At 67.7% G+C, this 55,827-nt stretch carries 54 protein-coding genes and 1 tRNA gene (1 of these 55 only partly in view); 25 read left to right on the forward strand and 30 right to left on the reverse strand.

Features of this window, described 5'->3' with window-relative positions:
* Positions 1–568: 568 nt before the first annotated feature.
* Both msrQ and msrP read right to left on the reverse strand, forming a co-directional pair.
* Complete coding sequence (gene msrQ / locus GVY41_RS17755) at positions 569–1,204, reverse strand: protein-methionine-sulfoxide reductase heme-binding subunit MsrQ (protein ID WP_229726110.1); 636 nt, start codon at positions 1,202–1,204, stop codon at positions 569–571.
* Positions 1,188–2,105, reverse strand: coding sequence for a protein-methionine-sulfoxide reductase catalytic subunit MsrP (gene msrP, locus GVY41_RS17760; protein WP_161348354.1), 918 nt, complete (start codon positions 2,103–2,105; stop codon positions 1,188–1,190). Before msrP ends, msrQ begins: the two co-directional genes overlap by 17 nt.
* 190 nt (positions 2,106–2,295) lie before the next feature.
* On the opposite strand from msrP, the gene GVY41_RS17765 reads away from it, so the two are divergent.
* Together GVY41_RS17765 and GVY41_RS17770 are read left to right on the forward strand one after the other, a co-directional pair.
* Complete coding sequence (locus GVY41_RS17765; protein ID WP_161348355.1) at positions 2,296–2,730, forward strand: DUF302 domain-containing protein; 435 nt, start codon at positions 2,296–2,298, stop codon at positions 2,728–2,730.
* 192 nt (positions 2,731–2,922) lie between these two features.
* Complete coding sequence (locus GVY41_RS17770; protein ID WP_161348356.1) at positions 2,923–3,405, forward strand: fasciclin domain-containing protein; 483 nt, start codon at positions 2,923–2,925, stop codon at positions 3,403–3,405.
* A 62-nt stretch (positions 3,406–3,467) separates the two neighbouring features.
* Here the strand turns inward: GVY41_RS17770 and clpB are convergent, their stop codons facing one another.
* The gene (gene clpB, locus GVY41_RS17775; protein WP_161348357.1) at positions 3,468–6,083 is read right to left on the reverse strand and encodes an ATP-dependent chaperone ClpB; all 2,616 of its coding nucleotides are present in this window, start codon (positions 6,081–6,083) and stop codon (positions 3,468–3,470) included.
* 224 nt (positions 6,084–6,307) lie between these two features.
* On the opposite strand from clpB, the gene GVY41_RS17780 reads away from it, so the two are divergent.
* Positions 6,308–6,553 carry a hypothetical protein gene (locus GVY41_RS17780; RefSeq protein WP_161348358.1) on the forward strand — a complete coding sequence of 82 codons (246 nt, stop codon included), beginning with the start codon at positions 6,308–6,310 and terminating at the stop codon, positions 6,551–6,553.
* Positions 6,554–6,618: 65 nt separating this feature from the next.
* A complete protein-coding gene (gene pyrF / locus GVY41_RS17785; protein ID WP_161348359.1) occupies positions 6,619–7,350 on the forward strand; it encodes an orotidine-5'-phosphate decarboxylase in 732 nt (243 codons plus the stop codon).
* Positions 7,351–7,402: 52 nt separating this feature from the next.
* On the opposite strand, the gene GVY41_RS17790 is transcribed toward pyrF, so the two are convergent.
* The 9 genes from GVY41_RS17790 to dapE all read right to left on the reverse strand — a co-directional run bounded on the left by GVY41_RS17790 (position 7,403) and on the right by dapE (position 16,432).
* Positions 7,403–7,795 carry a hypothetical protein gene (locus GVY41_RS17790; RefSeq protein ID WP_161348360.1) on the reverse strand — a complete coding sequence of 131 codons (393 nt, stop codon included), beginning with the start codon at positions 7,793–7,795 and terminating at the stop codon, positions 7,403–7,405.
* 111 nt (positions 7,796–7,906) lie between these two features.
* A complete protein-coding gene (locus GVY41_RS17795) occupies positions 7,907–8,182 on the reverse strand; it encodes an NfeD family protein (RefSeq protein ID WP_161348361.1) in 276 nt (91 codons plus the stop codon).
* Positions 8,182–9,072, reverse strand: a complete 891-nt coding sequence (locus GVY41_RS17800) for an SPFH domain-containing protein (protein ID WP_161348362.1) — start codon at positions 9,070–9,072, stop codon at positions 8,182–8,184. Before GVY41_RS17800 ends, GVY41_RS17795 begins: the two co-directional genes overlap by 1 nt.
* Positions 9,073–9,146: 74 nt before the next feature.
* Positions 9,147–10,619: a sensor domain-containing diguanylate cyclase gene (locus tag GVY41_RS17805; RefSeq protein WP_229726109.1), complete on the reverse strand. Its 1,473-nt coding sequence runs from the start codon at positions 10,617–10,619 to the stop codon at positions 9,147–9,149.
* A 19-nt stretch (positions 10,620–10,638) separates the two neighbouring features.
* Positions 10,639–11,886, reverse strand: coding sequence for a lytic murein transglycosylase (locus tag GVY41_RS17810; RefSeq protein WP_161348363.1), 1,248 nt, complete (start codon positions 11,884–11,886; stop codon positions 10,639–10,641).
* 73 nt (positions 11,887–11,959) lie between these two features.
* Positions 11,960–14,221, reverse strand: coding sequence for a ribonuclease R (rnr, locus tag GVY41_RS17815; RefSeq protein WP_161348364.1), 2,262 nt, complete (start codon positions 14,219–14,221; stop codon positions 11,960–11,962).
* 62 nt (positions 14,222–14,283) lie between these two features.
* Entirely contained in the window at positions 14,284–14,871 is a 588-nt protein-coding gene (locus GVY41_RS17820; protein ID WP_161348365.1) for a TIGR04282 family arsenosugar biosynthesis glycosyltransferase, read from the reverse strand.
* Positions 14,868–15,287, reverse strand: coding sequence for a GNAT family N-acetyltransferase (locus GVY41_RS17825; RefSeq protein WP_161348429.1), 420 nt, complete (start codon positions 15,285–15,287; stop codon positions 14,868–14,870). Before GVY41_RS17825 ends, GVY41_RS17820 begins: the two co-directional genes overlap by 4 nt.
* A 2-nt stretch (positions 15,288–15,289) precedes the next feature.
* On the reverse strand, positions 15,290–16,432 hold the full coding sequence (gene dapE / locus GVY41_RS17830) for a succinyl-diaminopimelate desuccinylase (RefSeq protein ID WP_161348430.1): 1,143 nt from the start codon (positions 16,430–16,432) through the stop codon (positions 15,290–15,292).
* 319 nt (positions 16,433–16,751) lie between these two features.
* On the opposite strand from dapE, the gene GVY41_RS17835 reads away from it, so the two are divergent.
* Together GVY41_RS17835 and GVY41_RS17840 are read left to right on the forward strand one after the other, a co-directional pair.
* Complete coding sequence (locus GVY41_RS17835; RefSeq protein ID WP_161348366.1) at positions 16,752–18,329, forward strand: Hint domain-containing protein; 1,578 nt, start codon at positions 16,752–16,754, stop codon at positions 18,327–18,329.
* Positions 18,330–18,348: 19 nt separating this feature from the next.
* Positions 18,349–19,431 (forward strand): Hint domain-containing protein, encoded by a 1,083-nt coding sequence (locus tag GVY41_RS17840; protein ID WP_161348367.1) that lies wholly within the window; start codon positions 18,349–18,351, stop codon positions 19,429–19,431.
* Between the two features lie 51 nt (positions 19,432–19,482).
* On the opposite strand, the gene GVY41_RS17845 is transcribed toward GVY41_RS17840, so the two are convergent.
* The 4 genes from GVY41_RS17845 to dapD all read right to left on the reverse strand — a co-directional run bounded on the left by GVY41_RS17845 (position 19,483) and on the right by dapD (position 22,195).
* The gene (locus GVY41_RS17845) at positions 19,483–19,839 is read right to left on the reverse strand and encodes a hypothetical protein (protein ID WP_161348368.1); all 357 of its coding nucleotides are present in this window, start codon (positions 19,837–19,839) and stop codon (positions 19,483–19,485) included.
* A gap of 87 nt (positions 19,840–19,926) precedes the next feature.
* The gene (locus GVY41_RS17850; RefSeq protein WP_161348369.1) at positions 19,927–20,649 is read right to left on the reverse strand and encodes a DUF421 domain-containing protein; all 723 of its coding nucleotides are present in this window, start codon (positions 20,647–20,649) and stop codon (positions 19,927–19,929) included.
* Between the two features lie 363 nt (positions 20,650–21,012).
* Positions 21,013–21,267: a GlsB/YeaQ/YmgE family stress response membrane protein gene (locus GVY41_RS17855; protein WP_161348370.1), complete on the reverse strand. Its 255-nt coding sequence runs from the start codon at positions 21,265–21,267 to the stop codon at positions 21,013–21,015.
* A 100-nt stretch (positions 21,268–21,367) separates the two neighbouring features.
* Complete coding sequence (dapD, locus tag GVY41_RS17860; RefSeq protein ID WP_161348431.1) at positions 21,368–22,195, reverse strand: 2,3,4,5-tetrahydropyridine-2,6-dicarboxylate N-succinyltransferase; 828 nt, start codon at positions 22,193–22,195, stop codon at positions 21,368–21,370.
* Positions 22,196–22,293: 98 nt separating this feature from the next.
* Here dapD and GVY41_RS17865 point away from each other — a divergent pair, with 98 nt between their 5' ends.
* From GVY41_RS17865 to GVY41_RS17875, 3 genes are all read left to right on the forward strand, one after another.
* Positions 22,294–23,100, forward strand: a complete 807-nt coding sequence (locus GVY41_RS17865; protein WP_161348371.1) for an LOG family protein — start codon at positions 22,294–22,296, stop codon at positions 23,098–23,100.
* A 100-nt stretch (positions 23,101–23,200) separates the two neighbouring features.
* Complete coding sequence (locus GVY41_RS17870) at positions 23,201–24,454, forward strand: MFS transporter (protein WP_161348372.1); 1,254 nt, start codon at positions 23,201–23,203, stop codon at positions 24,452–24,454.
* 82 nt (positions 24,455–24,536) lie between these two features.
* Entirely contained in the window at positions 24,537–25,790 is a 1,254-nt protein-coding gene (locus GVY41_RS17875; RefSeq protein ID WP_161348373.1) for a DNA polymerase IV, read from the forward strand.
* A 197-nt stretch (positions 25,791–25,987) separates the two neighbouring features.
* Here the strand turns inward: GVY41_RS17875 and GVY41_RS17880 are convergent, their stop codons facing one another.
* The gene (locus GVY41_RS17880) at positions 25,988–26,857 is read right to left on the reverse strand and encodes an N-formylglutamate amidohydrolase (protein WP_161348374.1); all 870 of its coding nucleotides are present in this window, start codon (positions 26,855–26,857) and stop codon (positions 25,988–25,990) included.
* Positions 26,858–26,991: 134 nt separating this feature from the next.
* Here GVY41_RS17880 and GVY41_RS17885 point away from each other — a divergent pair.
* Positions 26,992–27,066 (forward strand) — tRNA-Val (locus GVY41_RS17885).
* 91 nt (positions 27,067–27,157) lie between these two features.
* On the forward strand, positions 27,158–27,283 hold the full coding sequence (ykgO, locus tag GVY41_RS17890; RefSeq protein ID WP_161348375.1) for a type B 50S ribosomal protein L36: 126 nt from the start codon (positions 27,158–27,160) through the stop codon (positions 27,281–27,283).
* Positions 27,284–27,432: 149 nt separating this feature from the next.
* Here the strand turns inward: ykgO and GVY41_RS17895 are convergent, their stop codons facing one another.
* From GVY41_RS17895 to GVY41_RS17930, 8 genes are all read right to left on the reverse strand, one after another.
* Complete coding sequence (locus GVY41_RS17895) at positions 27,433–28,653, reverse strand: phenylacetate--CoA ligase family protein (protein ID WP_161348376.1); 1,221 nt, start codon at positions 28,651–28,653, stop codon at positions 27,433–27,435.
* Positions 28,654–28,735: 82 nt separating this feature from the next.
* Entirely contained in the window at positions 28,736–29,578 is an 843-nt protein-coding gene (locus GVY41_RS17900; protein WP_161348377.1) for an ABC transporter ATP-binding protein, read from the reverse strand.
* A 58-nt stretch (positions 29,579–29,636) separates the two neighbouring features.
* Positions 29,637–30,923 (reverse strand): ABC transporter substrate-binding protein, encoded by a 1,287-nt coding sequence (locus tag GVY41_RS17905; protein WP_161348378.1) that lies wholly within the window; start codon positions 30,921–30,923, stop codon positions 29,637–29,639.
* Between the two features lie 76 nt (positions 30,924–30,999).
* Entirely contained in the window at positions 31,000–32,076 is a 1,077-nt protein-coding gene (locus GVY41_RS17910) for a branched-chain amino acid ABC transporter permease (RefSeq protein WP_161348379.1), read from the reverse strand.
* A 40-nt stretch (positions 32,077–32,116) separates the two neighbouring features.
* A complete protein-coding gene (locus tag GVY41_RS17915) occupies positions 32,117–32,296 on the reverse strand; it encodes a hypothetical protein (protein WP_161348380.1) in 180 nt (59 codons plus the stop codon).
* A 118-nt stretch (positions 32,297–32,414) separates the two neighbouring features.
* A complete protein-coding gene (locus tag GVY41_RS17920; protein WP_161656926.1) occupies positions 32,415–33,404 on the reverse strand; it encodes a branched-chain amino acid ABC transporter permease in 990 nt (329 codons plus the stop codon).
* Positions 33,405–33,505: 101 nt separating this feature from the next.
* Positions 33,506–34,318, reverse strand: coding sequence for an ABC transporter ATP-binding protein (locus GVY41_RS17925; RefSeq protein WP_161348381.1), 813 nt, complete (start codon positions 34,316–34,318; stop codon positions 33,506–33,508).
* Between the two features lie 14 nt (positions 34,319–34,332).
* Positions 34,333–36,303, reverse strand: a complete 1,971-nt coding sequence (locus tag GVY41_RS17930; RefSeq protein ID WP_188816072.1) for a long-chain fatty acid--CoA ligase — start codon at positions 36,301–36,303, stop codon at positions 34,333–34,335.
* A gap of 247 nt (positions 36,304–36,550) precedes the next feature.
* On the opposite strand from GVY41_RS17930, the gene GVY41_RS17935 reads away from it, so the two are divergent.
* From GVY41_RS17935 to GVY41_RS17955, 5 genes are all read left to right on the forward strand, one after another.
* Positions 36,551–38,470 (forward strand): hybrid sensor histidine kinase/response regulator, encoded by a 1,920-nt coding sequence (locus tag GVY41_RS17935; RefSeq protein WP_161348382.1) that lies wholly within the window; start codon positions 36,551–36,553, stop codon positions 38,468–38,470.
* Positions 38,467–39,186 carry a response regulator transcription factor gene (locus GVY41_RS17940; protein WP_161348383.1) on the forward strand — a complete coding sequence of 240 codons (720 nt, stop codon included), beginning with the start codon at positions 38,467–38,469 and terminating at the stop codon, positions 39,184–39,186. Before GVY41_RS17935 ends, GVY41_RS17940 begins: the two co-directional genes overlap by 4 nt.
* Before the next feature lie 222 nt (positions 39,187–39,408).
* Positions 39,409–39,663: a WGR domain-containing protein gene (locus tag GVY41_RS17945; RefSeq protein ID WP_161348384.1), complete on the forward strand. Its 255-nt coding sequence runs from the start codon at positions 39,409–39,411 to the stop codon at positions 39,661–39,663.
* A gap of 71 nt (positions 39,664–39,734) precedes the next feature.
* The gene (locus tag GVY41_RS17950; protein ID WP_161348385.1) at positions 39,735–40,781 is read left to right on the forward strand and encodes a saccharopine dehydrogenase; all 1,047 of its coding nucleotides are present in this window, start codon (positions 39,735–39,737) and stop codon (positions 40,779–40,781) included.
* An 11-nt stretch (positions 40,782–40,792) separates the two neighbouring features.
* Complete coding sequence (locus GVY41_RS17955; RefSeq protein ID WP_161348386.1) at positions 40,793–41,938, forward strand: saccharopine dehydrogenase C-terminal domain-containing protein; 1,146 nt, start codon at positions 40,793–40,795, stop codon at positions 41,936–41,938.
* Positions 41,939–41,972: 34 nt separating this feature from the next.
* Here GVY41_RS17955 and GVY41_RS17960 read toward each other — a convergent pair whose 3' ends face one another.
* The gene (locus GVY41_RS17960; RefSeq protein ID WP_161348387.1) at positions 41,973–42,476 is read right to left on the reverse strand and encodes a L,D-transpeptidase family protein; all 504 of its coding nucleotides are present in this window, start codon (positions 42,474–42,476) and stop codon (positions 41,973–41,975) included.
* The gene (ribA, locus tag GVY41_RS17965; protein ID WP_161348388.1) at positions 42,473–43,564 is read right to left on the reverse strand and encodes a GTP cyclohydrolase II; all 1,092 of its coding nucleotides are present in this window, start codon (positions 43,562–43,564) and stop codon (positions 42,473–42,475) included. The genes GVY41_RS17960 and ribA overlap by 4 nt, the downstream gene beginning before the upstream one ends.
* 183 nt (positions 43,565–43,747) lie before the next feature.
* Here ribA and GVY41_RS17970 point away from each other — a divergent pair, with 183 nt between their 5' ends.
* Positions 43,748–44,434, forward strand: a complete 687-nt coding sequence (locus GVY41_RS17970; protein ID WP_161348389.1) for a response regulator transcription factor — start codon at positions 43,748–43,750, stop codon at positions 44,432–44,434.
* A gap of 179 nt (positions 44,435–44,613) precedes the next feature.
* Here the strand turns inward: GVY41_RS17970 and GVY41_RS17975 are convergent, their stop codons facing one another.
* On the reverse strand, positions 44,614–45,168 hold the full coding sequence (locus GVY41_RS17975) for a hypothetical protein (RefSeq protein ID WP_161348390.1): 555 nt from the start codon (positions 45,166–45,168) through the stop codon (positions 44,614–44,616).
* Between the two features lie 146 nt (positions 45,169–45,314).
* Between GVY41_RS17975 and GVY41_RS17980 the strand changes: the two genes are divergently transcribed.
* The 4 genes from GVY41_RS17980 (at position 45,315) to GVY41_RS17995 (ending at position 47,950) form a co-directional block, all read left to right on the forward strand.
* Entirely contained in the window at positions 45,315–46,103 is a 789-nt protein-coding gene (locus GVY41_RS17980) for an exodeoxyribonuclease III (protein ID WP_161348391.1), read from the forward strand.
* A gap of 64 nt (positions 46,104–46,167) precedes the next feature.
* Positions 46,168–47,079, forward strand: coding sequence for a thioredoxin (gene trxA / locus GVY41_RS17985; RefSeq protein ID WP_161348392.1), 912 nt, complete (start codon positions 46,168–46,170; stop codon positions 47,077–47,079).
* A 44-nt stretch (positions 47,080–47,123) separates the two neighbouring features.
* Positions 47,124–47,771 carry an LON peptidase substrate-binding domain-containing protein gene (locus tag GVY41_RS17990; protein WP_161348393.1) on the forward strand — a complete coding sequence of 216 codons (648 nt, stop codon included), beginning with the start codon at positions 47,124–47,126 and terminating at the stop codon, positions 47,769–47,771.
* Entirely contained in the window at positions 47,768–47,950 is a 183-nt protein-coding gene (locus GVY41_RS17995; protein ID WP_161348394.1) for a Trm112 family protein, read from the forward strand. The genes GVY41_RS17990 and GVY41_RS17995 overlap by 4 nt, the downstream gene beginning before the upstream one ends.
* Here GVY41_RS17995 and GVY41_RS18000 read toward each other — a convergent pair.
* Positions 47,947–49,185, reverse strand: coding sequence for a UbiH/UbiF/VisC/COQ6 family ubiquinone biosynthesis hydroxylase (locus GVY41_RS18000; protein ID WP_161348395.1), 1,239 nt, complete (start codon positions 49,183–49,185; stop codon positions 47,947–47,949). The genes GVY41_RS17995 and GVY41_RS18000 overlap by 4 nt on opposite strands.
* Positions 49,186–49,268: 83 nt before the next feature.
* Here GVY41_RS18000 and GVY41_RS18005 point away from each other — a divergent pair, with 83 nt between their 5' ends.
* The 4 genes from GVY41_RS18005 to GVY41_RS18020 all read left to right on the forward strand — a co-directional run bounded on the left by GVY41_RS18005 (position 49,269) and on the right by GVY41_RS18020 (position 55,778).
* Positions 49,269–50,597: an amidase gene (locus tag GVY41_RS18005; protein WP_161348396.1), complete on the forward strand. Its 1,329-nt coding sequence runs from the start codon at positions 49,269–49,271 to the stop codon at positions 50,595–50,597.
* A 118-nt stretch (positions 50,598–50,715) separates the two neighbouring features.
* Positions 50,716–51,897 carry an aminotransferase class I/II-fold pyridoxal phosphate-dependent enzyme gene (locus GVY41_RS18010; protein WP_161348397.1) on the forward strand — a complete coding sequence of 394 codons (1,182 nt, stop codon included), beginning with the start codon at positions 50,716–50,718 and terminating at the stop codon, positions 51,895–51,897.
* 10 nt (positions 51,898–51,907) lie between these two features.
* Positions 51,908–55,063 (forward strand): DNA translocase FtsK, encoded by a 3,156-nt coding sequence (locus tag GVY41_RS18015; protein WP_161348398.1) that lies wholly within the window; start codon positions 51,908–51,910, stop codon positions 55,061–55,063.
* A 121-nt stretch (positions 55,064–55,184) separates the two neighbouring features.
* A complete protein-coding gene (locus GVY41_RS18020; protein WP_161348399.1) occupies positions 55,185–55,778 on the forward strand; it encodes a LolA family protein in 594 nt (197 codons plus the stop codon).
* Positions 55,779–55,780: 2 nt separating this feature from the next.
* On the opposite strand, the gene GVY41_RS18025 is transcribed toward GVY41_RS18020, so the two are convergent.
* Positions 55,781–55,827: the end of a transglycosylase SLT domain-containing protein gene (locus GVY41_RS18025; RefSeq protein ID WP_161348400.1), read on the reverse strand. 529 nt of this gene lie beyond the right edge of the window; 47 of the gene's 576 nt are visible here — the last part of the coding sequence; the start codon falls outside the window, past its right edge — the gene reads right to left on this strand; it ends in the stop codon at positions 55,781–55,783.

A 55,827-nucleotide genomic window follows, 5' to 3' on the forward strand; every position in this document is an offset into this window, starting at 1 on the left:
GTTTCCAACGAAGCCGCCAAACAGTGAAGCTGACACTCTCATCATCGGGCCGAAACCCTAAAGAGCCGATATGCAGCGTTCGTCCATCGAAACAGACCAAACCGCCCACATATCTCTTCAGTAAATCTAAAATGTCAAAGAGCACGAGACAAAATCAAACCGGATGCGCCTTGTTTCCTCAGCGCGCCCGCCGAACCTTGTCTCCAGTTTTTCGTTTGCCTTCAGTGTCTTGCGACCCGTCCGGCGCCCCGTTGCGGTGTGTGCCGCTTCGGTGAGGCGTTATTTACGGATGGAGGCCGGGGGCCGCAAGGGCTTTTTTCGGGAAAGATGACATTTTCTGCATCGCCGTCATAAAACCCCAATATCTTGCGGTTTAACCCCCTGCCCGCCACCATGGCGCGGGGCCCGGCGACAGAATGTTACGCGAAGCAGGGGGTATCGCGACACCCGTTTTGGCTTATCCACAGACTCGGTTTCGCGCCATCGCCGGTATCGCCCCAAGTGACCCTGCGGCACCCAGAGCAATCACCCAAATCACCCCCCGAGTCGCCTCCGTATCAGCCGCGAGTCACCTCCCCCGCGCAAACCACACCCTTATGGCCAGCAGCGCGATGATTCCCCCAAGGTAGAGGAACGGCTCCACCGGCCAGGCCTTCACCAGCCACAGGTAATGCACCGCCCCCGCAAGCGCCGCCGGATAGACCAGCTTGTGCAGCAACCGCCAGCGCGCGCCCCCCAGCTTGCGGATCGACCAATTGTTCGAGGTCAGCGCCAAGGGTAGCAGCATCAGGAACCCCGCCATGCCCATGGTGATGTAAGGCCGCTTCCAGATATCGGCCGCCACCTGCCCCCAGAGCATCCCCATATCCAGCACGAGCCAGGCCGCCAGATGCGCCAGCACATAGAAGAAGGCGATCAGCCCGATCGCCCGCCGAAACCGCAGCAGATTCAGCCCCGCGATGCGACGCAGCGGCGTCACCACCAGACCGCCCACGATGAACTGCAGACCCAGCTCCCCCAGCCGGTGCTCGATCTCGCGCACCGGGTCGATGCCAAGGGTGTTGGTGGCGGCCTGCCAGAACAGCCAGACCGCCGGCAGGACGCCAAGCCCATAGACCGCCCAGACCGGCACCCGCCGCAGCGCGCCGTTGAACCGGGTGGCAAGGTCCGGGGCTGGCGCCGTCGCTTCAGTAGTTCTTTGCAAGGTCCATCCCCGCATAAAGCCCGGCAACCTCGTCGCCATAGCCATTGAACATCTGCGTCGGTACCCGGCCGGCGAACAGGCCCGCCCCCACCCGCCGCTCGCTGGCCTGGCTCCAGCGCGGATGGTCCACCTCGGGATTCACGTTCGCATAGAAGCCGTATTCCGACCCCTGCATCTGCTTCCAGGTCGCTGGTGGCTCGCCTTCCGTCAGGCTGATCCGCACAATGCTCTTGATGCTCTTGAAGCCATACTTCCACGGCACCACCAGCCGGATCGGCGCACCGTTCTGCTTGGGCATCTCCTCGCCATAAAGCCCGGTCGCCAGAATCGTCAGCGGGTTCATCGCCTCGTCGATCCGCAGCCCCTCGCGATAGGGCCAATCCAGGATCGCCCGGCGCTGGCCCGGCATCTCTTCGGGCCGCGTCACCGTCTCGAAGGCCACGAACTTCGCCCCGGGCTGCACGCCGACCCGGTCCAGCAAGGTGGACAGCTGGAAGCCGATCCACGGCACCACCATCGACCAGGCCTCGACACAGCGCAGGCGGTAGATCCGCTCTTCCAGCGCCACACCGCCGAGGATGTCGGCAAGGTCATAGCTGCCGGGCCGCTCCACCAGCCCGTCGATCTGCACCGCCCAGGGGTCGGTCGTGAAGGCGCCGCTGTTGTTCTTGGGGTCTTCCTTGCCGGTGCCGAACTCATAGAAGTTGTTGTAGCCGGTGATTTCCTCGAACGTGTTCGGCGCTTCATCGGTGGAATAGCCGGACGGCGTGTAGGTCAGCCGCGCCAGCGCCGGCGTCGCCATCAGCGCGGCCGCGCCCGCCATCAGCTGCCGGCGGTTCAGGAAGGCGGGTTTGGGCGTGACGTCCGCCCAGGTCAGCGGCGTCTTGAAGCGATAGGTCATACGAAATCCTCCGGGAGAGCTGCGGGTCCTTCCCTATTCTACGTAGCACGCGGCCCAGAAGTTACTTCACGATCCTGTTTTCTTGCCAGGGCCCGGCCAGACGTGGCCCTGCCGCGGCAATCTGGCGGTTCCCAAACCCGCCGATTGCGGCAATGCTGGCCCATCCAAACCGCAGCTTCAGGGAGGAACCATGCGGAGCGCCCTCATCCTCACCCTCATCGCCTTCGCCGCCCCCGCGGCGGCAGAGCCGGCGATCACCCAGACCGTGGAAGACAGCTTCGACAACGTCGCCTTCGCGCTGGAAAGCGCGATCGTTGGCCGCGGCCTCGTCGTCGACCATCTCAGCCGTGTCGGAGAGATGCTGGAGAGGACCAAGGAAGACGTCGGCAGCACCGTCACCGTCTTCACCCAGGCCGATGTGTTCAGCTTCTGCTCGGCCGCCGTCAGCCGGCAGGTGATGGAGGTGGACCCCGCCAACATCCAGTATTGCCCCTATGGCATCTTCCTCTATGAGACGCCGGACGCGCCAGGCACCGTCACCGTCGGCTACCGGGACTACCCCGAAGGCGAGATGCAGGCGGTCGAGGATATGCTGGCCGAGATCGTGGCCGAGGCACTGGGCTGACGCTCACGCCCGATCACGCGCGATCACCTTCTCTTGCCTTGAAATCCGAAGCGGCCGCGGCTTAGTCCGCGGTTGCGTCATGTCAACGGCCCTCGGCGGAAACCGCCTTTGATCCGGGCGCGCGTTTCTCCCGTAGCGCTTGGGCTGCCGATCACCGGCGGCATCCATGAATTACAAACGGGAGAGACACCGATGATCCGCAGAACCTTTCTGGCCATGACCGTGGCGGCGACCACTGCCTTCGCCGCGCCGGCCTTCGCGCAGGACGCCGATATCGTCGATACCGCCATCGCCGCGGGCGACTTCACCACGCTGGTCGCCGCCGTTCAGGCCGCCGGCCTGGTCGAGACGCTGAAGGGCGAAGGCCCGTTCACCGTCTTCGCGCCGACCGACGCCGCCTTCGCCGCGCTGCCCGCCGGCACCGTCGAAGACCTGCTGAAGCCGGAAAACAAAGAGCAGCTGGCCGCGGTGCTGACCTATCATGTCGTGCCGGGCAAGGTGATGTCCACCGACCTGACCAACGGCATGACCGCTGCCACCGTGCAGGGCGCCGATGTCACCATCATGACCGAAGGCGGCGTGAAGGTGAACGCGGCCAACGTGACCACCGCCGACATCGAGGCCAGCAATGGCGTGATCCATGTCATCGACGCAGTGATCCTGCCGCCGATGTAAGGCAGAACAGCACGAAAAAGGGGGCCGGTGACGGCCCCCTTTCCTTTGCGATGCCTGCGGGGTCAGTGGATGACCACCGGCTCCACCTTGGCCTTGGCCGAGGGCGACACCCGCGCCCCCACCAGCAAGCCTTCCTCCGTGGCACTGACTGCAACCGTGTCCCCGTCGCGGATCTCGCCGCCCAGGATCATCTCGGCCAGCGGGTCCTGCAGATGACGCTGGATCACCCGCTTCAGCGGGCGCGCGCCGAACACCGGGTCATAGCCCTCGTCCGACAGCCACTGCCGCGCCGCCGCGTCGATCTCCAGCGTGATCTTGCGCCCGGCCAGCCGCTTCTCCAGCCGCTTGAGTTGCAGCGTCACGATCCCGCCCATGTCATCACGGGTCAGCCGGTCGAAGATGATCGTCTCATCCAGACGGTTCAGGAACTCGGGCCGGAAGTGCTGGCGCACCGCTTCCCTCACCTCGGCCTGCGCCGGGGCCGGGTCTGCGCCTTCCGGCAACTGGCTCAGCGCATAGGCCCCAAGGTTGCTGGTCAGAACGATCAGCGTCTGCTTGAAGTCCACGGTCCGGCCCTGACCATCGGTCAGCACCCCGTCATCCAGCACTTGCAGCAGCACGTTGAACACATCCGGGTGCGCCTTCTCGACCTCGTCGAACAGGATCACCTGATAGGGACGCCGCCGCACCGCCTCGGTCAGCACGCCGCCCTCGTCATAGCCCACATAGCCCGGAGGCGCGCCAATCAGGCGGGCCACCGCGTGTTTCTCCATGAACTCCGACATGTCGATCCGCACCATCGCCTGATCGTCGTCGAACAGGTATTCGGCCACGGCCTTGGTCAGCTCGGTCTTGCCAACGCCGGTCGGCCCCAGGAACAGGAAGCTGCCCAGCGGGCGCCCCTCGTCATTCAGGCCCGCCCGCGCCCGGCGCACGGCATTGGCGACGGCCTTCACCGCCTGCCGCTGCCCGATCACCCGGCCCGCCAGCTCTTCTTCCATCTTCAGCAGCTTCTCGCGCTCGCCTTCCAGCATCTTGCTGGTGGGGATGCCGGTCCAGCGCTCCACCACTTCCGCAATCTGCTCGGGGCGCACCGCTTCCTCGACCATCAGACCGTCTTCCTTGGTCTCGGCCTCGGCCAGCTTGCGCTCCAGCTGCGGGATCACGCCATAGGACAGCTCCCCCGCCTTCGCCAGATTGCCCTCGCGCTTGGCCTGATCGAGCTCCGCCCGGGCCTTGTCGAGCTGCTCCTTGATGGTGCGCGAGGCTTCCATCTTGTCGCGCTCCGCCTGCCACTTGGCCGTCATCTCGGCCGAGCGCTCCAGCAGGTCGGCAAGCTCCTTCTCCAGAACCTCCAGCCGGTCCTTGCTGGCGGCGTCGTCTTCCTTCTTCAGCGCCTCCGCCTCGATCTGCAGCTGCAGGATCTGCCGGTCCAGCGCGTCCAGCTCCTCGGGCTTGCTGTCCACTTCCATCCGCAGCCGGCTTGCCGCCTCGTCCATCAGGTCGATGGCCTTGTCGGGCAGGAAGCGGTCGGTGATGTAGCGATGGCTCAGCGTCGCCGCGGCCACCAGCGCGCTATCGCTGATCCGCACCCCGTGATGCAGCTCATACTTCTCCTTGATCCCGCGCAGGATGCTGATCGTGTCCTCGACCGTCGGCTCGTTCACCATCACCGGCTGGAACCGGCGGGCCAGGGCCGCGTCCTTCTCCACATACTTGCGATACTCATCCAGCGTGGTCGCGCCGACGCAATGCAGCTCGCCCCGCGCCAGCGCCGGCTTGATCAGGTTGGCCGCATCCATCGCGCCTTCGGATTTCCCGGCACCGACCAGCGTATGCATCTCGTCGATGAACAGGATGATCTCGCCCGCCGCGTTGGTGATCTCCGACAGGATCGCCTTCAGCCGCTCCTCGAACTCGCCGCGGTATTTCGCCCCGGCGATCAGCGCGCCCATGTCCAGCGCCATCAGCTTCTTGTTGCGCAAGGATTCCGGCACATCGCCATTGACGATGCGCAGCGCGAGCCCCTCGGCAATCGCGGTCTTGCCCACGCCCGGCTCGCCGATCAGCACCGGGTTGTTCTTGGTGCGGCGGCTGAGGACCTGCATGGTGCGGCGGATCTCGTCATCGCGGCCGATGATCGGGTCGATCTTGCCTTCCTCGGCGGCCTCGGTCAGGTCGCGCGCGTATTTCTTCAGCGCGTCATAGCCTTCCTCGGCGCTGGCGCTGTCGGCGGTGCGGCCCTTGCGGATGTCGTTGATCGCGGCGTTCAGGTTCTGCGGCGTCACCGCGCCGGCATCGAGCGCGTCCTTGGCGCGGGTGTTCACCATGGCAAGCGCCATCAGGATGCGTTCCACCGGCACGAAACTGTCGCCAGCCTTCTTGGCGACCTTCTCGGCCTCGTCCAGCACCCGCACCGTGGCGGTATCGACATAGGGTTGCCCGCTGTCGCCCGTGACCTTCGGGTTCTTCGCCACGGCGGCCGTCACCGCCTCGGCCACACGCGCAGGCTCGCCGCCCGCACGGCGGATCAGGTTGGCAGCCAGCCCCTGATCGTCATCCATCAAGGCTTTCAGCAGGTGCTCGGGCATCAGCCGCTGATGCCCCTCGCGCATGGCGATGGTCTGGGCGGCCTGCAAGAAGCCGCGCGACCGTTCCGTGAACTTTTCCATGTTCATCGGGTCTCTCCTCTTCGAAAAGCCCCCGGCATCCGGTCCGCCCGCCGCTGCGGCACGGCCCTTCCGGGTCTTGTCCTTCAGGTGTGATCACTCGCCCCGGCTTTCAAGTCTCCGGCGCTTGCGACAAATCCGACAGCCCGGAAACCATATCGCAACACCTGCGCGGCAGGCTGATCTGCAGCAATGGAGGTCCCGATGACCGTTCCCCATGAAAGGCCCGCCTGATGCGCATCCTCTCCGCCCGCGTCCTGCGCGCCCGCCACCTGAAAGACCTCGGCCGTGTCGAGGCGATGGTGATGCTGCTGGTCAAGCCCGAGGGTCAGGCCCCGCCCTACGAGGCCCGCGTGCTCACCTCCGCCCCCGCCCGCGCGCCCGGCGCCGCGCCACTGCGCGACCGGCTTCTGGCCAGCGCCAAGCTGCTGCACGCCATCCACGCGCAAGACCTGCCCCGCGGCCGCCGCGCCGCCTGAGCCCTTCTTGCTTGACCTGCCCCTGCCCAGTCGCCAGATGGACGCGACCCAGCGCAGGAGCCCCCATGTCCCTTTCCCCCCTCGCAGATGACCGCCTGATCGTCGCCATCGACCTGCCCGACGCGCTGTCGGGGCTGGAACTGGCCAAGAAGCTCGGCGACGCGGTCTCCTTCTACAAGATCGGCCTCGGGATGCTCACCGGCGGCGGCCTTGCGCTGGCAAGCGAGCTGAAGGACGAACACGGCAAGCGCATCTTCCTTGACATGAAGCTCTTCGACATCGGCGCCACGGTCGAGGCTGCGGTGCGCGGCCTGGCCCGCTATGACCTCGATTTCCTGACGGTGCATGGCGATCCGAACGTGGTGCGCGCCGCGAAAGAGGGCGCCGGCGGCTCGGTCACCAAGATCCTCGCCGTCACCATTCTCACCTCGCTCGACCGCGCCGATCTCGATGCCGCGCTGATCCGCCCCGGCGATCTGGCAGGGATCGTGGTCGAACGCGCCGCCCGGGCCCTTGCTGCCGGCGCCGATGGCGTCATCGCCTCGCCGCAGGAAGCCGCCCTGATCCGCGCCCTGCCCGAGGCGCAGGGCAAGCTGATCGTCACCCCCGGCGTTCGCCCGGCCGGCGCCGATATGGGCGATCAGAAGCGCGTCACCACCCCGGCGCAGGCGATTGCCGACGGGGTCGACCACATCGTCGTCGGCCGCCCGGTCTGGCGCGCCGCCGATCCGCGGGCTGCCGCACAGGCCATCGTGGCCGAACTCTCCTCACCCCAAGCCCGCCGCCCGAACAATTGAACGCAAGAAGGGCGGCCCGAAGGCCGCCCTTTGCATCACATCATAGGGTCGCTTAGTTGGCCGGGGCCGGAGCCGGGGCGGTCGCATCCGGGGTCGCCGGGGCAGCGGGGTCAACCGCCGGGGCATCCGGGGCCGGGGTCGGCGCGGTTTCGGCCGGGGCCGTCGCATCGGGTGCAGTCGCATCCGGGATCGCCGGGGCCGTGTCGGTCACCGCCGGATCGGTCGTGGCCGGGGCGTCATTCTCGATCACCGCGCCATTGTCGGCGGGCACCGTGGTATCGGTGGCATCATCGCCGCCCGAGACCAGGAAGAAGATCACCGCCAGCGCCACGACGATGGCACCGAGGATGAAGAAAATGCTGTTGTTACCCTTCTCGCGCACCGGCGGGGTGCCGACGTTCGGGTTGTAGGCGGGGTCGCGGCTCGTGATTTTCGGGTCTTGCATAGCGTGCTCCTGTGTTCAGGTTCTGCCTGCTCAACCCGGCCGAAGGGTTGCGGTTCCACTGCTGCCAATTTTCTGTGCAGGAACCCGCCGACCGCCCGAAGCACCTCTCCCTCAGTTCTCGTTGATGTCGCGGTCCCACAGCTTGATCTGGCCCTTGCGCACACCCACCGCCCGACGCAGCACGCCCCAGGCGACCAGCGAGGCCAGCGCGAAGGCCAGCAGCATCCAGGCTAGGTTCCCGCCCAGAAGGCCAAGCCCCATCAACACCCCCGTGACGGCGGCACCGATGGCAAAGCCCAGGAACACGAAGCCGGGCAGGAAGATCTCGGCGATGCCCAGAACCACGCCGCCAGCCAGCCAGACCCACCACAATTGCCACAGCGCCATCACAGCCGCCCCTTGATCATCTTGAACGCGTCGGTGAAGGCATCCAGCGCCGCGGCGGGCACGATCAGCGTCTGCTTGCCCGCACCCTGCCCCACTGCCGTCAGCGCCTCGACCTGCTTGATGGCGATCTGGTACTGCGCCGCCTCGATGCCATTCTCCTTGATCGCCTCGGCAATCACCGCGGTGGAAAACGCCTCGGCCTCCGCCAGCACCCGCTTGGCCTTGGCCAGCTGCTCGGCCGCATAAAGCTCGCCATCCGCGTTCAGCTCGATGGCCCGCTTCTTGCCCTCGGCTTCCGTCACCTGCGCCCGCCGCGCGCGTTCGGCGTTCAGCTGCTGCAGCATCGCCGCCCGGGTCGCGTCATCGAGGTTCACGTCGAGGATTTCCGCCCGCGTCACCTCGATGCCCCAGTCATCGACCATCGCCGCCACCTGCTCGCGGATCTTCGCGGTCAGCTCGTTGCGGTTCGACTGCACCGCGTCCAGCTCCATCTTGCCGATCTCGGACCGCACGATCCCGGCCACGGTGGTGGCAATCGCCGCATCCACATCGCGGATCCGGTAGACGGTCTTTTCCGGCTCGATGATCCGGTAGAAGACGCTGGTCTCCACCTTCACCAGCACGTTGTCGGTGGTGATGGCGTCCTGCTGCGCCGTCGGCAGCTGGCGTTCCAGCACCGAGATGCGGTGCGCGACCCGGTCCAGAAACGGCACGATGAAGTTGATCCCAGGCCCCAGCACGGCGCGCAGACGGCCGAACCGCTCCACCACATGCTTTTCGGCCTGCGGCACGATCCGCACGCCCAGAAAGATCGACAGAATAATGAGAAAGGCAATGGCAAGCACCACGGCGTTGCCGCCGATCAGATCCTGCACCACGGTATCATTCATTTTGGCCCCCGGCAAAATTCACTGTCGCGACTATGCCGCTCCGACAGCAAATCGCCAAGCAGGGTTTCGCGCGGTCAGCCCTTGCGTCGATCCGCGTAGAACTCGCGCTTCTGCTGATACATCGTCTGGTCGGCCCGGCGCACCAGTGCCTCCAGCGTCTCGCCCTCGGTGGCCGAGGCGCAGCCGATCGACAGCGACAGCTGGATGGTGCTGTAGAACTGGTTGTTCACCTCCAGCAGCCGGTTGATGGTTTCGATCATCGCCGCGGCCTCCTGCTCATCGGCGCGCGGCATCAGCACGGCGAACTCGTCGCCGCCGATCCGCGCCGCCTGATGTCGCTCTCCGTCCGCTTCCTTCAGCACCTCGCCCAGCCGCCGCAACAGACTGTCGCCGACATCATGGCCAAGCCGGTCATTGACCTCTTTCAACCCGTTGATGTCGATCAGCACCACCGACATCGGCCGCACCCCCTGCCGCTCCAGCCGGTTCAGCGTGTCGATGTAATGGGCGCGGTTGTGCAGCCCGGTCAGCACGTCATGCTTGCCCAGATAGACCAGATAGGCCTCGGCCTTCTTGCGCGCGGTAATGTCGGTCAGCGCCACCAGCACCCGCGACCAATCCTCCTCATGCCCCGGCAGGACCGAGAATTGCATGATCACCACCCGCTCGGACCCGTCGAGCGCGTAATTCACCACCTCGCGGCTCTGGAACAGCTTGCCCTGCCACAGGTCGATCAGTTGCTCGCGGAAATGCGGCTCCATGTCGCCGCGAAAGACCGTGTGCAGCCGGCTCAGCAGATGCGCCTTGTCACTCGCGCCGAACATGTCCAGCGTCGCGTGGTTCACGTCGATCACCCGGATCTCGGTCATGCATTGCCGCACGAATTCGGGGTGAACGTCAGTGAAGACCCGCATGTCCTGAATGCCGCGGTTGCGCAGATCCTCCAGCAGCTGACGGATCTTGGAAAAGTCCTCGACCCATAGCGACACCGGAGAATGCTCGAAAATCCCCTCCGCGTGCTGGCGGCTGGCCAGCTCGCGCCGCCGCGCCTCCTCGCGCCCGGTCACGTCCTCGACCGTCAGCAACACCCGGTCCAGCGTATCCTCATGCCCCGGCAGCACCGCGCCGCGCAGCTGGATATCCAGCCGCCGCCCGCCCAGCGTGTAGTTCACCGCCGCGCTGGCAAAGCTGGCGCCCCCGGTCCACAGCTGCTCCAGCTCGGCGATATGGGTCAGCAGCATCTCGTCACGGAACACCTTTCCCAGATTGCCGACCAGATGCGCCATGTCGGTCGCCTCGAACAGCTCCAGCGTCTTGGCATTGACCCGCAGCACCTTGATGCTGCCCGAGCTGGCGGCAACGCGGCTGAGGTCGGCTTCCAGAAATTCGCGCAGGTCCTGCACGCCCTCGGCGCGCCAGCGGTCGAACAGCGCGCGGATGCCGCTGTAGTCCTCGATCCACATCGAGATCGGCGCCAGATCGAAGACGCTGCCCTCGTCAAACCCGGCCATCTCGGTCCAGGCCGCCACGCTGTCCACTCGTCCCATCGCCGCTACCTTGTTCCCGTCACCCTGCCCGCAGCCGCGTCAGCACTTCGACGCTGGCATAGCCATCCGGCGCCATCCCGACCGAGGCCTGCCACGCCCGCAAGGCGGTCAGCGTGTTGGTCCCGATCTTGCCATCGGTGCCGCCGGTATCAAAGCCCCGGCGTGTCAACAGTTCCTGCAATTCCCGCCGCTCATCCGTGGACAGCGCCCTGTCGCCCCGCGGCCAGCCCTGCTGGAACGGTCCCTTGCCCGCCAGCCGGTCGGCCAGATGGCCAACGCCGATCACGTAGCTGTCCGAAGCATTGTAGCGGCTGATTGCGGCGAAGTTGGGCCCGATCAGGAAGGCCGGCCCCCGCACACCAGCCGGCAGCAGGATCGACGACGGCCCCATTCCCGGCAGCGACCCGCCCGCAGCCGGCGCCACGCCCATCGCCGCCCAGTCGCCGGTGCTGCGCGTCGTGCCCTTGCCGATCAGGCCCAGGTTGAAGTTCGGCGGCAGCCGCACCTCCACCCCCCAAGGCTGGCCGCGCTGCCAGCCCATCCGCGCCAGATAGGCAGCGGTCGAGGCCAGCGCATCGGTCGGATCGTCCGACCAGATGTCGCGCCGCCCGTCGCCGGTGAAATCGACCGCGTAATCCAGGTAGCTGGTCGGCATGAACTGGGTATGCCCCATCGCCCCGGCCCAGCTGCCGACCATTCCCTCGGGCGAGACATCCCCCGCCTGCACGATCTTCAGCGCCGCGATCAGCTCTGCCTCGAAGAACGCCCCGCGCCGCCCGTCAAAGGCCAGCGTCGCCAGCGCCGGGATGATCGGGGTGCTGCCGCGATAGCCGCCAAAGGAAGACTCCAGCCCCCAGACCGCGACCACGACCTCCTTGTCCACCCCATAGCGCGCCTCGATCCGGTCCAGCACCGCCGCGTGGCGCGCCAACCCGGCGCGGCCATTGGCGATGCGGCTGTCCGCGACCGCGCTGTCGAGATACTCCCAGACAGTCTTGGTAAACTCGGACTGGTTGCGGTCCCTGGCGATGATGCTGGCGTCATAGCTGACGGTGCGGAACGCCCGCTCGAAGGTCGCCGGGCTGATCCCCTGCGCAATCGCGCGCGCCCGGAACTCCTGCGTCCACTGCTCGAACCCGGCTTCGGTGTAATTCCGTGTCACCGGGGCGCTGCCTCCAAACGATGCCGGGGCCGCAAACCGCTCCGCGCCGCTGCACCCGGGCAGCAGCGACGAGACGAGTCCCAGCGCGATGAATGATATGCGCATATCCTGTGGTCCTGCTCTGTTCGTTTTTTGTTTGAACCAAGCCTAACCCGAACAGCGCCCCGCGAAAAGCCGCCTAGCGCCGCTTGCGCACAACCTTGCGCTTTATTGCCGTCTCGCGCGCCTTCACCGCCCCCGGCTTGCGCGGCCGCCCGCGCCCCCCCTTCTTGGTGGCGCCGCCACCGCCCGGCATCCCGCGCCCTTCCAGCTCCAGCAGCTCCAGCATCAGCCCGCCGGTCACTGGCACCGCCTCGGACAGGCGCACAGTCACCCGTTGGCCCAGCCCGATCAGCGTGCCGCTTTCCGACCCCATCAGCGTCTGCGCATCGGCATCGAAATGATAGAACTCGCGCCCCAGCGTGCGGATCGGGATCAGCCCGTCCGCCCCCGTCTCATCAAGCCGGATGAACAGCCCGAACCGCGTGACACCCGACACCCGCCCGGTGAACTCTGCCCCCACCCGGTCTGCCAGGAACGCCGCCAGATAGCGATCGGTCGTGTCCCGCTCCGCCGCCATGCTGCGCCGCTCGGTGTCGGATATCAGCTTGGCCGTCTCCTCCAGCATCTCCACATCCTGCGCCGACAGCCCGTCCTTGCCCCAGCCATGCGCCGAAATCAGCGCCCGGTGGACGATCAGGTCCGAATAGCGGCGGATGGGCGAGGTGAAATGCGCATAGCTGCGCAGCGCCAGCCCGAAATGCCCGAAGTTGCCCGGATGGTAATAGGCCTGCGTCATCGAGCGCAGCGTGGTGATGTTGATCAGCTCGTCGAAATCGGTGTTCTGCGCCTGCGCCAGCAACTGGTTCAGGTGCGCGGTCTGCAGCACCTGCCCCTTGGCCAGCGTGAAGCCGGACGCCTGCGCCACCTCGCGCAGCGCGTCCAGCTTCTGCGGGCTCGGCTCCTCATGCACCCGGTACAGCAGCGGGCGGCGCAGCCGCTCCAGCTCTTCCGCCGCGGCGACATTGGCGAGGATCATGAACTCCTCGATCAGCCGATGCGCATCGAACCGCTCGCGGTAGTTCACCGAGGCAACCTTGCCATCCTCGGTCAGGATGATCTTGCGTTCGGGCAGGTCGAGGTCCAGCGGCTGCCGCTTGGCCCGCGCCGTCTTCAGCGCGCCGTAAGCCGCGTAAAGCGGGCGGATCACGTCCTCCAGCAGCTCGGCACAGCGCGCGTTCGGGTTGCCGTCCTGCGCCTCCTGCACCTCGTCATAGACAAGGCTGGCGACCGATTTCATCAGCCCGCGCACGAAGCGGTGGCTGATCTTGCGGCCCTCGGCATCCACTTTCATCCGCACCGCGATGCAGGGCCGGTTCAGCCCCTCATGCAAGGAACACAGGTCGCCCGACAGATGATCGGGCAGCATCGGCACCACCCGGTCGGGGAAATAGCTGGAATTGCCGCGCAGCCGCGCCTCGCGGTCGATCGCGCTCTGCGGCGTCACGAAATGCGCCACATCGGCGATGGCGACCCAGATGATATGCCCGCCCGGGTTCTTGGGGTCGTCATCGGGCTCGGCATAGCAGGCGTCATCGTGGTCGCGCGCATCGACCGGGTCGATTGTGACAAGCGGCATGTCGCGCAAGTCCTCGCGCTCGCCGAGCCCTGCAGGCTCCATCGCGTCCGACAGGCGGATCACCTCATCGGGAAAATCGTCCGGGATGCCATGCTGGTGAATCGCGATCAGCGACACCGCCTTCGGCGCCGAAGGATCGCCCAGCCGCTCGATCACCCGCGCCTGCGGCAGGCCGAGGCGCGCCCGCGGCCCGGCCTGCTCGGCCTCCACTAGCTCGCCATCCTGAGCGTCAAGCGTCGCATCGCGCGCCACCCGCCATTCCTTGTCGGACCCCTTGTCGATGGGCACGATCCGCCCGCCCTCGGCGCCCTTGCGGAAGATGCCCAGCACCTTGTGCGCCACCACGCCAATCGGCCGGATCAGCCGCGCCTGATAGTCGTGATCCTCGGCCCCCACCTCGATCAGCTTGGCCAGAATCCGGTCCCCGGCCGCCACCGGCAGATCGCCCTTGCGCGGCACGAACAGCACGCGCGGCACGGCGCCCTTGCCGTCCCACTCCATCGGCTTGGCGAACTGGTCGCCATCCGCATCGGGCGGCAGGATCGTCAGGATCGTCACCGGCGGCAGCTTGTCCGCATCGCGGTAGGTGCTGCGCCGCCGTTCGAGCGAGCCCTCGGCCTCCATCTCCTTCAGAAGGCGCTTCAGCTCGATCCGCTCGGCGCCCTTGATGTCGAAGGCCTTGGCGATGTCGCGCTTTGCGGCGGCGCCGGGATGGTCGGCGATCCAGTCGAGGATCTCTTGCTTGGAGGGTATCTGTGCCATGCCCCATCGCTAGCATGGCCCGCAGGCGTCGTCACGCCAGAAGCTGGGGGCGCCTTGGCGCGTCAGCGGCGGCCCGCAGGGCGCGGCAGGTCCGCCGCCTCATCGACATCGGCCAGCGTGTCGGCCTCGGCAATGCGCAGCCCCCGCAGCGTCGCCAGCGTATCCGCACGCGCATCGGCGGTGGACCAGCGCACCCCGGCGAACAGCCCCGGGGGTGGCAGATGCCGCAGCCCGATCAGCCAATATCCCCCATCCGGCGCCGGCCCGATCACTGCATCCGCCGCCCCCAGCCTGCGGAACGCCGCCGCGATATGCCGCCGCCGCAGCCCCGGAATATCGGCCCCCACGATCACCACCGGCGCCCCCGGCCCCGCGCCCTGCAACAGCCGCCCCATCCGCGCGCCCAGATCCCCCCGTCCCTGCGGCAGCCGGGGGATCTGCCCGGGCCAGACCCGGCTCGCGGCCCCCTCGGCATCGGGTGCCACCGCCAAGGCCACCTGCCAGCGCGGGTCCACCACTTGCCGCAGCAGCGCCCGGCATTGATGGCGGAACCACCAGGCCGCCGGCACCATCCCGATCTGCCGCCCCAGCCGGGTCTTCACCCGCCCCGGCCGCGGCTCTTTCACCATCACGATCAGCAACGGCCTCATCGCAAGGGGCGCACCATGTCGCGGTGCGGGATGCCGGCGTCCAGATACTCCGGCCCCTCCGCCACGAACCCCAGCCGCTCATAGAACCCCAGCGCGTGCGTCTGCGCCCCCAGCTTCGCCCGCCGCAACGCCGGATCGGCCGCCAGCACCGCCAGCGCCTTTTCCATCAGCGCCACGCCCAGCCCGCTGCCCCGCGCCGAGGCCAGCACGCAGACCCGGCCGATCTTGCCCGTCTCCCCGCTGCGCAGCAGCCGGGCCGAACCCATCGGCACCCCGTCCACGAAGGCCAGCAGATGCACCGCCTCCCCGTCCAGATCGTCCACCTCATCGGCCTCGGGCACGCCCTGTTCCTCGATGAACACGGTCCGGCGCAACGCGAGGCAGGCGGCCAAATCTTCCGTCACCCGCACCTCCACCGTCACGCGAAATACTCCTGCAGGATCCGCGCATAGACCGCCTTCAGCGCATGGATCTGCGCCACCTCCACCCGCTCATCGACCTGATGCATGGTCTTGCCGACCAGCCCGAACTCCACCACCGGGCAATGGTCCTTCACGAAGCGCGCATCCGACGTCCCGCCCGAAGTTGACAGCGCTGGCACAACCCCCGTCTCGGCCTCCACCGCCGCTGCAACCAGCCGCACGAACGCGCCGGGCGGGGTCACGAAGCTCTCGCCCGACACCTCCACCCGCATCTCGACCGTCACGCCCGTCTCCGCCTCTACCCGCGCCACTTCAGCCTGCAGCCTTTCGGTCAGGCTGGCCGAGCTATGCGCGTCATTGAAGCGGATGTTGACCGTCGCCCCAGCCTTCGCCGGGATCACGTTGTTCGCCGGGTTGCCACAATCGATGGTCGTCACCTGCAGGGTCGAGGCGTCGAAATGCTCGGTCCCGCCGTCCAGCGGCTCCGCCGTCAGCCGCCCCAGCAGGCTGACCAGCGCGTGCAAGGGGTTCTTCGCGCGGTGCGGATACGCCGAATGCCCCTGCACCCCCTGCACCGTGAAGAACGCCGTCATCGACCCGCGCCGGCCGATCTTCATCATGTCGCCCAGCACCTCGGGGCAGGTCGGCTCGCCCACAAGGCACACGCTCATGGCCTCGCCTTGCGCCGCCATCCAGTCCAGCAAAGCCACGGTGCCATCCTTGCCCGGCCCCTCCTCATCCCCGGTGATGGTCAGGATCACCGCGCCGTCCGGTGGCGTCTGCCGCACGAAATCACAGGCCGCCGCCGCAAAGGCCGCCACGCCGGACTTCATGTCCGTCGCCCCGCGCCCCCAGATCTCCGCCCCCACGATCTCGCCGCCAAACGGATCGCGCGACCATGCCGCGGCGTCCCCCACCGGCACCACATCCGTATGCCCGTTGAACCCGAACGTCCGCGCCGCGCCCTTGGCGCCCCAGCGCGCAAACAGGTTCGGCACGCCGTTGCGGTCCACCCTTGTGCAGTTGAACCCCGCCCCGGTCAGCAACCCCTCCAGCAGCCGCAGCGCCCCGCCCTCGGCGGGCGTGACAGACGGGCAGCGGATCAGCTCGGCGGTCAGCGCCACGGGATCCACGGGCAGGTTCGGGCGGGCGGCATCGGTCATCGGGCAGGCTCCTATCGCTGTGCCCCCTCGATACCGGCTGACCCCCGTCGCTGCAATCGCGGCGCGACTGTTGCAAAACTGCCTGCGCCATGGGGTTACGGGGCCATCATGTCAAAAGACATTAACAACGCATCGCAACTCTCGCATATCATGGACAAAACAATGACCCGAGGCAGGGCGAGCATACCGGGGGCGCAACGTCACCCCCACCGGGCAGTAACGAGAGCAAGGCAAGCGGGGCATCAGACTCCGCAGGTATGATTGCGGCTGTCTTCGGGGAACCGGGGGCGGAAGAATGGCGACAGGTTCGGAGCTGAGCTACAATACCAATGCCTCTGCGACGCAGATGGCGAACACGATCATGGGCGATGGCGTCACCGTCGTCGGCGCCTCCTACAGCGGCGACAAAGCGTCCTCCGGCACCTATTCTAGGGGCGATTCCCGCTCTCCCGAGGCAACGCCCTCCGATACCGGCGTGATCCTCTCGACCGGCCATGTCGTCGATTTCACCCAATCCTCTGGCGATCCGAACCGCAGCAGCTCGACCTCGACCGATACCCGCGGCATCGACAACAACGCGCAATTCAACGCGCTGGCCGGCACCAACACCTATGACGCGGCGATGCTGGACGTGGATTTCATCCCGACCGGCGACACGATGACGATGACCTTCACCTTCGCGTCCGAAGAATACCCCGAATATGTCGACTCGATCTACAACGACATGGTGGGCGTCTGGGTCAACGGCGTGCCGGTCGAGGCGGGCTTCGGCAATGGCGATATCAGCGTCACCAACATCAACGCGGGCACGGCACCCAACCTCTTCATCGGCAACACCAATGACGCCTACAACACCGAAATGGACGGGTTCACCGTCACCATGACGCTGACCTTCCCGGTGATCCCGGGCCAGGTGAACTCCATCCGTATCGGCATCGCCGATGTGGCGGATTCGCAATACGACTCGGCGGTGCTGATCGCCGCCGACAGCCTGCAGACCACACTGATCGCGGCCGATGATGCCGGATCGGTCTTTGCCGACCATGCCACCACGCTGGATGTGCTGGACAATGACATCAACACCGCCGGCGGCGTGCTGAAAGTCACCCATATCAACGGCGTCGCGGTGGTGCCGGGCCAGACCATCACCCTGCCCTCGGGCGACCAGGTCAAGCTCAACGCCGACATGACGCTGACCTTCACCGCCGATGACGATGCCGGCGAGGTCGCCTTCACCTACACCATCTCGAACGGCCTGGGCAAAAGCGACATCGGCCTCATCACCATCGACACCATCCCCTGCTTCGTCGCCGGCACGATGATCCTGACTCCGCAGGGCGAGGTGGCGGTAGAGGCGCTACAGCCCGGCGACATGGTCTGCACCAAGGATAACGGCCCGCAGCCCCTGCGCTGGATCGGCCGCCGCAGCGTGGCCGCCGAGGGGGCCTTCGCCCCGATCCGCATCACTGCCGGCACCTTCGGCGACCACCGCACCCTGACCGTGTCACCCCTGCACCGCATCCTGATCCGCGACCGCCGGGCCGAGCTGCTGTTCGGCGAGGCCGAGGTGTTGGTCGCAGCCCGCGATCTGGTCGATGACGCGCGGGTTCGGGCAATGCCGGGCGGCAGCGTCGAATATGTCCACCTGCTGTTCGATCAGCATCAGGTGGTCTTCTCCGAAGGACTGCCGACCGAAAGCTTCCTGCCCGGCCCCCAATTGGAGCGCAGCTTCGAGGCCGAGATCGTCGCCGAGATCTGCACCCTCTTCCCCGAGCTCGACCCCGCCACCGGGGGCGGCTACAGCGCCGCCGCCCGCCGCACCCTGCGCAGGTTCGAGGCGCGGCTGCTGCAGCCGCTGCCCGCCGCAGCCTGACTGGACAAGGGAGCACCCGATGACCTGGCTTGCCACCTTCACCCCCCTGCGCGGCGCCCGCCGCATCCTGCCCGCCGCCTTTCCCGCGGAAATGCCGCGCGGCAGCCTGCTGATGGAAATCGCGCCGCCCGGCCCCTGCCCGCGCGGGCTGTGGCTGCTCGGCCACCGCGACACCGCGGGCGAGGGCTGGTGGCTGACGCTTGACGTGCTGCCCGAAGGCCGGCTGCAACTGCGCATGGCCCGAGGCGCGCAGCAGCTGCGGCTGGTGCTGTCCGGCTGGGCCGAGGCGTCGTCGGACCCGATGCGCCTGACCTTCAGCTGGGATTGCGCCGCCGGGCGCAGCCTGCTGAGCCTTGAGAATCCGGTGACCGGCGCCCTGCGCCAGGCCGAGCTTGCCGCCGCGCTGCCGGTGCCGGGTGCCGCGTTGGAGGGGCTCTTTGCCGCGCCGCTCGCGCACCGCGACCGCGCCGTGGCCTGGTTCGCCGCCGCCACCCATGTCCACCGACCCGGCCCCTGCCCCGGCCTTGCGGGGCAAACGATGATCGACACGCCGGCGGGCCCCCGCGCGGTTGCGGACCTGCGCGCCGGCGACTGGGTCACCACGCTCGACAACGGCCCGCAGCCGCTGCGCTGGACCGGCCGCGTCAAGGTCCCCGCGCTTGGCGGCTTTGCCCCGCTGCGCATGGCCGCGCCCTATTTCGGGCTGGAGCGCGATCTGGTGCTGGCCCCGCAGCAGCGCGTGCTGCTGTCAGGCGTCGATGTCGAGGATACACTCGGCCGCGACGAGGTTCTGGCCGAGGCGCGCCACCTTGCCGATGGCCTCACCGCCCTGACCGATGCCAGCGCCGCCACCGTCACCTGGCACGCCCTGCTGCTGGACCGGCACGAGCTGATCCTGGCCGAGGGGCACGCGGTGGAAAGCCTCTATGCCGGCAGCCTCGCCCGCCGCCCCGATCTGGCGGCAACGACGCTGCTCGCCCGGCTCGCCGCGACCGGCACCCTGCCGCTGCACCGCCACCCGGTCCGGCCCGAACTGCACGAACACGAGGCGCGGGGGCTGTGCCTGAAGCGGATGCGCGCAAGGGGGCCGCTGGCGGCGTGAGGCTCAGGTTTTCTGGGGCTCAGGTTTTCTGGGGCTCAGGTTTTCTGAGGCTCAGGGCTTGTCGTAGAACGGCGTCATCTGCGCCACGATCACCGAATTCTCGGCCAGCGCCCGGTCCATCAGCGCGCGTTCTTCCGCGTCGATCTCGTCGCCCTGCGCCACGCGCTCGGCCAGCGTGCCATAGCCGGTCACGTCCAGCGGCGCGAGGTCGGCCTGTTTGAGGATCGCCACCGTCTCGCGCACCGCCTCGGCCTCGTCGACGCCCGAGGCATAACACATCAGCGCCGCCCCGGTCGCGCCCTTGGGCAACCCGTCATCGGCGCTGCGGCCAACCTCGACCACCAGCGTGAAGACCTGCTGCGGGCGTTTGATCTTTTCCACGGTCGGTTTGGCTGTCTCGTCACTCATCGCGCTGCCTCTGCCTAGCTGTGCAGGTTCAGTCGCATTCTTCCCCGTGTCGTGCAAGCGGCCTGCTCGGCCCGCGGCGGGGGCCGCCTACTCCGCCTTGTGCCCCGGCAGCGTCACCGGCGCCGTCCACTCGCAGCAGCCGCATTCGGGGCAGAGCCCGTCCGGCAGCACCGCCACCGCCTCCTCCAGCGTGCCGCAGCCAAGGCAGCACGCCTTGCCTTCCGGCGCCACCGCGGGGTCGGTCAGCGCCGCCGGCCGCCGCACCTCGGCCGGGGGCACGATGGGCAGGCCCGGGCGCGGGTCATCGAAGCGAAACACGCTCAGCACCCCGTCGCCCTCCATGAAGGCATGCTCCACCTCACCCAGATTGCGCACCCCGTTCTGGCGCAGGCTGGAGATGACCTCGGCGGCGCCGATATTGCGCCGCTCCATCCCGTCGCGCAGCAGGCGGCCGTCGCCGACAATGGCCACCGGCACCCCGTCGATGGTGCGCTTGGCGGTGTCGTAATGCAGGATCAGCCAGTCCAGCCCCTTGTTGATCAGCACGACGATGGTGATGACCAGCATGGCATGCAGCAGCGGTACATCGGGGTAGAAGGTCACATCGCCCACGGCAGAGCCAAGCGCGATCACCAGCAGCAGCTCCACCATCGACAGCTGCGCCACCCCGCGCCCGCCGATCCAGCGGATCAGCACGATGGTGTAGCCGTAGATCATCAGGGTGCGGAACAGGATCTCCAGAAAGAACAGCGGCGGCGCGTCGCCGAGGAACATCCGCGCAAGGTCGAAGGGAATGGGGGGCTGGTCCATGTCGGGCTCCACTGGCGCTGCGCGGGCCAACGCGGCTTTCCCGGCCCGGTTCCGCCTGCACCGGCAGAGGACAGCGCCCGGCCGCCGGGTGGGCGCTGCAACAGGGGTTCTAGGCGCTTTATGGTTCAACACCCTCCACCGAATTTCTAGGCGGAACCGTGGGTAGCGCCCGCCCGAGGGGGGTGATGAGCGACAAGAAATCCTCCAGTGGAGGATTTCCGCGAAGAACGCCCGGCCGAAAACGCGCAGCTTGGGCCGGGCCGGAAGGCGGGCGCTGCCCGGCGGCGCCAAGGCGCCTTGAGTCCGGGCAAGAAAAAGGGCGACCCGCAGGCCGCCCCGTCACCACTTCAATGTCTGCGGATCTCAGCGACGCCCGCGCATCGCCCGCCCGAGGGCAATCAGGATCATCGCGCCGATCACGCCGACGATCAGCTGCCCGATCCAGCCACCCAGAGTCGCGCCGACCAGCGTGACCAGGATGAAGTTCAGCAGCAGCGAGCCGACGATGCCGAGAAGGATGTTCATCAGCAGACCGTGATCCGCCTTCATCATCTTCTCTGCGATCCATCCCGCCAGCGCACCGACGATGATGGCCGCAAACCAGCCGAGTCCTTCCATGACGCACCCCATGTTCCATTGGCCGGCGACCGTTTCGCCAGCATTGCCAAGGGCGAACGCGGTCCGGCCCCGCCGGTTCCCGCGCCGGGGCGCATCATTTTCAGTCGCGCAGCAGCTCGTTGATCGAGGTCTTGGACCGCGTCTGCGCATCCACCCGCTTCACGATCACCGCGCAGTAAAGGTGAACGCCGTTCTTCGAGGGCATCGACCCGGCCACGACGACCGACCCGGCCGGAACCTCGCCATACATCACCTCGCCGGTCTCGCGGTCCACGATCTTGGTGGACTTTCCGATGAACACGCCCATGCCGAGGACCGATCCCTCGCGCACGATGCAGCCCTCGACCACTTCCGACCGCGCCCCGATGAAGCAGTTGTCCTCGATGATCGTCGGTCCCGCCTGCATCGGCTCCAGCACACCGCCGATGCCGACGCCGCCCGACAGGTGCACATTCTTGCCGATCTGCGCGCAGGACCCGACCGTGGCCCAGGTATCGACCATCGTGCCGCTATCGACATAGGCGCCGAGGTTCACGAAGGACGGCATCAGCACCACGCCCGGCGCGATATAGGCCGACCGGCGCACCACGCAGTTCGGCACCGCGCGGAAGCCGGCGGCGCGCCACTGGTTGTCGCCCCAGCCGGCGAACTTGCTGTCGACCTTGTCCCACCAGCCCCCCGCCTGCGGGCCGCCTTCCTGCCGCTCCATGTCCTTGATGCGGAAGCCCAGCAGCACCGCCTTCTTGGCCCATTGGTTCACCTGCCAGACGCCATCCGCCTGCCGCTCGGCCACCCGCAGCGTGCCGCTGTCCAGCGCCGACAGCGTCGCCTCGATCGCCTCGCGCGCCGGGCCGGTGCTGGCCGGGGTCAGGGTGTCCCGAACCTCCCACGCGGCTTCGATGGCGGTTTCAAGCTCGGCATTCTGCATGGCGTTCGACATGGGCTTTTCTCCGGTTATCTCATGGCCTGATCGCGCCCCAGCCTATAGACCGGGGTTCCCAACCGTGCAACGCAAGTGAGGCCCCCATGGAAGACAGCCGCAGCCACCCGTTCCGTGACAGCGTGCAGGACGCGGCCGCCGCCTGCGAGGTGCCCGATACCCCGCAGACCCGCGCGCCCGCCTATCGCCTTGCCTTCACCGACACCGATTTTCTGGTGCGGGATGAGCTGCGCCCGGTGCGGTTGCAGCTGGAACTGCTGAAACCGCAGATGGTGATGGATGAACGCGGCATCCGCTCCACCGTCGTGCTGATGGGCAGCGCCCGGGTACCGGATGCGGAAGGCACGGGCAGCGCGGCCGGGCTGGCCGAATGGTATGGCGTCGCGCGCGACATGGCGCGGCGGATCACCGAACGCAGCCTCGAGTCCTATGGCCGCGAGTGGGTCGTCTGCACCGGCGGCGGCCCGGGGATCATGGAGGCGGGCAACCGCGGCGCCGACGATGTGGGCGGGCAATCCATCGGGCTGAACATCGTGCTGCCGCATGAACAGGCGCCCAACCGCTTCGTGACGCCGGACCTGTGCTTCAACTTCCACTATTTCGCGATCCGCAAGATGCATTTCCTGATGCGGGCCAAGGCGATCTGCGTGTTCCCGGGGGGCTTTGGCACGCTCGACGAGATGTTCGAAAGCCTGACGCTGATCCAGACCGGACGGATGCGGCGGATCCCGTTCCTGCTGTTCGGGCGCAAGTTCTGGGAGAGCGTGGTGAACTGGCAGGCGCTGGCCGAGGCCGGGACGATCTCGCCGGGCGATCTGGAACTGTTCCGGTTCGTGGAGACGGCCGAGGAGGCGATGGCCGCGATCGACGGATGGCCCCCGGCAGGGTGCTGAGGGTTCGGGCGGCCGCCCGGTGTGATGCTTCGGCCTTCACCGAAGCATCACACGCTGAATTGCGGCCATAACCGGCGGAACACCAACGAGAGTTCCGCCCATGTCCCTGCCTGTTTCCACCGCCCGCCCGTTCTTTGGCTGGCATGTCGTCGCCGCCACCTTCGTGCTCGCCACCTTCGGCTGGGGCGTCGGGTTTTACGGCCCGCCGGTGTTTCTCTATGCCGTTGTCGAGCGTACCGGCTGGCCGGTCGCGATGGTCTCGGCGGCGGTCACCGTGCATTTTCTGCTGGGGGCTGGCGTCGTCGCCAATCTGCCGCGGCTCTATCGGCGGTTCGGCGTGCCGACTGTCACCGTGACCGGCGCCGCGGTGCTGGCGGCTGGCATCGCCGGTTGGGGGCTGGCGGACCAGCCCTGGCAGCTGTTCGCGGCGGCGATGGCCAGCGGGGCCGGCTGGGTCGCGATGGGGGCCGCCGCGGTGAACGCGCTGATCGCGCCCTGGTTCAACCTGCGTCGGCCCGCAGCCCTGGGCATGGCGTATAATGGCGCGAGCCTTGGCGGCGTCATCTTCTCGCCGCTGTGGATCGCATTGATCGCGGGGATCGGCTTTGTGCCGGCTGCGCTGGCCATCGGCGGGGTCATGGTGGCAGTCGTCCTGGCCCTGTCGGCGCTGGTGCTCCGACACACGCCCGGCAGCACCGGGCAAACCCCGGATGGCGCCGACGCTGCGCCCCCTCAGCCCGGACCGGCACAGGGCGTCTCGCCCCGCCGCTCCTTCCTCCGCGACGCCAGGTTCCTGAGCCTGGCCGCCGGCATGACGCTGGGGCTTTTTGCCCAGATCGGCCTGCTCGCGCATCTGTTTTCGATGCTGGTGCCGGTGTTGGGGGAGGGGCTGACCGGCCTTGCCATGGGCGGTGCCACGCTGGCTGCGATCCTCGGGCGATCGCTTGTGGGCTGGGTGATGCCGGTCTCGGCCGACCGCCGGCTTGTCGCCTGCGCCAGCTATGGCGTGCAGGTGATCGGCTCGCTGCTGTTCATCCTCGCGGCAGAGGATGCCGGCCCGTGGCTGTTCCTCGGGATCGCACTGTTCGGCCTCGGCATCGGCAATGCCACCTCGCTGCCGCCGCTGATCGCGCAGCAGGAGTTTGCCCCGGCCGAAACCGCCCGCGTGGTGCCGCTGATCGTCGCCATCGGTCAGGCCGGCTATGCCTTTGCACCGGCGGCCTTTGGCCTGTTGCGCGGGGGGGCCGGGGCCACCGGACCCGCTCCGCTGTTCCTCTGTGCCGCCGCGATACAGCTCGCCGCTATCGGATGCATGCTGGCGGGTCGGCGTCGAAGGTTGAGGGGTGAGGGCTGAGCAAGGCCTCGGGCCCGGCAGACAGGCGCTCGAACGCGGCGCCTTCCGCAGCCCGCACCCCGCCTGCTATGATCCCCGCATCATGCCCGCCCTCTGCCGCGATTGCCTGACCACCTTCCAGACCGGCAGCCGCTGCCCGGCCTGCCGCAGCCCGCGTGTGCTTGCCCATCCCGAGCTCTGCGACCTCTCCATCGCCCATATGGATTGCGACGCCTTCTACGCCTCGGTGGAAAAGCGCGACGACCCCAGCCTGCGCGACCGCCCGGTGATCGTCGGTGGCGGCACCCGGGGCGTCGTCTCCACCTGCTGCTACATCGCCCGCATTTCCGGCGTACGATCCGCCATGCCGATGTTCCAGGCGCTCAAGCTCTGCCCCGATGCCGCCGTGGTGAAGCCGCGCATGGCCCGCTATGTCGAGGTCTCGCGTGCCATCCGCGCGATGATGGAGGCGCTGACCCCCCTGATCGAGCCCCTGTCGCTGGACGAGGCCTTCCTCGACCTCACCGGCACCGCCCGCCTGCATGGCGCCCCCCCGGCGCTGCTGCTGGCCCGGCTGGTGGGGCGGATGGAGGAGGAGCTTGGCGTCAGCGGCTCCATCGGCCTGAGCCACAACAAGTTCCTCGCCAAGGTCGCCTCCGACCTCGACAAGCCGCGCGGCTTTTCGGTGATCGGCCAGGCGGATACCGCGGGTTTCCTGCGCGGCAAGCCGGTGCGGCTGATCTGGGGCGTGGGGCTGGCGACGCAGACCGCGCTGGAGGCGGCAGGCATTCGGACCTTCGATGACCTGCTGCGGTGGGACCGCCGCGACCTTTCCGCCCGCTTCGGCGCCACGGGCGAGCGGCTCTGGCACATCGCGCGGGGCGAGGATAACCGCCGCGTCAGCCCGAACGCGCCGGTCAAGTCAATCTCCAAGGAGACCACCTTCAACGAGGATACCGCCGACGCCGAGGTGCTGGCGGGGCACCTGTGGCGGCTGTCGGAACAGGTGTCGGACCGCGCCAAGGCCAAGGACATGGCGGGGCGGGTGGTGACGCTGAAACTGCGCCGGTCGGATTTCACCATTGTCACCCGCCGCCACGCCCTGCGGGAAGCGACGCAGATGGCCGGCACCATCTGCCGCGCTGCGGATGAGCTGTTCGCCAATGCCGGCGAGAGGGGCCCGTTCCGGCTGATCGGCGTCGGCATTTCCGACCTCGTGCCCGCCAGCGCCGCCGACCTGACCGGCGACCTGCTGGACCCCGCCGCGAGCCGCCGGGCGAAGGCAGAGCGCACCACGGACGCGATCCGAGCAAGGTTCGGGGCCGAGGCGATCATCAAGGGGCGGGGGTTGAAGTAGCACAGCCAGAGGGCAGTGCCCGTCCGCCGGGTGGGCGAGCAACGGCAGTTCTAGGCGCTTTATGGTGCAACCAACTTCCACCGAATTTCTACGCGCAACGGTTGAGAAGCGCCCGCCCGAGGGGGCGGACGGGCGCTGCCCGGCGGCGCTGAAGCGCCTTGTTCCGGGCAAGAGGAGCGCCGCGACGCTCTGCCCCCTCACTCCGCCGCCAGCGGCATCTCCTGCACGCCGATCAGCACGATCCGCCCCAGCACCCGGCGCATCAGCGCGGCGAAGGCCCCGTAGCCCTCATGCGGCGCGATCAGCGTCTCGTCCATGTAGAGCGCCCGGTCGATCTCGATCTGCACCGCGTGGCGCCCGCGCGCGGGGCGGCCGTGGGCCTGCACCACATAGGCGCCCGCAAAGGGGATGTTGCGGCTGACCCGCAGCCCTTCGGCCGCAAAGGCGCCCTCGATCTGGTCGACGATATCAGGCGCCGCCGTCGCGCCGAACCGGTCCCCCAGCACGATCTGCGGGCGCGGGCTGCGGGCGCTGCCGCTTTCCACCGCCTCATGCGGCATCGAATGCACGTCGATCAGGATCGCCTCGCCAAAGGCCGCCGCCGACTCGTCCATCAACGCCGCCAGCTTGGCGTGATAGGGCCGCCAGGCGCCTGCAATCCGCGCCTCGGCCTCCGCCAAACTCATCTTCCCGGACCGGATCGCCCGCCCCCCGGCCACCACCCGCGGAATCACCCCCAGGCCCGAGGCCACGCGCGGATTGTGCGGCACCGCCCGCGCGCCCTCGATCAGCGCCGGGTCCAGCTCTTCGGCCGCGCGGTTCAGGTCCACATAGGCCCGCGGCACCGTGGCGGCCAGCAAGGGCGCGCCCAGCCGCGCCGCAGGCTCCAGCAACTGGTCGATGAAGGCATCCTCGGACGACCGGATCATCTGCGCATCCAGCACCGACCGGCGCAGGAACGCATCCGGGTAGTCGCGCCCGCTATGCGGCGAGGCGAAGATGACGGATGTCGTGCGCCGCGCCGGCAGCGTCAGACGATAGGGCAAACGGGCATCATCTGTGTCCATGATGACGAAACTATAACGACATTCCCGCAGCCGCCAAAAGCCCTTGAAAGGCGTATCGACTCCTTTTATAGACCGCGGGACCGAAGCGGCACCGTGCCGTCCAGCAGTGCTGGATTGCGGCGTCGGTGAAGTTCGGGCGCGTAGCTCAGCGGTAGAGCACTACGTTGACATCGTAGTGGTCACAGGTTCGATCCCTGTCGCGCCCACCATCACCCCCGGCAACGGGGAACGTTCACCGCCCCCGGCGACGGGGGCATCGTTGTTTAGAAGGCGCACGCGCGCCGCGAATGGGAGAAGGCCATGAAGGTCCGTAACTCGCTCCGCTCGCTCAAGCAGCGTCATCGCGATTGCCAGGTCGTGCGCCGCAAAGGCCGCATCTACGTGATCAACAAGACGCAGAAGCGCTTCAAGGCCCGTCAGGGCTGATCCTTCTGGGCCCGGTCCGTCAGGACCAAAACCCTTAGGATACTGCGCAAGCGACAGATGCGGCCGTCGGGGCAACCCGGCGGCCTTTCTGTTTGCGTCGGGGGAGAGCTTGCAGGGCAGCGGCGGGGTCGCCCCCGCCACCTACCCCCTCAGTCGTACTTGCGCAGATCCTCGATGACCTTGCCATCGTTGGGCAGGCTGCCCGGCGGCACGATCTCGATCCGGCCCTTCATCTTCAGCGCCGCGACCACCGCGCCCTCATAATGCCCCGCATCGGTGCCGGGGCTTTCCACCCGCACCGTCATCACATCCATCTCGCCCTCGCGGGTGGCGATCACCCGGGCCCGGGCCACCTCGGGATGGCGGCTGACGAATTGCGCCACCTGTTCGGGGCGCACGAACATGCCCTTGATCTTGGTGGTCTGGTCGGCGCGGCCCATCCAGCCGCGGATGCGCAGGTTGGTGCGCCCGCAGGGCGAGGCGCCGGGCATCACCGCCGACAGATCGCCGGTGGCAAAGCGGATCAGCGGGTAATCGGGGTTCAGCGTGGTCACGATCACCTCGCCCACCTCGCCCTCCGCCACCGGGTCGCCGGTGCCGGGGCGCACGATCTCCACGATCACGCCCTCATCGACGATCATCCCCTCCATCGCCGGGCTTTCATAGGCGATGTTGCCCAGATCGGCGGTGGCATAGCTTTGCAGGGTCAAGATCCCCCGGTCCGCGTATTCCGCACGCAAGGACGGGAACAGCGCCCCGCCGCCCACCGCCGCGCGGGTGATCGCCAGCCGCTCGCCCATCTCCTCGGCCTTGTCGAGGATGATCTTCAGGTAATCGGGCGTGCCCGCATAGGCCGTGCTGCCCACATCCACCGCGGCGCGCACCTGCAACTCGGTCTGGCCGGTGCCGGCGGGCAGCACCGCCGCCCCCACCGCCCGGCAACCGGATTCGAAGATCATGCCCGCAGGCGTCAAGTGATAGCCAAAGCAGTTCTGCACAATGTCCCCCGGCCCGATGCCGCAGGCGTGCAGGAAGCGGCCCATGCGCCACCAGTCATGCTCGCCCCCGCCGGGCTCATAGATCGGCCCGGGGCTCTGGAACACATGCGCAAAGCCATGCGCGGGCCTCGTGGTGAACCCCCCAAAGGGCGGCGCCGCCTTCTGCGCCGCGCCCAGTTCCGACTTGCGGATCACCGGCAGCCGGGCCAGCGCCGCCATGTCGGTCACCGCGGCTGCATCCACGCCCGCCAGCAGCGCACCGATTCCCGGCGCGCCCATCGCGCGGGCGATCTGCCCCGGCAGGGCGCGGGCCAGATCGGCGGCGCGCTGGTCGGGGCTGCGGGTCTCGAGGCTGTCGAAATACTGGGTCATGTCTCTGCCGGGGTTGCCCCCCTCCTGTCCCCGCGCCGGGGGGCGGCGGGGAGTGCTGAATTACGGGGTCTTCTGTGCGCTCTCAGGCCAGCCAGCGCTTGCGGCGCCGGTAGCTGCGCACATCGCGGAAGCTGCGGCGGCCCTCGTCCGACAGGCCGAGATAGAATTCCTTCACATCGGGGTTCTCGCGCAGCGCATCGGCGGGGCCGTCCATCACCACCCGGCCCGATTCAAGGATATAGCCGTAATGGGCATAGCGCAGCGCGACGTTGGTGTTCTGTTCGGCCAGCAGGAAGGTCAGGCCCTCCTGTTCGTTCACCGCCTTCACGATCTCGAAGATCTGCTCCACCAGCTGCGGGGCAAGGCCCATCGACGGCTCGTCGAGCAGGATCGTCTCCGGCCGGCTCATCAGCGCGCGACCGATGGCGCACATCTGCTGCTCGCCGCCCGAGGTGTATCCGGCCTGGCTTTTCCGCCGCTCCTTCAGCCGCGGGAAATAGGCATAGACCATCTCCAGATCGCGGTTGATCGCCGCCTTGCCGTCGCGCCTTGTATAGGCCCCGGTCAGCAGGTTTTCCTCGACCGTCAGGTGTTCGAAGCAATGGCGCCCCTCCATCACCTGGATCACGCCCTTCTTCACCATGTCCGAGGGGCCAAGCTCCTGCACCCGCTCGCCGCGGTAATGGATCGTGCCCTTGGTCACCGCCCCGCGTTCGGAATGCAGCAGGTTGGAAATGGCCTTCAGCGTCGTGGTCTTGCCCGCACCGTTGCCGCCCAGCAGCGCGGTGATGCCGCCCTTCGGGACAGACAGGCTGACGCCCTTCAGCACGAGGATCACATGGTTGTAGATCACCTCGATATTGTTCACCTCAAGGAGGGTCTCGCGGGCCAGAGGGCCTTCGGAAGTGGATGCGGCGTCAAGCATGGGCTGGCCCCTTGGCTGAGGTGGGGGAAGCCCCGGCCCGAAGGCCGGGGCAGCGTCGTCAGTTGCAGCGCTCGGTCAGGCCGGTTTCGGCGGCGTAGGCGGCCGAGTCCTCCAGCACCAGCGCGTTCAGCACCTCGTCATCGGGCGCGATGAAGTCGGTGATCAGGTTCCACTTGCCGGCCGCCGCGTCCCATTGCTGGATCATCGCCGCCCCCGGGCCGCCATGGTCTTCACAGCTGGCCGCAAACGGCTGGCCAAAGTTCGGCAGGCCCAGTTCGGCCATCCGCTCTTCGGTGATCTCCAGCGCCTCGAACCCGTCGCGCACCTGCGCCGCGTTCACCGCCGGGGTTCCGGCCAGCTCCTGCGCCTTGCGGATCGCTTCCGAGATGACCATCGCCGCATACATGCCGCGCGAATACAGCACGCTGCCGACCTGATCGCCCGCGCCGGCCGCCTTGCCCGCGTCCTGCACATATTGCTTGAGGTCCGCATAGACCGGGTAATCCATCCCGGTACCGTGCATCGCCAGGCTCTTGTAGCCATTGGCCGCGGCGCCCGCCGGGGTCACGTCATTCTCGGACCCGGACCACCACACGCCGATCATGTTCTCCATCGGGAAGCGGATGTTCGCGGCCTCTTGCACCGCCACTTGGTTCATCACGCCCCAGCCCCAGAACAGCACGTAATCGGGCTTCTCGCGGCGGATCTGCAGCCATTGCGACTTCTGCTCCTGGCCGGGCGAGTCGACCGGGATCTCGGTCAGCGCGAAGCCATGCTTCTTGCTCAGCTCGGTCAGGGTGCGGATCGGCTCTTTGCCGTAAGCCGAGTTGTGATAGACCAGCGCGATGGTCTTGCCCTCAAGGCTGCCGCCGTTCTGGTCCAGCAGATGCTTCACCGCGACCGACGCGCCATCCCAGTAGTTCGCGGGATAGTTGAACACCCATTCGAACACCTTGCCATTCGCCGCCGAGGTGCGGCCATAGCCGGGAGTGTAGAGCGAAATCCCGTCCGCCGAGACCTTCGGGATCAGCTGATAGGTGATCCCCGTCGACAGCGGGTTGTAGACCAGCGCGCCGCTGCCCTTGGTGGCCTCGTAGCACTCCACCCCCTTCTCGGTGTTATAGGCGGTCTCGCATTCCGGCACGGTGACCAGCTCGCCGCCGATGCCGCCATCGCGTTCATTCAGCAGCGTGAAATAGTCGGTGAAGCCGTCGGCATAGGGGATGCCGCCCGCGGCGAAGGGCCCGGTCCGGTAGCTGAGGTTCGGCACGACCAGATCGGCCGAGGCCGGCACGGTGCCCGCGATCATCGCGGCAGCGGCCAGTGTGGCGAGTGTCTTCTTCATTCAGGGTCTCCTCCCAGAGTCGAATGCAGGGTTACGGGTCAGGGCCGGGCGCTCACGAACCGCCCGGGTCGGTATCTCAGTGCGGGAAGGGCCACAGCCGCAGCTTCTCCTTCGCCACGCGCCACAGCTGCGCGAGCCCGTGCGGCTCGAGGATCAGGAACACCACGATCAGCCCGCCGACGATCATCAGCTCGATATGCGCCGCCAGATCGGTGGGCCATCCCATCCCCTCGACCAGCACGTTCTTCAGGAACACCGGCAGCAGCACCAGGAACGCCGCCCCGGCAAAGCTGCCAAAGATGCTGCCCAGCCCGCCGATGATCACCATGAACAGCACCAGGAAGCTCTTGTTGATCCCGAAGACCTCGCCGACCTCTGCCGCGCCCAGATAGACCGCGAAGAACAGCGCGCCCGCCACCCCGATGAAGAAGGACGACACCGCAAAGGCCGACAGCTTGGCGGTCAGCGGGTTCACCCCGATGATCTCGGCCGCGATGTCCATGTCGCGGATCGCCATCCACTTGCGCCCCACGGCGCCGCGCGTCAGGTTCCGCGCCACCCAGGCCAGAGCGAACAGGATCACCAGGCAGAACAGGTATTTCGCGGCGGCCGAGGTGTTCGGCCCGGTCACGAAATGCCCCAGAAAGGTGCGCTCGGGCGAGTTGATCTGGCCCGAGGCGGAGTAGTTGTAGAACCACGGCACCTTGTTGAACAGCCAGACCAGGAAGAACTGCGCCGCCAGCGTCGCCACCGCCAGGTAGAACCCCTTGATCCGCAGGCTGGGCAGGCCGAACAGCACCCCCACGCAGGCGGTGATCCCGCCGGCCAGCAGCACATGGATCAGGATCGAAACCTCGGGGAAACTGGTCATCAGCTTGTAGCAGGAATAGGCCCCCACCGCCATGAACCCGCCGGTGCCCAGGCTGACCTGCCCGCAATACCCGGTCAGGATATTCAGCCCGATCGCCGCGATGGCATAGATCAGGAAGGGCACGAACACCGCGTTCGCCCAATAGTCGTTGATGAAGAACGGGATCACCCCGAAGGCAATCGCCAGCACCGCGTAATAGCGCACGCGGTCGAACTGGATCGGGAAGGTCTGCGCGTCTTCCGGATAGGTGGTCTTGAAGTCGCCTGCTTCGCGGTAGAACATCAGCGCATCCCCCCATTGCGGGGCGCGTCGGTGGCCCCCGTCAGCAGCCCCGGCGGATACGCACCCAGGCCCAAAGCCCCAGCCCGGCGCCCAGCGCCGACAGCGCCATGTGCAGCACCAGCAGCGCCTGCGGTTCGGCCTGCGGCGCCGCCAGCGCCATCCAGCCAAAGGCCAGCGCGGCGGCCCAGCCGACAGTGAACATGATCGAACAGATCTTCATGGTCCGGAACTCTCCCCACTCCCCGGCCGGCCGTCATCGGCACGGCCCCTGCCCGGAATGCAGCGCGGGTGTTCCCCGTGGTTGCGACACTCGGACGCATCGGATCAAATCCCATATCTTACACCCGCTCAATGATTTTTTCGCCGAACAGGCCCTGCGGCCGGAACACCAGGAACAGCAGCGCCAGCACATAGGCGAACCAGTTCTCGGTCGCCCCGCCGATCATCGGCCCGATGGTGAACTCGAACAGCTTCTCGCCCACGCCGATGATCAGCCCGCCGACGATGGCGCCCGGGATCGAGGTGAACCCGCCCAGCATCAGCACCGGCAGCGCCTTCAGCGCGATCAGGCTCAGGCTGAACTGCACACCCGACTTGGTGCCCCACATGATCCCGGCGACCAGCGCCACGAACCCGGCGATTGACCAGACCAGCACCCAGATGAAGCGCAGGCTGATCCCCACCGACAGCGCGGCCTGATGGTCGTCGGCCACCGCCCGCAGCGCCCGGCCCTGCTTGGAATACTGGCTGAAGATGGTCAGCGTGGCGACAAGGATCACCGCCACGATGGTCGCCACGATGTCGAGGTTGTCGATGAAGAAGCCATAGCCCAGCAGCGCCGCCGTCGCGCTTTCCACGGTTTCGGAAATGCCCTGCGGCAAGCCCACGTCCAGCGTCTTGATGTCGGCGCCCCACATCACGTCGCCCAGCCCTTCCAGGAAATAGGCAAGGCCGATGGTCGCCATGAACAGGATGATCGGCGGCTGGTTCACCAGATGCTTCAGCACCAGCCGCTCGATCAGCCAGGCGAGAAGCACCATGACCCCCGCCGTCAGCGCGATGGCGACGATGCCGGGCAGCGTCCAGCCGAAGGTATGCAGGTTGGTGCCGAAGGTGGCGTTGATCAGATGCGCGAACGGGATCTGCCCGTTCTGGAACCCGACCAGCGTCAGCGCAGCAAAGAGGGCGAGCACGCCCTGCGCATAGTTGAAGATGCCGCTGGCCTTGAAGATCAGCACGAAGCCAAGGGCGACCAGCGCATACATCACCCCGGCCATCAGGCCGTTCAGGGTGACTTCCAGCGCGAACAGGATCTGGTCAGGCAGCATGGCGCACCTCGATGTCCGACTGTTTTTGTTTACATACGGGTGCCATATTTTGTTTACATACGGGTGCCATATGGTTTCCGTATGGGTTCTGTATTGGCGCCTCAGTCATGGGCCACCCCCAGATAGGCGGCGATCACCTCGGGATTGGCGCGCACCTCATCGGGCGTGCCGTCGCCGATCTTCTTGCCGTAATCCATCACCACCACCCGGTCGGACAGGTCCATGACCACGCCCATGTCATGCTCGATCAGGCAGATCGTGGTGCCGAATTCGTCGTTCACATCCAGGATGAAGCGGCACATGTCCTCTTTTTCCTCGACGTTCATCCCCGCCATCGGCTCGTCCAGCAGCAGGATCTTCGGCTCTGCCGCCAGCGCCCGCGCCAGTTCCACGCGCTTCTTCAAACCGTAGGGTAGCCGCCCCACAGGGGTCTTGCGGATCGCCTGTATCTCAAGGAAATCAATGATCTTTTCCACCTTCTCACGGTGGGCGCTCTCTTCGCGCTGCGCCGAACCCCACCACATCGCCTGCGCCAGAATGCCGGTCTTCATCAGCGTCAGCCGCCCGGTCATGATGTTGTCCAGCACCGTCATCCCGTCGAACAGCGCGATGTTCTGGAAGGTGCGGGCAATGCCCAGCTGCGCCACCTGATAGGGTTTCATCGGCCCGCGGCGAAAGCCCTTGAACCAGACCTCGCCCTCGGTCGGCACATAGAACCCCGAGATAACGTTGAGCATCGAGGACTTGCCCGCCCCGTTCGGCCCGATGATCGCCCGGATCTCGCCGTCGCGGATATCGAAGCTGATATCCTTGATCGCCGTCACCCCGCCAAACCGCAGCGTGATGTTCTTCATCTCCATCAGCACGCCGCCGATCTTCCGGCCATCGGCTGTGGTGTAACCCTCGGTTTTCATGGCAGTTTCCGCGTTCATTCCGCCGCCATCCTTGTCTGGGTGCCCTGCACGGCGGCATCGCGGATCGTCAGCGTCGCCTTGATCGCGCCCTTGCGGCCATCCTCGTAGGTCACCTCGGTTTCGGTGTAGATGCTGTCCCGCCCGTCATAGAGCGCGTCGATCAGCTCGGCGAACTTGCTCTCGATGATGTTCCGCCGCACCTTCCGCGTCCGCGTCAGCTCGCCATCATCGGCGTCGAGTTCCTTGTGCAGGATCAGGAACCTGTGGACCTGGCACCCCGCCAGCATCGGATCGGCGGCGACGGACCGGTTCACCTCCTCCACATGCCCTTGGATCATGTCATAGACGCGCGGGTGCCCGGCCAGCTCCTGATAGCTGGCATAGGCGATGTTGTTGCGCTCCGCCCAGTTGCCCACCGCCTGCAGGTCGATGTTGACGAAGGCGGTGCACATGGTGCGGGCGTTGCCGAAGACCACCGCCTCCAGGATGTTGGGATAGAATTTCAGCTTGTTTTCAACGTACTTGGGCGCGAACAGGTGGCCATCGGCCATCTTGCCCACATCCTTGGCGCGGTCGATGATCCGCAGATGCCCGGTGCCGTCCTCGAAGAACCCGGCATCCCCGGTCGCCACCCAGCCCTCGGCATCCTTGGTGCTGGCGGTGCTTTCGGGGTTCTTGAAATACTCGACGAATGTGCCGGGCGAGCGGTAGAACACCTCGCCATTCTCGGCGATCTTCACCTCGACCCCCGGGCTCGGCACGCCCACGGTATCGGACCGCACCTGCCCATCGGGCTGCTGGGTGATGAACACCGAAGCCTCGGTCTGCCCGTAAAGCTGCTTCAGGTTGATGCCGAGGCTGCGGTAGAAATCGAAGATCTCGGGCCCGATCGCCTCACCCGCCGTATAGCCCACACGGATCCGGCTGAACCCCAGCGTGTTCTTCAGCGGGCCATAAACCAGAATGTTCCCAAGCCCATAGCGCAGCCGGTCCATCATGCTGACGGGCTTGCCATCCAGGATCGCCGGCCCCACCTGCCGCGCCAGCGCCATGAAGTGATCGAACATCTTCTTCTTCAGCCGCCCGGCATCTTCCATGCGGATCATTACATTGGTCAGCTGGCCTTCGAACACCCGCGGCGGCGCAAAGAAATAGGTCGGCCCGATCTCGCGCAGGTCGGTCATCATCGTCGCCGGGCTTTCCGGGCAGTTGACGGTGAAGCCGGTCCAGTAGGCCTGCCCGACCGAGAAGATGAAGTCGCCGACCCAGGCCATCGGCAGATAGGCCAGCACCTCATCCCCGTGGCGCAGATGGTCGAAGCCCGAGGTGTTCTTGGCCGTCTCGATGATATTGCGGTTCGACAGCACCACGCCCTTGGGCTTGCCGGTGGTGCCCGAGGTGTACAGCATCACGCAGGTGCTGTCGTAATCCAGCTCGGCGATGCGCTTGGTCAGCTCGCCCTCATAGCGGAAATGCCCGGCCCGCGCCTCGGCCTGCACATCGGCCAGCGCGTTCATGCGGGAATGGTCATACTTCCGCATCCCGCGGCGGTCATTATACATCACATGCTGGATATGCTGCACACGGTCCTCGATCTCGAGCACCTTGTCCACCTGCTCCTGATCGCCGCAGACGATGAAGCGCGCGCCGCAATGGTCCAGCACATAGGCCATCTCATCGGCCACCGCGTCCTGATACAGCGGCACCGGAACGGCCCCGCACATCTGCGCCGCGACCATGGCCCAGTAATGCGCCGGCCGGTTGCGGCCGATGATGGCGATATGGTCGCCGCGTTCGACCCCCAGCGACAGGAAGCCAAGCGCCAGCGCGCGGATCTGGTCATCCGTCTGCGCCCAGGTCCAGCTTTGCCAGATCCCGAATTCCTTTTCCCGGTAGGCCGGCAGCGCGCCGATCCGCGCCACGTTGCGCGCCAGCAACGCGGGAATGGAGTGCAGGGCGTCCGAAGGCGCCGTCATTTCCACCATGTATCCTCCCTCGCATGTGCCCGTCTGCGGGGCCGCACGCTCTTTCCCCTTGGCCCCGACAGGGCCACACGGCGGGCAACTCCTCAATTCCCCGCTGCGCCTTCCATGAAGCTCGCCCTCAATGATTACCCGACTTTGTCGCAATCCTTACGAATTCTTGCAGCCCGCCCTCCGGACGCGCTTCGCTCTAGGCGCGCCCCTCCGCGGGTGCTAGCCATCGCACAGGCTTCGGGGAGGAAGCCGGGCCATGATGCAAGGTGACGAGCTTCAGAAACTGACAGGCGCGGGCCTGAACCTGATCCAGCAGGCGCTGTCGATCTTCGACCGCGACCTGCGGCTGGCCGTCTGCAACCGGCAATACCAGGTGATGTTCGACCTGCCCGATGCGCTGACCCTGCCCGGCACCTCGTTTGCCGAAACCATCCGCTATCTGGTGCAGCGCGGCGAATATGGTCCCGCCGCCGATATCGAGGCCGAGGTGCAGGCCCGCGTCGATCAGGCCCGCGCCTTCCGCCCGCATTACATGGAACGCACCCGCGCCAATGGCCGCACCATCTCGGTCGAAGGCTCACCGCTGTCGCAGGGCGGCTGGGTCACGGTCTATACCGACATCACCAGCATCAAGCAGCAAGAGGCATTGCTGCGCGCCCGGTCCGAGGATCTGTCGGCGCAGCTTCTGGCCCATGCCGAACAGCTGGCGCAGGCGAACCGCCAGCTTGCCGCCACCAATGCCGCGCTGGAAGAGGCCAAGCGCGAGCTGACGGAGATCGAGGCGCGCACCCGTCTGGTCACCGAGATGACGCCGGCGCATATCGCCCATATCGACCGTGACCGCCGCTATACCTTCTCCAACCGGCGGCTGTCCTCGGTGATGCCCGGCAGCTTGTCGGGCATCGTCGGTCGCCACATGACCGATGTGCTGGGGCCGGACCCGGCAGAGCGGATCATGCCCGGCATCGACCGGGCGCTGGCGGGCGAGGCGCATGTCTATGAGATTACCCACACCCCTTCAGGCCGCCGCATCCGCATCGCGCTGACGCCCGATACCGACAGCGATGGCACGGTGAACGGCGTCTATATCCTGTCCACCGATGTTACCGCCGAGGCGCAGGCCCGTGCGGCCCTGTCGCAATCGGCCAAGCGGGAACTGGCGGCACAGCTGACCTCGGGCCTCGCGCATGATTTCGCCAACCTGCTGACCATCATCCTCGGCTTGCAAGGCCGGCTTGCGCGGATGCCGGCCTTGCCCGCCGGGGCTGGTGAACTGGTCGGCGCCACGCTGGCGGCGGCCCGCCGCGGCGGCACGCTGCTGGACCGCATCGCCTCGATCTCGGGCCCGCGCGAGCTGCGTCCCCAGCCCACACGCCTTGGCCCGTTCCTGCGCGACCTCGCCACGATGGCGGGCCCGGCGCTGCCCGAAGGCGTCAGCCTGTCCGTTTCGGAGGGCGGGCTGTTTGGCTCTTTCCTGCTCGATGCCGGGTCGCTGCAAGATGCGCTGCTGAACCTGATCCTCAACGCCAAGGACGCCATCGGCCCCGGCCCCGGCCGCATCGAGCTGGCCGCCCGCGCGGTGCGCGACACCTGGCTCGACCTGGTGGTCGAGGACTCAGGCCCCGGCTTTTCCGCCGCGGCGCTGGAACATGGGCTCGACCCGTTCTTCACCACCAAGGGCGGCGAGGGCTCGGGCCTTGGCCTGTCGATGGTCTATGACCATGCCAAGCTGTCCGGCGGCTCGGTCCGGCTGGAGAACCGCGACAGCGGCGGCGCCCGCGTGGTGCTGCGCCTGCCGCTGCGCCGCGCCGCCAAGGCCCCCGACCCGCTGCTGGTGCTGCTGGTCGAGGACCGCGACGAGATCCGCACCGACGTGCGCGAGATGCTGCGCGGCCTTGGCCATAACGTCATCGAGGCCGCCAGCGCCGCCGAGGCGCTGGAGCTTGCGGCGCTGCCGGGGTTGGGGCTGGTGCTGTCAGACATCGGCCTGCCCGGCGGCATGACCGGGGTGGACCTAGCGACCACCCTGCAGGAACAGGCCCACCCCGCCCGCCTGCTGCTGATGACCTCGCTGCCCGCAGGCGATGCCCTGCGCCGCGCCGCGCCCTGCCCGGTGCTTGGCAAACCCTTCACGCCCGCAGATCTGGCCGCGTTCCTGACCGTGGAGGCCGCATGACCCTGCCCCCGACCCGTCCCCCGCATGTCACCATCCTGGATGACGAGCCCGAAATCCGCCGGATGCTGTCGGATGCCTTGGTCGAGGCCGGCTTCCGCACAACCTGCTTCGCCCGCGCCACCGAGTTCGAGGCCGCGCTGAAGCGCACCGCCCCCGATGTCTGTCTTGTCGATCTGGGCCTGCCCGACCGTGACGGGCTGGCGCTGGTGCATCGCCTTGCGCTGGAATCGGGCGCGGCGATCATCATCATCTCGGGCCGCGCGCAGGTGCAGGACCGGGTCACGGGGCTGGAGCTGGGGGCGGATGACTACATCATCAAGCCCTTCGATCCCGCCGAGGTGGTCGCCCGCATCCGCGCCCGCCTGCGCAAGGGCCGCCCCGAGACCGACCGCAGCCCCCGCACCGCCCGCTTCGCCGGCTGGACGGCCGAGTTCGACCGCTATGTGCTGGTTGCCGAGGATGGCACCGAAGTGCCCTTCAGCCATGCCGAAGGCGAGGTGCTGCGCCTGTTCCTCGACGCCCCCAAACGCCTGATCTCGCGCGCGCAGATGCAAGAAAGCCTTGGCGGCGCCGCGGGCGACAGCTTCGACCGGGCGATGGATGTGCGCATCTCGCGCCTGCGCACCAAGCTGGGCGAGGATCCCAAGAACCCCCGCCTGATCAAGACCATCTATGGGGCGGGCTACATCTTCCTCGGCGACGTCACCTGGGGCTGAGGTCGCTGGGGGCCCTGCCCCCCGCCCGCCTGCGGCGCGCGTCCCCCGGGATATTTGGACAAGGCAAAGGCGGAAGACACGCTTGTCCTTTGCCTTTTCCAAATATCCTCGGGGGTGAATTGGCGCGAAGCGCCAAGAGGGGGCAGACGGCCCCCTCCCCTTCGCTTGCACCCGGGCGCGACCTGTGATTCCAAGACCCTCCACCCCGAAGGGACCGCGCCGATGATCGACATCCTTCTGCACCGCCGCCGCAACGACCTGCGCGCCCGCTTCGTCCGGGTCGAGATCAGCGACAACCTCTTCGGCGAATACACCCTGCTGCGCGAAACCGGCGCGGCCGGGCGCGAGGGCTGCACCCGTATCGCCTGGTATGCCAACCTGCGCGAGGCCTGCCTTGCCGCCGAAACCCTGCGCGCCCGGGCGCAGCGGCAGGGCTACCGGCTGACCCGCGCCAGCCCGGTGCTGCGCCAGCGCTGAGCCTTGCCCCGACTTGGCGGCTGTCCTACTCCTGCGCCAGCAAATTCGCGGGGCCAAGTTCGGGGGATAAGATGACACATCTGTGGGTGCGGGCCGAGCAACGCCCGAATGAGGAACGCGTCGGTCTGACGCCGGACGGCGCCGCCGCGCTGCTGGCCGCCGGGCTGCGGGTGACGGTCGAGGACAGCTCTGTCCGCGCCATTCCCTTGCAGGGCTATGTGGATGCCGGTTGCGAGATCGCGGCCGAGAATTCCTGGCACGAGGCGCCTGCGGACGCGATCATCTTCGGGCTGAAGGAACTGCCCGAGGACGGCACGCCCCTGACCCATCGCCACATCCTGTTCGGCCATGCCTACAAGGGCCAACCCGCCGGGCAGGTGCTGCTGCGCCGCTTCCGCGCCGGGGGCGGCACGCTCTATGACCTCGAATACCTGGTGGCCGAGGACGGCCGCCGCGTCGCCGCCTTCGGATATTGGGCGGGCTATGCTGGCGCCGCCGTGGCGCTGAAATGCTGGGCCGCGCAGCAGCAGGGCGCACTTTGCGGCCCGGTCTCCCGCTATGCGGACAAGACCGCGCTGCTGGAGGGTCTGGCGGCCGAGCTTGCCGGCGCCACCCCCCGCGCCCTGATCATCGGCGCGCTTGGCCGCGTCGGCACCGGCGCCGCCGACCTCTGCACCGCGCTCGGCCTGCCCGTCACCCGCTGGGACATGGCAGAAACCGCGCATGGCGGGCCTTTCCCAGAGGTGCTGGCGCATGAGATCTTCCTGAACTGCATCCTCGCCCGCCCCGGCTGCCCGGTCTTCGTGCCGGCCTCGGCCCTGACCGCCTCCCGCGCACTTGCCGTGATCGGCGACATCGCCTGCGATCCGACCTCGGATTTCTCGCCCATCAAGGTCTATGACCGCACGACCGATTGGGCCGATCCCGCCCTGCGCGTGGCGACGGATCCGGTGCTGGACGTGACCGCCATCGACAACCTGCCCTCGCTGCTGCCGGTGGAATCGAGCTTCGACTACGCCGCGCAGCTGCTGCCCTCGCTGCTGGCCCTGCCCACGCTGGACGCAGGCGTCTGGGGCCGTGCCAAGGCCGAATTCGACCGCCATTCCGCGGCGCTGTGAAAGGATATCCCATGACCATGATCCATTGGTGCGGCACCGGCCTGTCCGCGATCCCCGGCCTGCGCCGCCTGATCGAGGCGGGCCATCCCGTCACCGTCTGGAACCGCACCCCGGCCAAGGCGCGCGAGGCTGTGGGCGATCTGACGGACGCGATCCGCGCGTATTCGCTGCCGGATCTCGAAGCTGCCCTCGCCCCCGGCGATCTGGTGGTGTCGATGCTGCCCGCCGACCAGCATGTCGCCATCGCCACGCTCTGCGTGGACAAGGGCGCGCATTTCGTCTCCTCCAGCTACATCGCGCCCGAGATGCGGGCGCTGGAGGAGGCCGCCCGCGCGGCCGGCGTGGCGCTCGTGAACGAGGTCGGCCTCGATCCCGGCATCGATCATCTGATGGCGCATGATCTGGTGGCCGATTACCGCGCCAGCCCTGCCTTCGATGCGGCCAACGTGCTCTCCTTCACCTCCTATTGCGGCGGCGTGCCGAAAGTGGCCAACCCCTTCCGCTACAAGTTCTCGTGGTCGCCGCTGGGGGTGCTGAAGGCCCTGCGCTCGCCCTCCCGCTCGATCCAGAACCACGCGGAGCGTGTCGTCTCGCGCCCCTGGGACGCGATCAGCGGCTATGACGCGCCACTGCCCGAGGCAGAAGCGTTCGAGGTCTATCCCAACCGCGACTCGCTGCCCTTCCTGGCCGATTACCGCTTCGACCCCGCTTGGCAGGTGAAGGAGTTCGTGCGCGGCACCCTGCGCCTGACCGGCTGGGCCGAGGCCTGGGCGCCGGTCTTTGCCGAGATCGAGACCCTGTCGGGGCCCGAGGGCGATGCGCGCCTGGCCGAAATGGCGGACGGCTTCTGGCGCGAGAATGCCTATGCGGAGGGCGAGCCGGACCGGGTGGTGCTGTTCGTGTCGCTGAAGGCCGAGCGCGACGGCAAGGTGGTCTGGCACAAGACCTGGGCGATGGATGCCTGGGGCGATGCCAGCGGCACCGCGATGGCGCGGCTGGTCTCTGTGCCGGTATCGCTGGCGGTGGAGGCCGTGCTGGTGGGGGATATCCCGGCGGGCGTTCACGCGGCGCCGCATGATCCGCGGTTGGTGGCGGAATGGCTGGGCAAGGTCCGAGGCCTTGCGCAGGTCATGGACAAGGTCGACCACCTGAACTGAACTTGGCGGCCCCCGCGCAGGCGGGGGCGCTGCGCTAGCCTGGCACCACCAGCCGCGTCTCGTGCCGGACGCGGTTCGCGATCCAGATCAGGTGATGGCGGCGGAAGGCGACGCAGCCAGCCGTCGGCGCGCCGGGGCGGCGCCAGACATGCAGGAAGATCGCGGACCCCCGGCCCGGCTGGGCCTCGGGCCAGTTCCAGTCGGTGATCAGCACCAGGTCATACATCGGGTCGGCGCGGCGCAGCACCTCGTGGCTGGCGGTGAAGGGGGCGGCGACCATCTGGTTGTAATCCTCGTGGTCCGGATCATCGCACCACAGATCGAAGGGCCGGATCGGCACCGCCCATTTCGGCAGTTCGGCCCTGGCGATGCGGTCCGGGCGGTAGAGCATCCCGACAATGCGGTGGATGCCGGCTGGAGTGGCGCCGTCGCCCTCGCGCTTGGCGGCGCTGATGCCGCCGCGGCCGATGGTGGCAGGGAAGGTCCGGTTCAGGAAGCGCACGCCCATCGGCGTGACGACAAGATCGGTGGATTTCACAGCAGATGTCCCGATTTGGCGGCCTTGGTGGCCAGATAGGCGGCGTTGTGGCGGGTCTGGCCGACGCGCAGCGGCACGCGCTCGGTCACCGCAATCCCGTTCGCCTCCAGCATCCGGCATTTGGCGGGGTTGTTGGTCAGCAGCCGCACCGCGCCAAAGCCCATCTGGCGCAGGATGCCGGCGCCGATGCGGAAATCGCGCTCGTCATCCTCAAACCCCAGCCGGTGGTTCGCCTCGACCGTATCGAAGCCCTGATCCTGCAGGCGGTAGGCGCGCATCTTGTTGGCAAGGCCGATCCCCCGCCCCTCCTGGTTGAGGTAGAGGAGCACACCCGCGCCCTCGGCCCCCATCTGCTCCAGCGCGGCATGCAACTGCGGGCCGCAATCGCATTTCAGGCTGCCAAGCACGTCGCCGGTGAAACAGGCAGAGTGCAGCCGCGCCAGCACCGGGGCGTCGCGGGGGGGTTGGCCGATCTCGATGGCATAATGCTCCTCGCTGCCATCGCCGGGGCGGAAGATGTGCAGGCGGCCCTTCTCCGCGGCGGCCATCGGCAGGCGGGCGCTGACCACCGGGGCCAGCGGCGCGGCCAACTCCAGCGCCGGGCCGGCGAGGCCCATGTCGATCAGCGTCAGCCCCTCGGCCGTGGCAAGCGCGGGCCCGTCCGCCACCGGCAGCACCAGCGCCGCGGGCAGCAGATGCGCAGACTTCGCCAGCCGGATCGCGGCGCGGTGCAGGCTCGCGGGTCCGCCCCGCAGGCTGTGGAACGGCCCCTTCATCGGCGCATCGAGGTCGCGCGCCGGGTCCGCCACCGCCCGCAGCCAGGCCATCGGCGCATCGCCCGGCACCGCGATGCGCGCAAGGTCGCCGTCATAGGCCCGCGCCTTCAGCGTGGTGGCGCGCCGGTCCGTGATCGCCAGCGCCAGCTCGCCGCCCATCGCCCGCATCCCCGCCAGCCGCGGCGCATCCACCGCCTCGGCCGCCACCACCAGCGCCGCGCCTTCTGCGTGGGTCAGCACCACCGGCACGCCCATGCGCAGATCGGCACGGGCGCGGTTCAGGCGTTCGAGGATCGTGGGGCCAAGCGGCATGGAAACTCCGGGTATCTGCCGGTTCTAGATAGACCCGGCCGACATGAATTGAAACATATCCCGCCCCAGCGACACGTCCGCGTGAGGGTTTTGACGCATGGCTTGCCGCAGCCCTGCACTGCGCGCATGTCTGATCCCAGCAAAACGAGCCCGCTGATCACAGACAACCAAGGAGGCAAGAGCATGGCCAACCTGAAGAAGATCCTGCTGGTGGACGATGAGGAAGACCTGCGCGAAGCGCTGGCCGAACAACTGGTCGCCACCGAAGATTTCGACGTGTTCGAGGCCGGCACCGGCCATGACGCGGTCGAAAAGGTGAAATCCGCGATCTACGATCTGGTGATCCTCGATGTCGGCCTGCCCGACACCGACGGGCGCGAGCTGTGCAAGCGGCTGCGCAAGCAGGGCGTGAAATGCCCGATCATCATGCTGACCGGCCACGATACCGATGCGGACACCATCCTCGGCCTCGACGCCGGCGCGAACGACTACATCACCAAGCCGTTCAAGTTCCCGGTGCTGCTGGCCCGCATCCGCGCCCAGCTGCGCCAGCATGAACAGTCCGAAGACGCGGTGTTCCAGCTGGGGCCCTATACCTTCAAGCCGTCGATGAAGATGCTGATCGACCCGAAGGAGCGCAAGATTCGGTTGACCGAGAAGGAAACCAACATCCTCAAGTTCCTCTACCGCGCCCCCGATGGCGTGGTGCCGCGCGATGTGCTGCTGCATGAGGTCTGGGGCTACAATGCCGGCGTCACCACCCACACGCTGGAAACCCACATCTACCGCCTGCGCCAAAAGATAGAGCCCGATCCCTCGAACGCGCGGCTGCTGGTGACGGAAGCTGGCGGATATCGGCTGGTGGCCTGACCGCCGACCGGAAACTTGTCCGGCCGCGGGAACCTACCAAGGCTTTCGCGGTTGGACCCGGACCGCGCCGCAATATGGCGCGGCGCGAAATTCGAAGCCCTCCCGCGCCGGGGTCATGGCGCGGCTTCCCTCCCTGTCGGACTTGCCCGGGCCTTGCGCCCGGGCATTTTTTTGCCCGCTTACTGCATCGGGGCCGTGCTGGCCGCAGGGAAGCTGACATCCTTCAGGAACGGATAGGCGATGGACACCAGCTCTTGCTGCTGCGCGCCCTCGATCCGCATCATATACCACTTGCCGGCCTCGTTCAGCACCAGCAGCGGCTGGCGGTTCAGCACCTTGCCAGCGTCGGTCTCGACGCTGAACTGCGTGGGAACCACCGTCCAGGTCACCCGGGTGCCATCGGCCAGCACCGAATCCGTCGCGTCGACGGCGGTGTAATCCGCAGCGAGGTCATCGAACTTCGCCGCCTTGAGCAGCGCCGCCGTCTGCTCGATCAGCACGCCATCCAGCTTGCCGGCCTCGATCCCGGCCGAACCGGCAAAGATGTTCTTGATCCGCGGCGGCAGCGCCGCCACCACCCGGTCGGCCTCGCCGCGCCCGATGGCGCCCAGATAGACATCGACAGAGGTCTGCATCCGGCGGGCCTCGGCGCCCTCCATCGGGCGGGCGAAACTGGGGGCGGCAACGGCGAGCGAGAGCATCAGGCCGAGGGCGAGCGGGGCGAGTTTGCGCATGGTTTGGTTCCTTCTTCTGTTGCCGAAGGTGTCGCATGCCCGGCGGGGCAGGCCAAGTCACATTGGGGTAAGCACAGAGTGACCCCAAGGCGTTGCCGCCCCCGCCCGGTCTGGCTATGGTCGCGCGCACACCGCAGGAGACCGCCATGCCCTTCACCATCGCCACCTGGAACATCAACTCCGTCCGCTTGCGCGAAGGGCTGGTCTCGAAGCTTCTGACGGATGAGGCGCCCGACATCCTGTGCCTGCAGGAGTGCAAGGCCCCGGTGGACAAGATGCCCTTGGAGGCCTTTGCCGCGCTTGGCTACACGCATTGCGTGGCGCGGGGGCAGAAGGGCTATAACGGCGTTGCCATCCTGTCGAAGCTGCCGATCACGGATGCCGGCGACCGCGATTTCGCCACGCTCGGCCATGCCCGCCACGTGGCGGCGAAACTGGAGAATGGCGTCACCATCCATAACTTCTACGTCCCGGCGGGGGGCGACATTCCCGACCGCGAGCAGAACCTGAAATTCGGGCAGAAGCTGGATTTCCTGACCGACATGCAGCACTGGTTCGCCGCCGACCGGCCGCACAAGGCGATCCTCGTGGGCGATCTGAACATCGCCCCGCGCGAGGATGACGTCTGGAGCCACAAGCAGCTGCTGAAGATCGTCAGCCACACGCCGGTGGAGGTGGAGCAGCTGGCCCGCACGCAAGAGGCCGGCCGCTTCGTCGACATCACCCGCCAGGATATCCCCCAGGGGCTGCTGTATAGCTGGTGGAGCTACCGCGCCGCCGACTGGGACGCCGCCGACAAGGGCCGCCGGCTGGACCATGTCTGGGCCACGCCCGACATCGCCGCCGCCGCGCATTCCAGCCGCGTGCTGCGGGGGGCCCGCGGCTGGACGCAACCGTCGGACCACGCGCCGGTCTTTGCGACATTCGACCTGTGACTGACCCCTTGGCGCCGCGAAACGCAGCGCGCATATAGGGGCAAACCATCCGAAGGGGGCTGCAATGCTTGGCTTGACAGGGTCTGCCGGAACCGCACCGGCAAAGAACGACTGGGTCCGCGACGTGTCGGAACGCGACTTCATGGCCGAGGTCGTGGAGCGCAGCCGCGAGGTTCCAGTGATCGTGGATTTCTGGGCGCCGTGGTGCGGCCCCTGCAAGACGCTTGGCCCGGCGCTCGAGGCGGCGGTGGCCGCCGCCAAGGGCAAGGTCGTGATGGCCAAGGTCAATGTCGATGAGAACCAGATGATCGCCTCGCAGCTGCGGGTGCAGTCGATCCCCACCGTCTATGCCTTCTGGCAGGGCCAGCCGGTTGATGCCTTCCAGGGCGCGCTGCCGAACTCTGAAATCAAGGCCTTCGTGGACAAGCTGTCGGCGCTGGCCGGGGATGGCGGGCTGGCCGAGGCCATCGAGGCGGCCGAGACCATGCTCGCCGAGGGCGCCGCGGTGGATGCCGCCGAAACCTTCGCCGCGATCCTGGGGGAGGAGCCCGAGAATGCCGATGCCTTCGGGGGCCTTGTCCGCTCGCACATCGCGCTTGGCAATCTCGATCAGGCCGAGGGCTTCCTGACCGCCGCCCCCGCCAAGATCGCCGCCACGGCGCCGGTGGAGGCTGCCCGCGCCCAACTGGCGCTGGCGCGGCAGGCAGAGAATGCCGGCCCGGTGACCGACCTGCTGGCCCGGGTGGAGGCCGACCCGAGCGACCATCAGGCCCGCTACGATCTGGCGCTGGCGCTGCATGCCGCGGGCCGGGTCGAGGAGGCGGTGGACCAGCTGCTGGACCTCTTCCGCCGTGACCGTGAGTGGAACGAGGGCGCGGCCAAGTCGCAGCTGCTGACGATCTTCGACGCGCTGAAGCCGACCGATCCCATCGTGCTCAAGGGCCGCCGCAAGCTCAGCTCGATGATCTTCCTTTAGGCCCGGGGTTTGCCGGGCGCAGCGACCGGACTAGATGGCACGGAATGATGACATTCGCAGAGCTGCCCGACACGATCCCGCTGTTCCCGCTGCCCGGGGCACTGTTGTTGCCCCGGGCGCGGCTGCCGCTGCATATCTTCGAACCGCGCTACCTGCAGATGCTGGAAGACGCGCTGAAAACCCGGCAACGGATGATCGGCATGATCCAGCCGCGCGGAATGCCGGCGGGCGGCGGGGAAAAGCGGCTCAGCGCCATTGGCTGCGCGGGCCGGGTCACCGCCTTCTCGGAAACCGAGGATGGCCGCTACATGATCACCCTCACCGGGATTTCACGCTTCCGCCTGCGCCGCGAACTGCCGGGCTTTGCGCCCTATATCCGCGCCGAGGTGGCATGGGAGGGGTTCGAGCGCGACCTTGGCCGCGCCGAGCAGGATGACGGCTTCCGGCGCGAGCAGTTTCTGGACCTTCTTGGCCGCTACTTCGCCAGCGAGCAGCTTGCCACCGACTGGGGCACGCTGAAGGATGCGGAGGATGAGCTGCTGTTGAACTCGCTCTCGATGCTGCTGCCCTTCGAACCCGAGGAGAAGCAGGCCCTGCTGGAGGCGCCGACGCTGGCCAACCGGCGCGAGACGCTGGTGACGTTGATCGAGTTTGCCCTGCGCAGCGGCGGCGATGAGGAGATCTTGCAATGACCGACGACACCCGTTCCGACCGCCGGATGCTCGAGGCGCTGGTCTGCCCGCAGACCCACGCGCCATTGGCCTACGACCCAGAGGCGATGGAGCTGATCTCGCGCGCGGCGCATCTGGCCTTCCCGATCCGCAACGGCATCCCGATCCTGCTGATCGACGAGGCGCGGCAGATCGACTAGAGCGGCCGGCCAGCCAAGAGACGGGGAAGCTTGCCGAAGGGCCCCGCCGACAGGCCCGCCGCCTGCCGCATGAAGCCCCGCCGCAGCGCCGGGATCGCCTGCACCACGCCCATGCCAAGGTCGCGGCCCGCGCGCAGCAGCGGGTTGTCGTTGGAAAACAGCCGGTTGACGCTGTCCATGCCAAGCGCCAGCGTGGTGGAGTCGAACCGCCGCCATTGCTGATACCGCTCTAGCACATCCGCCGCGCCAATGTCTTCGCCGCGCCGCTTCGCCTCGGCCAGCACCTCCGCCAGCGCCGCCACGTCGCGCAGGCCAAGGTTCAGGCCCTGGCCGGCAATCGGGTGAACGCCATGGGCGGCGTCGCCGATCAGGGCGATGCGGGGGGCGGTGTAGGCATTGGCGAGCGTCAGGTTCAGAGGATACATGAAGCGCGGCCCGCAAAGGCTTATCGCGCCTAGGAAATCCCCGAACCGGGGGCGCAGCACCTCAAGAAAGGCCGCATCGTCGAGCGCGGCGATGGTTTTCGCGGCCTCGTCGGCCTCGCTCCACACGATGGAGCTGCGATTGCCGGTCAGCGGCAGGATCGCCAGCGGGCCGGAGGGCATGAAGAATTGCTGCGCCACGCCGCCATGAGGGCGTTCGTGCGCGATGGCCGCGACCAGCGCCGTTTGCCCGTAGCCCCAGCCGCTGCGGGTAATCCCGGCGCGTTCGGCGACGCCCGAGCGGCGGCCATCGGCGCCGACCAGCAGGCGCGCGGTCAGGGTCTGGCCGTCCGACAGGATCACGGCGATGCCGGCGGCCAGCGGCTCCTGTGCGATCACGCTGGTGGCAGGGATATGGGTGATGCGCGGGTTCGCCTGCATCGCCTCTAGGAAGGCGGCATAGAGGTGGCGGTCCTCCAGCATGTAGCCGACGGGCCCCTCCTCCAGCTCTGCCGACTGGAAATCGAGGAAGAAGGGCGAGGGCCCTTCGCCCGGGCGCCCGTCGCTGGCCTTCACCGCCGTCATCGGCTGCACCTTGTCCGCAAGCCCGGACCAGAGGCCGACCGCCTCCAGCAGACGCTTGGACGCGATGGCCAGCGCATAGGCGCGGCCGTCGAACGCGGCATCGGCGCGGGCGCGCGCGGGCTGCGCATCGACCACGGTCACGGTCAGCCCCGCCCCGGCAAGGGCGAGGGCAAGGGCGGGGCCGTTGAGGCCGCCGCCGGCGATCAGCACGTCTGTATCGGTTTTCATGCCGCAAATATGGCGCGGCGCGCGGGATTGTCCATGCGCCGTTCGGCCGCTAGCCTGCGCGCAAAGCAGATGAGGGGCGCGACATGCAGGACTGGCTGACGAAATCCGCGGCAGAGCAGGGCCGCGCCATCGGCCGCGGCGATCTGGACCCGCTGGCGCTGACGCAAGGCTATCTGGCCGCCGCCAAGGCGCATCCCGAGGCGGGGCGCATCTATGCAAGGCTGACCGAGGAGCGGGCGCTAGCCGAGGCTTCGGCGGCATCGCAGCGGGCCAAGGCCGGGCTGCGGCGCGGAGTGCTGGACGGGGTGCCGATCAACTGGAAGGACCTGTTCGATACGGCGGGCGTGGCGACCGAGGCGGGATCGCGCCTGCTGGAAGGCCGGGTGCCGACCGCGGATGCCGAGGTGGTGGCGACGGCGACGGCGGGCGGGCTGGTCTGCCTTGGCAAGACGCATATGACCGAGCTGGCGTTTTCGGGCCTTGGCCTCAACCCGATGACCGCGACGCCGCCCAATGTGAACGATCCGGCGCTGGCGCCGGGGGGCTCCTCCTCCGGTTCGGCGGTGTCGGTGGGGCTGGGGCTGGCGGCGGCGGCGATCGGGTCCGATACCGGCGGATCGGTGCGCATCCCTTCGGCCTGGAACGGGCTGGTGGGGCTGAAGACCACTTCGGGGCGACTGTCGCTGCAAGGCGTGGTGCCGCTGGCGCTGCGCTTCGATACCGTCGGCCCGCTGGCGCGCACGGTCGAGGATTGCGCCCTGCTGCTGGCGGCGCTGGAGGGTGGGCGCGCGGCCGACCTGACCGGGGCGCAACTCCACGGCACCCGGCTTCTGGTGCTGGAAGGCCTGCCCTTCGAGGGCGCGCGCGAGGTGCCGGTGGCGGCCTTCGAGAGCGCAGTGGCGCGGCTGGCCGAGGCGGGCGCCCAGATCGACCGGCGCGAGCTGCGCATCACCGATCTGGCGATGGCGCTGTCGCCGACGCTGTTCGCCCCCGAGGCCTATGGGCTTTGGGCCGATGTGATCGAGGCGGCGCCCGAGAAGATGTATCCGCTGATCCTGGAACGCTTCCGCAGCGGGCAGGCGGTGTCGGCCCCCGAATATGTGGCGGGCTGGCAGCGGCTGTCGGCGCTGCGCCGCGACTGGGCGGCCGAGGTGGCGGGATATGACGCGGTGCTGGTGCCGACCGCGCCGATCCTGCCGCCCGATGCGGCGCGGCTGCTGTCGGACCCGGCCTATTTCGCCACCGAGAACCTGCTGGCGCTGCGCAACACCCGCATCGGCAACCTCTTCGGCCTCTGCGCGCTGACGCTGCCGACCGGGGTGCCCGGAACCGGGATTTCGCTGATGGGCGCGGCTGGGCAGGAGGAGCGGCTGTTGCGCCTTGGCCACGCGGCAGAGGCGGCCTTGGGCTGAAATACCACAAAACCGCCCCGCAACTGCTGGGCGGGCTTCGCTTTTTGTGGACCCCTCGGCAGCGATTGGCTACACTTTGACCATACGGGGCGACATGACCCCGACGAGAGAGGCAGCCATGGCATTTCCCGAGCGGTTTTCGAACCTGCCGGAATACGCATTTCCGCGCCTGCGGTCATTGCTCGATCATCACCCCGCGGGCGGTGAGCCCATTGCCATGACCATCGGCGAGCCGCAGCATCCCTTCCCGGACTGGGTGGGTGAGGTGTTGGCCGCGAATCTGGCGGGTTTTGCGAAATATCCGCCGAATGAGGGCACGCCGGGGCTGCGTGCGGCCATCGCCGGCTGGATCGGGCGTCGCTATGGCGTGACCGTCGATCCGATGACGCAGGTGTGCAACGTCAACGGCACCCGCGAGGCGCTGTTCAACGCCTGCCTCGCCGTCAGCCCCGAGCGCAAGAACGGCCAGCGGCCGGCGGTGCTGATGCCGAACCCGTTCTACCAGGTCTATGCCGTGGCCGCGGTCGCGTCCGAGGCGGACCCGATCTTCGTGCCGGCGACGGCCGAGACCGGGTTTCTGCCCGATTACGAGGGCCTGCCGCCCGATCTGCTGAACCGGGTGACGGTCGCCTATCTCTGCTCGCCCGCCAATCCGCAGGGGGTGGTCGCGCCGCGCGACTATCTGGCGCGGCTGTTGGCGCTGGCCGAGAAGCATGATTTCACCGTCTTTGCCGATGAGTGCTATTCCGAGATCTGGCAGGGGCAGGCCCCCGTCGGCGCGCTGGAAGTGGCCGCGGCGACCGGGGCGGACCCGGAGCGGGTGATGGCCTTCAACTCGCTGTCCAAACGGTCGAACCTGCCCGGCGCGCGGTCGGGCTTTGTCGCCGGTGGCCCGAAGTCGATGGCGCGGGTGATGCAGCTGCGCAGCTATCAGGGCGCGCCGGTGCCGCTGCCGCTGCAAGCGGTCAGCGAGCGGGCCTGGAACGACGAGGCGCATGTGACGCAGAACCGCGCGCTTTATGCCGAGAAATATGCGGCGGCCGATGCGGTCTTTGCCGGGATGCAGGGCTACAAAGCGCCTGAAGGCGGGTTTTTCCTGTGGCTGCCGGTTGACGACGGCGAGGCGGCGGCGCTGAAATTGTGGACCGAGACCGGCGTGCGCGTGCTGCCCGGCGCGTATCTTGCGCGCGAGGCAGACGGGCACAATCCGGGCAAGGGGTATGTGCGGGTGGCGATGGTGGCCCCAAAACAAGAAATGCAGCGCGGGCTGATCCAGCTTCGTGACTGCCTGTACGGGTGAGGTGAAGAAGATGGCGTCTTATCAGGCAAGGCAGCGCGATCCGCTTCTGGACCAGAACATGCAGGCGGCGCTGGAACGGCGCGGCAAGGAACTGCTGGGCGCGGCGCTGGTGGTGCTTGGCGTGCTGACGGCGATGATGCTGGCCAGCTACTCGCCCGACGATCCCAGCTTCCTGGCCGCCACCGATGAACCCGCGATGAACCTGCTGGGCCGGTTCGGGGCCGCCATCGCCTCGCCGCTCTATGTGATCGCCGGACACGGGGCCTGGGGCATCGCGATTGCCTTCATGGCCTGGGGCCTGCGCTTCATCATGCATCGCGGCGAGGAGCGCGCCTTGGGGCGGGTGATCTTCGTGCCGATCGGCGTGGCGCTGATGTCTGTCTATGCCTCGACCCTGATGCCCGGGCCGCTGTGGACGCACAGCTTTGGCCTGGGCGGGTTGTTTGGCGATACGATTCTGGGGGCGCTGATCGGGGTGGCGCCGGTGAAGGCGACCTTCGGGCTGAAGCTGATCTCGCTGCTGGTGGGGGCTGGGGTGCTGGTCGTCGGCGGCTTCGTGACCGGGTTCGACCGGGCGGAGACCAAGGCGATCCTGCGCTTCCTGCTGATCGGGTCGGTGCTGGTCTACACGCGGATCCTGATGCTGGCCGGGCGCGGGGCCGAGGCTTCGGTGCGCGCCGCGCAAGTGGCAGCCGAAAAGGCGCGCGAGCGGCGGGCGCTGGCCCGGGATCGTGCGGCAGAGGCCGCTGCCTGGGCCGAGGCCGAGCGGGCCGTGCCCGCGCCGCAGGCCGCGCGCCGGGTGATGCGCGCCGATCCGCGCTATGTGGAAGTGCCCGAGGAAGACCACGAGTTGATTGAGGAAGAACCGGTGGCTTGGACTCCTGCCCCGCAGAAGCAGGGACTGCTGGCCCGGATGCCCGCGATGATCCGCCGCGCAGTGGAGCCGGACCCCGAGCCCGAACTGGTGGAGCAGCGGGTGGCCCGCGGCGCCTGGAACGCCGAGGCGCCGACCGAGGATCGCATCCGCGCGCGGATTGCCGATGCGGTGAAGACCCGGCAGATCGTGGCTGACCAGCGCTATCCCGCGCAGCAGCCGCAGCCCGTGCAGCAGGCGCAACCGCGCCGGGCAGAGCCGCCGGTGACCACCGGCGCCATGGCTGCCGTGCGCCAGGCAGCGGCCGCCGCCGGCCCGCTGTTCGCCGCGACCCGCGCCAGGATGCCGGAGCCCATCGAGGCGCCGACGCTGAAGGCCGAGCCGCGTTTCATGCCGCATGTGCGGATGCAGGCGCAGCCTTCGGCCCCCGCCCTGCGCCCGGTGGAGCCGCCGCTGACCGCGCGGCCCGCCGCGCGCGTTACCCCCTCTGCCCCGGCCCCGCTGCATGACTCGGTGCCGTCGGAAATGTATGACTCGAGCCTCGATGAGCTGGACCGGATCGACCCGGCCCTCGCCCATGGCCGCTTTGAGGACGACGAGGACTTCGACCGCAACGCCTTTGCCGAAATCTATGACGACGAGGCCGAGGCCGCCTGGACCCCGCCGCCGGCCGCCGAGCCGCGCAAGGTGGTGCTGCATCACCTGCCCAAGAAATCCGTCGCCCCCTCGCGCCAGGCGAAGGCCGAGGCACAGCCGCGCCTGCGGTTCGAGGAGCCGGCCCCGGTGGCTTACGAGGCACCGCCGCTGTCGCTGCTGACCAACCCCGCCTCCATCCAGCGGCATTCTCTGGCCGATGAAGCGCTGGAAGAGAACGCGCGGATGCTGGAAAACGTGCTCGACGATTACGGGGTGAAGGGCGAGATCGTCAGCGTCCGCCCCGGCCCGGTTGTCACCATGTATGAGCTGGAACCGGCGCCGGGGCTGAAGGCCAGTCGGGTGATCGGCCTGGCCGATGACATCGCCCGATCCATGTCCGCGCTGTCGGCCCGTGTGTCCACCGTGCCGGGGCGCACTGTGATCGGGATCGAATTGCCCAACAGCTTCCGCGAGAAGGTGGTGCTGCGCGAGATCCTGTCCGCGCGCGATTTTGGCGATTCGAACATGCGGCTGCCGCTGGCTCTGGGCAAGGACATCTCGGGCGAGCCGATCGTGGCGAACCTGGCCAAGATGCCCCACCTGCTGATCGCCGGGACCACCGGGTCGGGCAAGTCGGTGGCCATCAACACCATGATCCTGTCGCTTCTGTACAAGCTGTCGCCGGAAGAATGCCGGCTGATCATGATCGACCCCAAGATGCTGGAGCTGTCGGTCTATGACGGCATTCCGCACCTGCTGTCCCCCGTCGTCACCGATCCCAAGAAGGCGGTCGTCGCCCTGAAATGGGTCGTGGGCGAGATGGAAGAGCGCTATCGCAAGATGTCGAAGATGGGCGTGCGCAACATCGAGGGCTATAACGGCCGCGTCCGCGAGGCGCTGGACCGGGGCGAGATGTTCAAGCGCACCGTGCAGACCGGGTTCGACGAGGAGACCGGCGATCCGATCTTCGAGACCGACGAGTTCCAGCCCAAGACCATCCCCTATATCGTGGTGGTCGTGGACGAGATGGCCGACCTGATGATGGTCGCCGGCAAGGAAATCGAGGCCTGCATCCAGCGCCTTGCACAAATGGCGCGGGCGTCGGGCATCCACCTGATCATGGCGACGCAGCGCCCCTCGGTCGATGTGATCACCGGCACGATCAAGGCGAACTTCCCGACGCGGATTTCCTTCCAGGTCACCTCGAAGATCGACAGCCGCACCATCCTGGGCGAGCAAGGGGCCGAGCAGCTGCTGGGGATGGGCGACATGCTCTACATGGCCGGCGGCAGCCGCATCACCCGCATCCACGGGCCCTTCGTCTCGGATGAAGAGGTCGAGGAGATCGTGACGCATCTGAAATCCTACGGCCCGCCGGAATACATGTCGGGCGTGGTCGAGGGGCCGGATGAGGACAAGGAAGGGGATATCGACGCCGTCCTTGGTCTTGGCGGCGGCGAGGGCGAGGATGCTCTTTACGATCAGGCGGTGGCGGTGGTGCTGAAGGATCGCAAGGTTTCCACCTCCTACATCCAGCGCAAGCTGGGCATCGGCTATAACAAGGCCGCGCGGCTTGTGGAGCAGATGGAAGAGCAGCAGCTGGTCAGCCCCGCCAACCATGTCGGCAAGCGCGAGATTCTGGTTCCGGAACAGTGATCTCGAGCCGGTGATCTCGAGCCGGTGATCTCTGGGCGGTGATACCCCCCTGCCCTGCCGATGGCTGTGATGTGATCGGCGGGGGGATGCAAGCGGCGGGGGAAGCGGCTAGATTGGGATCATGAAAACGCTCCGCATCCTCCTTGCCCCCGCCCTCTGGCTCGCGCTGGCCCTGCCATCCTTGGCGGCGCCGGTGTCCCTGGCCGAGATTTCCCGCTATCTCAACAGCATCACCAGCGCGTCGACGGAGTTCACCCAGCAGAACGCCGATGGCTCCAGCTCTGCCGGGCGGCTGCTGATCCATCGGCCGGGGCGGATGCGGTTCGAATATGCCGGCGATGACACGCTGGTGCTGGCCAGCGGCGGGCAGGTGGCGATCTTCGACGCGAAGTCGAACCTGCCGCCCGAGCAGTATCCGCTGAGCCGCACGCCGCTGAACCTGATCCTGGCGCGCAATGTCGATCTGACCCGCGCGCAGATGGTGGTGGGGCATGGCGAAACGCAAGGCATGACCACGGTCACCGCGCAGGACCCCGAGCATCCCGAGATCGGCACGATAACCCTCTACTTCTCACCCGCGCCGCTGCAGCTGCGGCAATGGGTGGTGACCGATGAAACCGGCGGGCAGACGCTGGTGCGCCTTGGCGCGCTGCAGCCGGGCGAGTTCCCGCCCTCGACCTTCTCGATCGACAGCGAGATGGGCCGGCGCGACTGACCTTACCGGCAGGCGCGCAGCTGGGTGTCGTAGGTCACGGCCCGCTGCC

The organism is Frigidibacter albus (genome assembly GCF_009908165.1).
Lineage (GTDB): Bacteria > Pseudomonadota > Alphaproteobacteria > Rhodobacterales > Rhodobacteraceae > Frigidibacter > Frigidibacter albus.

Coding starts and splice junctions, on each gene's coding strand:
- GVY41_RS17930 (WP_188816072.1), bottom strand. CDS start 36,303: ATGGTGGAAATGACGGCGCCTTCGGACGCCCTGCACTCCATTCCCGCG.
- GVY41_RS17810 (WP_161348363.1), bottom strand. CDS start 11,886: ATGCGCATATCATTCATCGCGCTGGGACTCGTCTCGTCGCTGCTGCCC.
- GVY41_RS17995 (WP_161348394.1), top strand. CDS start 47,768: ATGACCGACGACACCCGTTCCGACCGCCGGATGCTCGAGGCGCTGGTC.
- GVY41_RS17850 (WP_161348369.1), bottom strand. CDS start 20,649: ATGGACCAGCCCCCCATTCCCTTCGACCTTGCGCGGATGTTCCTCGGC.
- GVY41_RS17905 (WP_161348378.1), bottom strand. CDS start 30,923: ATGAAGAAGACACTCGCCACACTGGCCGCTGCCGCGATGATCGCGGGC.
- GVY41_RS18005 (WP_161348396.1), top strand. CDS start 49,269: ATGCAGGACTGGCTGACGAAATCCGCGGCAGAGCAGGGCCGCGCCATC.
- GVY41_RS17950 (WP_161348385.1), top strand. CDS start 39,735: ATGACACATCTGTGGGTGCGGGCCGAGCAACGCCCGAATGAGGAACGC.
- ykgO (WP_161348375.1), top strand. CDS start 27,158: ATGAAGGTCCGTAACTCGCTCCGCTCGCTCAAGCAGCGTCATCGCGAT.
- GVY41_RS17915 (WP_161348380.1), bottom strand. CDS start 32,296: ATGAAGATCTGTTCGATCATGTTCACTGTCGGCTGGGCCGCCGCGCTG.
- GVY41_RS18010 (WP_161348397.1), top strand. CDS start 50,716: ATGGCATTTCCCGAGCGGTTTTCGAACCTGCCGGAATACGCATTTCCG.
- GVY41_RS17855 (WP_161348370.1), bottom strand. CDS start 21,267: ATGGAAGGACTCGGCTGGTTTGCGGCCATCATCGTCGGTGCGCTGGCG.
- msrP (WP_161348354.1), bottom strand. CDS start 2,105: ATGACCTATCGCTTCAAGACGCCGCTGACCTGGGCGGACGTCACGCCC.
- GVY41_RS17790 (WP_161348360.1), bottom strand. CDS start 7,795: ATGCAAGACCCGAAAATCACGAGCCGCGACCCCGCCTACAACCCGAAC.
- GVY41_RS17795 (WP_161348361.1), bottom strand. CDS start 8,182: ATGGCGCTGTGGCAATTGTGGTGGGTCTGGCTGGCTGGCGGCGTGGTT.
- GVY41_RS17925 (WP_161348381.1), bottom strand. CDS start 34,318: ATGAAAACCGAGGGTTACACCACAGCCGATGGCCGGAAGATCGGCGGC.
- GVY41_RS17875 (WP_161348373.1), top strand. CDS start 24,537: ATGCCCGCCCTCTGCCGCGATTGCCTGACCACCTTCCAGACCGGCAGC.
- GVY41_RS17935 (WP_161348382.1), top strand. CDS start 36,551: ATGATGCAAGGTGACGAGCTTCAGAAACTGACAGGCGCGGGCCTGAAC.
- GVY41_RS17980 (WP_161348391.1), top strand. CDS start 45,315: ATGCCCTTCACCATCGCCACCTGGAACATCAACTCCGTCCGCTTGCGC.
- GVY41_RS17865 (WP_161348371.1), top strand. CDS start 22,294: ATGGAAGACAGCCGCAGCCACCCGTTCCGTGACAGCGTGCAGGACGCG.
- GVY41_RS17945 (WP_161348384.1), top strand. CDS start 39,409: ATGATCGACATCCTTCTGCACCGCCGCCGCAACGACCTGCGCGCCCGC.
- GVY41_RS17845 (WP_161348368.1), bottom strand. CDS start 19,839: ATGAGTGACGAGACAGCCAAACCGACCGTGGAAAAGATCAAACGCCCG.
- GVY41_RS17895 (WP_161348376.1), bottom strand. CDS start 28,653: ATGACCCAGTATTTCGACAGCCTCGAGACCCGCAGCCCCGACCAGCGC.
- GVY41_RS17840 (WP_161348367.1), top strand. CDS start 18,349: ATGACCTGGCTTGCCACCTTCACCCCCCTGCGCGGCGCCCGCCGCATC.
- dapD (WP_161348431.1), bottom strand. CDS start 22,195: ATGCAGAATGCCGAGCTTGAAACCGCCATCGAAGCCGCGTGGGAGGTT.
- ribA (WP_161348388.1), bottom strand. CDS start 43,564: ATGCCGCTTGGCCCCACGATCCTCGAACGCCTGAACCGCGCCCGTGCC.
- trxA (WP_161348392.1), top strand. CDS start 46,168: ATGCTTGGCTTGACAGGGTCTGCCGGAACCGCACCGGCAAAGAACGAC.
- GVY41_RS17975 (WP_161348390.1), bottom strand. CDS start 45,168: ATGCGCAAACTCGCCCCGCTCGCCCTCGGCCTGATGCTCTCGCTCGCC.
- GVY41_RS17940 (WP_161348383.1), top strand. CDS start 38,467: ATGACCCTGCCCCCGACCCGTCCCCCGCATGTCACCATCCTGGATGAC.
- GVY41_RS17780 (WP_161348358.1), top strand. CDS start 6,308: ATGCGCATCCTCTCCGCCCGCGTCCTGCGCGCCCGCCACCTGAAAGAC.
- GVY41_RS17955 (WP_161348386.1), top strand. CDS start 40,793: ATGACCATGATCCATTGGTGCGGCACCGGCCTGTCCGCGATCCCCGGC.
- rnr (WP_161348364.1), bottom strand. CDS start 14,221: ATGGCACAGATACCCTCCAAGCAAGAGATCCTCGACTGGATCGCCGAC.
- GVY41_RS17880 (WP_161348374.1), bottom strand. CDS start 26,857: ATGGACACAGATGATGCCCGTTTGCCCTATCGTCTGACGCTGCCGGCG.
- GVY41_RS17820 (WP_161348365.1), bottom strand. CDS start 14,871: ATGAGGCCGTTGCTGATCGTGATGGTGAAAGAGCCGCGGCCGGGGCGG.
- GVY41_RS17835 (WP_161348366.1), top strand. CDS start 16,752: ATGGCGACAGGTTCGGAGCTGAGCTACAATACCAATGCCTCTGCGACG.
- GVY41_RS18015 (WP_161348398.1), top strand. CDS start 51,908: ATGGCGTCTTATCAGGCAAGGCAGCGCGATCCGCTTCTGGACCAGAAC.
- GVY41_RS17805 (WP_229726109.1), bottom strand. CDS start 10,619: ATGGGACGAGTGGACAGCGTGGCGGCCTGGACCGAGATGGCCGGGTTT.
- clpB (WP_161348357.1), bottom strand. CDS start 6,083: ATGAACATGGAAAAGTTCACGGAACGGTCGCGCGGCTTCTTGCAGGCC.
- GVY41_RS17920 (WP_161656926.1), bottom strand. CDS start 33,404: ATGCTGCCTGACCAGATCCTGTTCGCGCTGGAAGTCACCCTGAACGGC.
- GVY41_RS18000 (WP_161348395.1), bottom strand. CDS start 49,185: ATGAAAACCGATACAGACGTGCTGATCGCCGGCGGCGGCCTCAACGGC.
- GVY41_RS17800 (WP_161348362.1), bottom strand. CDS start 9,072: ATGAATGATACCGTGGTGCAGGATCTGATCGGCGGCAACGCCGTGGTG.
- pyrF (WP_161348359.1), top strand. CDS start 6,619: ATGTCCCTTTCCCCCCTCGCAGATGACCGCCTGATCGTCGCCATCGAC.
- GVY41_RS17870 (WP_161348372.1), top strand. CDS start 23,201: ATGTCCCTGCCTGTTTCCACCGCCCGCCCGTTCTTTGGCTGGCATGTC.
- GVY41_RS18020 (WP_161348399.1), top strand. CDS start 55,185: ATGAAAACGCTCCGCATCCTCCTTGCCCCCGCCCTCTGGCTCGCGCTG.
- GVY41_RS17910 (WP_161348379.1), bottom strand. CDS start 32,076: ATGTTCTACCGCGAAGCAGGCGACTTCAAGACCACCTATCCGGAAGAC.
- GVY41_RS17770 (WP_161348356.1), top strand. CDS start 2,923: ATGATCCGCAGAACCTTTCTGGCCATGACCGTGGCGGCGACCACTGCC.
- GVY41_RS17900 (WP_161348377.1), bottom strand. CDS start 29,578: ATGCTTGACGCCGCATCCACTTCCGAAGGCCCTCTGGCCCGCGAGACC.
- GVY41_RS17765 (WP_161348355.1), top strand. CDS start 2,296: ATGCGGAGCGCCCTCATCCTCACCCTCATCGCCTTCGCCGCCCCCGCG.
- GVY41_RS17970 (WP_161348389.1), top strand. CDS start 43,748: ATGGCCAACCTGAAGAAGATCCTGCTGGTGGACGATGAGGAAGACCTG.
- GVY41_RS17990 (WP_161348393.1), top strand. CDS start 47,124: ATGATGACATTCGCAGAGCTGCCCGACACGATCCCGCTGTTCCCGCTG.